The 57,671-nt window shown below is 63.1% G+C and carries 36 protein-coding genes (2 of these 36 cut by a window edge); 13 read left to right on the forward strand and 23 right to left on the reverse strand.

Going from position 1 to position 57,671, the window contains the following annotated elements:
* Positions 1 to 6,597 carry the 3' portion of a hypothetical protein gene (locus QCE69_RS23375; RefSeq protein ID WP_309933264.1) on the forward strand. Its footprint begins 2,379 nt before the window's first position, so only the last 6,597 of its 8,976 coding nucleotides appear in the window; the start codon falls outside the window, past its left edge; its stop codon occupies positions 6,595 to 6,597.
* A 105-nt stretch (positions 6,598 to 6,702) separates the two neighbouring features.
* Here QCE69_RS23375 and QCE69_RS23380 read toward each other — a convergent pair whose 3' ends face one another.
* A complete protein-coding gene (locus tag QCE69_RS23380; protein WP_309933265.1) occupies positions 6,703 to 6,858 on the reverse strand; it encodes a hypothetical protein in 156 nt (51 codons plus the stop codon).
* A 37-nt stretch (positions 6,859 to 6,895) separates the two neighbouring features.
* On the opposite strand from QCE69_RS23380, the gene QCE69_RS23385 reads away from it, so the two are divergent.
* From QCE69_RS23385 to QCE69_RS23405, 5 genes are all read left to right on the forward strand, one after another.
* Positions 6,896 to 8,119, forward strand: coding sequence for an ABC transporter substrate-binding protein (locus tag QCE69_RS23385; protein ID WP_309933266.1), 1,224 nt, complete (start codon positions 6,896 to 6,898; stop codon positions 8,117 to 8,119).
* A gap of 99 nt (positions 8,120 to 8,218) precedes the next feature.
* The gene (locus tag QCE69_RS23390; protein ID WP_309933267.1) at positions 8,219 to 9,094 is read left to right on the forward strand and encodes a branched-chain amino acid ABC transporter permease; all 876 of its coding nucleotides are present in this window, start codon (positions 8,219 to 8,221) and stop codon (positions 9,092 to 9,094) included.
* Between the two features lie 2 nt (positions 9,095 to 9,096).
* The gene (locus QCE69_RS23395) at positions 9,097 to 10,023 is read left to right on the forward strand and encodes a branched-chain amino acid ABC transporter permease (protein ID WP_309923480.1); all 927 of its coding nucleotides are present in this window, start codon (positions 9,097 to 9,099) and stop codon (positions 10,021 to 10,023) included.
* A complete protein-coding gene (locus QCE69_RS23400) occupies positions 10,020 to 11,546 on the forward strand; it encodes an ATP-binding cassette domain-containing protein (RefSeq protein WP_309933268.1) in 1,527 nt (508 codons plus the stop codon). Before QCE69_RS23395 ends, QCE69_RS23400 begins: the two co-directional genes overlap by 4 nt.
* A gap of 250 nt (positions 11,547 to 11,796) precedes the next feature.
* Positions 11,797 to 20,658 carry a hypothetical protein gene (locus QCE69_RS23405; protein WP_309933269.1) on the forward strand — a complete coding sequence of 2,954 codons (8,862 nt, stop codon included), beginning with the start codon at positions 11,797 to 11,799 and terminating at the stop codon, positions 20,656 to 20,658.
* On the opposite strand, the gene QCE69_RS23410 is transcribed toward QCE69_RS23405, so the two are convergent.
* Both QCE69_RS23410 and QCE69_RS23415 read right to left on the reverse strand, forming a co-directional pair.
* Positions 20,655 to 21,704, reverse strand: coding sequence for an aldose epimerase family protein (locus tag QCE69_RS23410; RefSeq protein ID WP_309933271.1), 1,050 nt, complete (start codon positions 21,702 to 21,704; stop codon positions 20,655 to 20,657). The two genes, QCE69_RS23405 and QCE69_RS23410, sit on opposite strands and share 4 nt — an antisense overlap.
* Before the next feature lie 12 nt (positions 21,705 to 21,716).
* A complete protein-coding gene (locus QCE69_RS23415) occupies positions 21,717 to 22,391 on the reverse strand; it encodes an HAD family hydrolase (RefSeq protein WP_309923487.1) in 675 nt (224 codons plus the stop codon).
* A gap of 178 nt (positions 22,392 to 22,569) precedes the next feature.
* Here QCE69_RS23415 and QCE69_RS23420 point away from each other — a divergent pair, with 178 nt between their 5' ends.
* The 3 genes from QCE69_RS23420 to QCE69_RS23430 all read left to right on the forward strand — a co-directional run bounded on the left by QCE69_RS23420 (position 22,570) and on the right by QCE69_RS23430 (position 27,494).
* Positions 22,570 to 23,688: a 3-deoxy-7-phosphoheptulonate synthase gene (locus QCE69_RS23420; RefSeq protein WP_309923489.1), complete on the forward strand. Its 1,119-nt coding sequence runs from the start codon at positions 22,570 to 22,572 to the stop codon at positions 23,686 to 23,688.
* Positions 23,689 to 23,785: 97 nt separating this feature from the next.
* On the forward strand, positions 23,786 to 25,570 hold the full coding sequence (locus QCE69_RS23425) for a M85 family metallopeptidase (RefSeq protein WP_309933272.1): 1,785 nt from the start codon (positions 23,786 to 23,788) through the stop codon (positions 25,568 to 25,570).
* Positions 25,571 to 25,631: 61 nt separating this feature from the next.
* Complete coding sequence (locus tag QCE69_RS23430; RefSeq protein ID WP_309933275.1) at positions 25,632 to 27,494, forward strand: M85 family metallopeptidase; 1,863 nt, start codon at positions 25,632 to 25,634, stop codon at positions 27,492 to 27,494.
* 5 nt (positions 27,495 to 27,499) lie between these two features.
* On the opposite strand, the gene QCE69_RS23435 is transcribed toward QCE69_RS23430, so the two are convergent.
* Positions 27,500 to 32,374, reverse strand: a complete 4,875-nt coding sequence (locus tag QCE69_RS23435; RefSeq protein ID WP_309933277.1) for a response regulator — start codon at positions 32,372 to 32,374, stop codon at positions 27,500 to 27,502.
* Between the two features lie 177 nt (positions 32,375 to 32,551).
* Positions 32,552 to 33,340, reverse strand: a complete 789-nt coding sequence (locus tag QCE69_RS23440; protein ID WP_309933280.1) for a substrate-binding domain-containing protein — start codon at positions 33,338 to 33,340, stop codon at positions 32,552 to 32,554.
* A 180-nt stretch (positions 33,341 to 33,520) separates the two neighbouring features.
* On the opposite strand from QCE69_RS23440, the gene QCE69_RS23445 reads away from it, so the two are divergent.
* Positions 33,521 to 33,775, forward strand: coding sequence for a DUF6723 family protein (locus tag QCE69_RS23445; protein ID WP_309818671.1), 255 nt, complete (start codon positions 33,521 to 33,523; stop codon positions 33,773 to 33,775).
* A 237-nt stretch (positions 33,776 to 34,012) separates the two neighbouring features.
* Entirely contained in the window at positions 34,013 to 35,416 is a 1,404-nt protein-coding gene (locus QCE69_RS23450; RefSeq protein ID WP_309933282.1) for an MFS transporter, read from the forward strand.
* Positions 35,417 to 35,519: 103 nt separating this feature from the next.
* On the opposite strand, the gene QCE69_RS23455 is transcribed toward QCE69_RS23450, so the two are convergent.
* The 17 genes from QCE69_RS23455 to sctC form a co-directional block, all read right to left on the reverse strand.
* Entirely contained in the window at positions 35,520 to 35,819 is a 300-nt protein-coding gene (locus QCE69_RS23455) for a DUF6543 domain-containing protein (RefSeq protein ID WP_309933284.1), read from the reverse strand.
* A 62-nt stretch (positions 35,820 to 35,881) separates the two neighbouring features.
* Entirely contained in the window at positions 35,882 to 41,338 is a 5,457-nt protein-coding gene (locus tag QCE69_RS23460) for a helix-turn-helix domain-containing protein (RefSeq protein WP_309933285.1), read from the reverse strand.
* 137 nt (positions 41,339 to 41,475) lie between these two features.
* Positions 41,476 to 41,901 (reverse strand): hypothetical protein, encoded by a 426-nt coding sequence (locus QCE69_RS23465; RefSeq protein WP_309923503.1) that lies wholly within the window; start codon positions 41,899 to 41,901, stop codon positions 41,476 to 41,478.
* 5 nt (positions 41,902 to 41,906) lie between these two features.
* Entirely contained in the window at positions 41,907 to 43,229 is a 1,323-nt protein-coding gene (locus QCE69_RS23470; RefSeq protein ID WP_309933287.1) for a FliI/YscN family ATPase, read from the reverse strand.
* Positions 43,229 to 45,304: a flagellar biosynthesis protein FlhA gene (locus tag QCE69_RS23475; RefSeq protein ID WP_309933288.1), complete on the reverse strand. Its 2,076-nt coding sequence runs from the start codon at positions 45,302 to 45,304 to the stop codon at positions 43,229 to 43,231. The genes QCE69_RS23470 and QCE69_RS23475 overlap by 1 nt, the downstream gene beginning before the upstream one ends.
* A gap of 1 nt (position 45,305) precedes the next feature.
* Positions 45,306 to 46,046, reverse strand: coding sequence for an EscU/YscU/HrcU family type III secretion system export apparatus switch protein (locus tag QCE69_RS23480; protein ID WP_309933290.1), 741 nt, complete (start codon positions 46,044 to 46,046; stop codon positions 45,306 to 45,308).
* A 6-nt stretch (positions 46,047 to 46,052) separates the two neighbouring features.
* Positions 46,053 to 46,778 (reverse strand): flagellar biosynthetic protein FliR, encoded by a 726-nt coding sequence (locus tag QCE69_RS23485; RefSeq protein WP_309933291.1) that lies wholly within the window; start codon positions 46,776 to 46,778, stop codon positions 46,053 to 46,055.
* Between the two features lie 2 nt (positions 46,779 to 46,780).
* Positions 46,781 to 47,056, reverse strand: a complete 276-nt coding sequence (gene sctS / locus QCE69_RS23490) for a type III secretion system export apparatus subunit SctS (protein WP_309815595.1) — start codon at positions 47,054 to 47,056, stop codon at positions 46,781 to 46,783.
* Positions 47,053 to 47,712: an EscR/YscR/HrcR family type III secretion system export apparatus protein gene (locus tag QCE69_RS23495; protein WP_309933292.1), complete on the reverse strand. Its 660-nt coding sequence runs from the start codon at positions 47,710 to 47,712 to the stop codon at positions 47,053 to 47,055. The genes sctS and QCE69_RS23495 overlap by 4 nt, the downstream gene beginning before the upstream one ends.
* Positions 47,709 to 48,692, reverse strand: a complete 984-nt coding sequence (locus QCE69_RS23500) for a FliM/FliN family flagellar motor switch protein (protein WP_309933293.1) — start codon at positions 48,690 to 48,692, stop codon at positions 47,709 to 47,711. Before QCE69_RS23500 ends, QCE69_RS23495 begins: the two co-directional genes overlap by 4 nt.
* The gene (locus QCE69_RS23505) at positions 48,689 to 49,402 is read right to left on the reverse strand and encodes a FliH/SctL family protein (RefSeq protein ID WP_309933294.1); all 714 of its coding nucleotides are present in this window, start codon (positions 49,400 to 49,402) and stop codon (positions 48,689 to 48,691) included. Before QCE69_RS23505 ends, QCE69_RS23500 begins: the two co-directional genes overlap by 4 nt.
* 40 nt (positions 49,403 to 49,442) lie before the next feature.
* Positions 49,443 to 49,964, reverse strand: a complete 522-nt coding sequence (locus tag QCE69_RS23510; protein ID WP_309933295.1) for a hypothetical protein — start codon at positions 49,962 to 49,964, stop codon at positions 49,443 to 49,445.
* On the reverse strand, positions 49,961 to 50,815 hold the full coding sequence (gene sctJ, locus QCE69_RS23515) for a type III secretion system inner membrane ring lipoprotein SctJ (RefSeq protein ID WP_309933296.1): 855 nt from the start codon (positions 50,813 to 50,815) through the stop codon (positions 49,961 to 49,963). Before sctJ ends, QCE69_RS23510 begins: the two co-directional genes overlap by 4 nt.
* On the reverse strand, positions 50,812 to 51,138 hold the full coding sequence (locus tag QCE69_RS23520; protein ID WP_309923523.1) for a hypothetical protein: 327 nt from the start codon (positions 51,136 to 51,138) through the stop codon (positions 50,812 to 50,814). The genes sctJ and QCE69_RS23520 overlap by 4 nt, the downstream gene beginning before the upstream one ends.
* A 105-nt stretch (positions 51,139 to 51,243) precedes the next feature.
* On the reverse strand, positions 51,244 to 51,615 hold the full coding sequence (locus QCE69_RS23525) for a hypothetical protein (protein ID WP_309923525.1): 372 nt from the start codon (positions 51,613 to 51,615) through the stop codon (positions 51,244 to 51,246).
* 132 nt (positions 51,616 to 51,747) lie between these two features.
* Positions 51,748 to 52,845: an FHA domain-containing protein gene (locus tag QCE69_RS23530; RefSeq protein ID WP_309933298.1), complete on the reverse strand. Its 1,098-nt coding sequence runs from the start codon at positions 52,843 to 52,845 to the stop codon at positions 51,748 to 51,750.
* A complete protein-coding gene (gene sctC / locus QCE69_RS23535; RefSeq protein ID WP_409021227.1) occupies positions 52,842 to 54,647 on the reverse strand; it encodes a type III secretion system outer membrane ring subunit SctC in 1,806 nt (601 codons plus the stop codon). Before sctC ends, QCE69_RS23530 begins: the two co-directional genes overlap by 4 nt.
* 379 nt (positions 54,648 to 55,026) lie before the next feature.
* Between sctC and QCE69_RS23540 the strand changes: the two genes are divergently transcribed.
* Positions 55,027 to 55,353 (forward strand): ribbon-helix-helix domain-containing protein, encoded by a 327-nt coding sequence (locus QCE69_RS23540; RefSeq protein WP_309923532.1) that lies wholly within the window; start codon positions 55,027 to 55,029, stop codon positions 55,351 to 55,353.
* Between the two features lie 168 nt (positions 55,354 to 55,521).
* Entirely contained in the window at positions 55,522 to 56,667 is a 1,146-nt protein-coding gene (locus QCE69_RS23545; RefSeq protein ID WP_309923534.1) for a hypothetical protein, read from the forward strand.
* Between the two features lie 274 nt (positions 56,668 to 56,941).
* On the opposite strand, the gene QCE69_RS23550 is transcribed toward QCE69_RS23545, so the two are convergent.
* Positions 56,942 to 57,671 carry the 3' portion of a DUF1521 domain-containing protein gene (locus tag QCE69_RS23550; protein WP_309923536.1) on the reverse strand. The gene runs 191 nt beyond the window's last position, so 730 of the gene's 921 nt are visible here — the last part of the coding sequence; the start codon falls outside the window, past its right edge; the stop codon is at positions 56,942 to 56,944.

Below are 57,671 nucleotides of genomic sequence, written 5' to 3' on the forward strand. Positions count from 1 at the left end.
CCGCCGGGCCGGGATGCATCCCTCCGGAGTCTGCAGCGCGACGTCGAACATCTTCGTTTGCTGGGCTGGCGCGGCATGACTTCGCTTGCGCAACTGCTGCCGCTGGTTCCCGACCTCTGCGCCGTGCGCGCACGGATTCATGTCGAACCATCGAAGGCCCGCAACTGGTTCGATTGGGCCGCCGCCGTGTGCGGCGCCCTTGCCGACGATGACACGCCGTCGATACGGCGGCTCAGGCAGAAGCTTGAAGAAGGCACGGAAGCCTTGCTGGCGAATGCGCTCCAACAGACCCTCGCATCGTTGTCAGGCGAAGTGTTCGTGGAACCTTCCGCGGGCAATGACGATGCCATGCGTTTGTCGGTCATTCCTCCGCAACTGGCACAGCGGTGTGCAATCGCGGGAGAGGAGGATCAGGACGGCTTTGTGATGAGCGGGGCACACCGTTATGTCGTCGACGATGGCCGGCTTTTTCTCGTGCACTGGGACAGCGACGAGCGTGCCTATGCGGTCGTGTCCGGAGAGCGTGTCAATGATCGCGCGGCAGGTCCTCCACTGGTGCGGGTCATGGGCCGATGGTGGGTGAGGCCGCGCCTCGCCAAGCTGCCAGGCGGAGGGCTGTTGTCCCGCTGGTTCTCGACCACGCTGACAGCGAACCCGACAGCGGCCCCGCTGCCGACCGAAGCGGCCGACGCCGTTCTGGACATCAACGCAGATCATCACGATTCTCCCGACGCATTCATATCCAACAACCTCGAATACTGGACTGAAGACGGGCAGATCAGGCTGCGCGATTTCGTCATCGCGTCCGGTGAGAGGGCGCAGTCGGGCGGCAGGTTGGGCTGGGCGGTCGGCCTCTCGGGCGCATTCCTGCTGCTCCTGACCTCCGTCTATGTCTGGAGGGCGTTTCGCAGGGGCGCGGTGCCTGAGCCGTCACGCCGGGCCAATGACGGCAGCGCCAGCGGACAGGCCGAAAGCGAAGCGCTGGTGATGGAAGGCGCGCCGGCGTCAGAGAGGGTTGAGCGGGTCGGGAAGCAGACCGCGGTGGACATCGAACAGCCCATGCTCGACCCCGAACCCATTCCGGATGCCGTCCCCGATGCTGTACGCGACGAACACGCGGGTTGGCGTCCGACGCGTGGCGAACTGACGGCGCTCGCGGTGCTCGGCAGTGCGTCGCTCGGCATGATTGGCTGGGCCTCGTTCAGCGCGTGGCAGAGCCGTCGCCCGGAGGCGTTGGTGGCCCCGGACGACCTGGATGCGGGACGTCTGCTGACGGAGCGCGACTTTGAGATCGTCGTGGATGCGCCATTCGCCATGCAGGCCGTCGAACTCGCCGGACGCGGACGGCGAAGCGCGCCCCCCGCGCGCGGCAAATCCTCGATCCCGCCATGGCCGCTGCCGAGGAATGCGAAGATCGATCCCGATTTGAGTGCGGAAGTATCGCTGCGCTTCGATGCTAAAGACAGCTATATGCCACGCAGAGGAGACTTCGGCGCCATGCATATGGACGGTGTGTATTGGGACGCTGCGGGAGTGAGGGCCTATCTGTTCGTGTCGGGTCGTTACTGGCCCTACACTTATGACGGCAAGCAAGGCGCCTATCACGAAGCGACGATCCATCCCGTGAACAAACCGGAGACATTCCTCGACATCAGGAGGCTCGACGGCGGCGCATGGTTTCTCGCGCTTGGCGCCACATTCGCGCAAGCCGCTGTCGTTCCACCAGGCACAAGCCGTCTCGGTAAAGATGTTGGCGCCACGCTCAGGCGATGGGACGCTGAAGAATCCTTCAAATATGCCGAGCAAGCCGCCGGTTGGGAGGGCCAGGTCTATACAGACTGGGACGGCACCTATCTCTATGCAAACGGCAGTTTCTGGCCGGCCGTGGTGCTGCACGAGAACCTGCTTCGAGTGACGCAGGAGAAGCAGACGGCGGGACCGTTCCTGTATCTCAAGCGCGAGGAGCCGGGCAGCTTGTGGAGGTTTGCGAGGGTCGTCAAGCCGGAGCATCTGCCGGCCAAGCTTGCGTTCTCTCCGGACCTCGTTGCGCGAGCGAAGGCCACGCTCGCTGGAGAGCCGTGGACGTCGGCATGGGTGGCCGACGAACCCCCGGGCATGTATCGCAAAGCAGGCTCAGAAGCAAAGTACCTGCGGATCGACGACAGCCTGTATCGATGCAGTGAAGTCGGAACCGAGCGGGTCAACTATTTCCCGGAGGAAATTCTGACCCTCGTATGGCGGCTCGACGTTGACCTGGCGACCGCGACGTCGGCTCCGTTGCTTGCCGGTCAGGACACAAGCGGAGCCTGGCATTCGATATTGAACAATGGGGTTGACGGGTACTGGGCAGAAGAGCGCGTCGGGGCGTCAAGGGCGCTCGGGCTACTGTTGGCGGCCGCATCCGCCGCGCCGCAAACGCCCGATCTCTCGCAATTGGCGCCGGTATCTCCGGGTCTCTATGCCATGCTGGACTGGGGGCGGTATCTGCGTGTCGGAGGCAGACTGCATCGGTGCTGGAGAGTCGATCTCAATCCGAGGGCATTCGCGGATGGGGCTCCCGAGACGGTGATGCGGGTCGCGGATTCCAATATTGCAGGTTATGTCGCGGGTCGGGGCTGGGGGCTCTTCAGCACGGGAGCCAGCGGCAAACTTGAGCTCGTTCGGGACAAGGAAGATATCGCTTCAGGCTTTGGCGCGCTCCCTTCGGTCAGTGGCGAACTGACGCGGATCATCGACACGTTCGATACGGCGCATGCGCTTCATCACGATGGCGTTGGCATGGGTCGTGAAGGCGTCGTGTATGCAGAGTCGGGACAGCTTTGTATCAGCGTGAATGGTCGCTATTGGCTGTTCATGCTGCTGTCGCCGCAGATGGGGATCATCTTCGGCGATTCATCGGGGCGCGCGTCCTGTGTCGTGATCATCTCGGACGGCCAATGGCAGCTCTATGGCGGCAGTGTAGCTTCCCTCGGCCTGCAGGATCTTCTCGAAGTCGGCACGTTCCATGGATTCAGTGCATCGCTGGAAGTCGCCGTCGGCGGCATTGGACCGCATACCTGGTCGCAGACAATCGAACTGCTCGATAACGCGGCGGATCATGCGTTCCATGGCAGTTACCTGAAGCCCGCGAGCGGCGAATTCCGTCGGGCACTCGGTTTGAAATACCAGGTTGCCTACCTCAAGTCGATCTCGGACTCCTCAGGCAGCTTGAGAACGACCGTGCCCGCCCCCGACATGAGCAAACTCAAACAGACGTGGGATGCCGAGACCATCAAACGCTACTGGCCGCTCTTCCAGGCAGATCAGGATGCGCTTTCCGATCCCGATTTCACCGAGTCCTGCGCCGTGCGCGGCCTGACGCCTGAACAAGTCAGTGAGCAAGCAGAGAGATTGCGCGTCGCGAAGGCGGATCTGGCCGCGCAGAAAAAGACGGTGGATGCGCAATTCGGGTCGGCTGAGTGGGAAGAGACGATGGCCGCCATCGGGATCGAGATGGCCATAGGCAGCATAATGAGAGCGACCGCGGTCAACAACTGGAACAAGAAGAAAGTCACGCGCATTTATTGGCAGAAGGAACAAGCGCGTGTCAACGCGCTTCACGACGAGATCGAAAAGCTTGTGCTCGACCAGGATGCACTGACCGATCTTTATTCCGAGAACCGCTTCGTCGAAGGCGTTGCGCTTGGCTTCGAAAGAGAAAGGGTAGCGCTCGAAGCACTGAAATCCCAGCCGCCGACAGGCCGTCACTGGCGGTATGGGCTCATGTACAGCGATCTGATAGCGGAACTCACGTACGAGATGATCCTTGAGTTCTCGCAAAACAGCGAGAGCGAACAGTTGCACGTCATCGACGCTGCCCGTCTCTATCTCCAGCAGCAGTTCTCCAGCATGGACGAATATGCGGCCTTGATAGGAAAGCTGTCGTCGGTGCCTTCCGGGCAGCGCACTTTTACCTGGCGCGGGGACTATCGCGACATCGTCGCCGCGCAAGAACTGGCCGACAAACTGATCAATACCTGCATGAAGGATGTCGAAGACGAAGAGCGCGCGGAAGGCACACGCGCCATAGCCGCGACGCTCTACCATCTTGTGAAGACGGGGGACGAGCCCGCTTCCATCGATGTCATGCTGGTGGGAGCGATTCTCGATGAGTTCGAAGCGGCATCGAGAAAGTTCAATCCGCTGTACGTTCCCAAGCGTCCGGAAGAATTCTTCTCGCTGTCGCAGATCAAGCCGAATACATTGACAAACGGAGATGCCGCCTATTATCAGCAGTTCGTCGAATATGAGAAAAGCGGTTCGCTCGACTACGAGGCCGCATGGATCGCGAATTTCACGCTGCTGAAAGTGCCATTGCAGATCGACGACTTTTATTCGATCAGGCAATCCTATTTCGTTGATAACGCCGTCGAAGGCACAAGCGACCTCCTGATCAAGCTGAAGAGCGGCAAGTGGATGCTGACGCGTTACCATGGCGACGGGCTGGGTGATCCGCGTGACACCTGCGAGCTTCAAACCTACGAAGAGATGGCGATGCTTCCATACTGGTACGAACTTCCGTATATCGGCGACGGGTACGGATGTTCAGCAAGCTGGGCAGTATGGGACATCGGCATCGACATACCCGAGAACCAGCTGGAAGCTGGGAGCGCTGTGCCGTTGCGTGCAGAAACGGGGCTGGTGCCGGAGTTGGTTCGGCTTACCCGTAAACATCTCGTTACGTTGAAACAGGGTTTGAAAGCGTCGTTTTACGCACCGGAACTGTGGCAGCTTTATGCCAGTCTTGTGCCTTTTTGGGACACCGGGCATGGCTTGGCGCTTGATCCGGAGCACAGCGTCAGGGTTGAACAAGTATTGTCAGACGTCATGGCAGTCGCCATTGCGGTTATTCCCTGGGGGGCAGGGATGGTCAGCGCAGGAGCGAAAGTCGGCTTCGAAAAGGTGGTCCTGCAAGGCTTGCGATACGGTTTGAGAGGCCGGGGGCTTTACAACTATGTCGCCCTCAAGGTATCCCCGACGCTTCCTGAATTTTTCCGGACCTCGTTTCTCCTGCTAACCCGGATGTTGATTGAAGCCTTCAGCCCCGTTCCGCTTCCAACATTTTCTTCGTCCTTCCGCGTCAAACCCGTGAAGTGGAGCAACGTCGCAGGACCAGGAAATCTCTCTTTCGTTCGCAATCCGGGTGCGCTTGTTCCCGCGGCGGCAAACAGCCTCGCTTTCACTCCATTGAGCGACGCTTTCCAGCTGTCGTCGAGGCAGGTTCCAGCAGGCGAGTATCTGCGAGCGGATCTGCGTGGCAACCGGTTGGGGGCGGACCTCGCGGCGGGTCCGTCGCGCGGCCAGCTTGCTCCAGATGCGGACGTGGGCCTTTCCATCGTCAGGGAGCAAATCGATCAGGTTGCTCCGTGGAAGTATGTTGTGAAATCCGGTGGGAAGAAATATGGATTTGTCTTCGATCAAAAGCTGAAACAGTTTCGCCTCGTTTATCCAGACGACTGGACCCGGCCCGGGCCTCTCGTCTCCTACACCGCCGATGGATGGCGGCAGGCGCCGATGCTTGGCGCGGCGCGTGACGCCTCCGAAAGCAAGGCTATCCTGCTGACGGAGCGAGGCTTGAGCCAGGTGCGTGCGCGCGTGCTCAGAGGCAACGTGCGCGCCGGACGAAAGTCGGCACGGGAATCGCTGACCGTTGGCCTGAAAGTCCTCCGGGACCCGGCCGAGCGCGCTTCGGTGGACAGACTCCTGGACATGTTCATGGGACAGCATTCGCCCGCATTGAAGACTGAACTGGAATCGAGAATGCAGAACTCCCTTGCTGCGCTCAGGCGCTTGCGAAGCTCGAAGGATGTTTTTTACAGGATCAAAGATGAAGAGGTTAGCGCATCGGTCATGTCGGTCCCGGCTGGCGAAGGCTACACAGCGCCGCAAGTTGTCCGTATCTCGTGGTACGGCAAAAGAACTACAAGTTCCGCAATCGATTTCGGAGAGCGTCAGCCTTATATGATGAATGTCTATTCCGACGGAGTGCAGCTGTTGCAGGACCATCATCATCAAGCGTATCCACAAGCTTTTGCGCGAACCATGATTCATGAGAGCTTCCATATGGTGAACGATACCCACATTGACATGTATGTTCAGACCGGCAGTCGCGGTTATCATCTTGAGCGATTGGTCAGCAACGCAGCGGGCTTTCTGAGAACCAGCGATGCCGCTGGGAACATGGTCGACCTGCCGCTCGATCAGGTGGCGACGCTGCCGAAATACGATGGAATGGTGAGGTGGATGCTTCCGTACGCCGCCGAGAGCTTCGCGCCCTTTGCGGTCACGTACAAGTTCAAGGACGCCGGCGGCCGCCTGGACGTGGCGAGGGTGCAAGAGGCCTATGGCGACAAGTCTGAAGTGGAAGATGTCCTGCGTCACGTGAGAGATTCGATTTCGCCCGCGATGAAGGACAATCCCGATAGTTACAGCTTTGTCGTGCTCGGGCTTGAAAAGATCCGCAAGCGGCCCGTTGACTTCCGGAACTTGCTGGACGACCTGGATTACGTTCTGGAACATGGGCCGAGCCGGGAGAACGCGCTTATATGGCCCTGGTGACAGGTCGCGACCCCGCCATGAATCCGGATTTGCTGCATCGCAAAACCAGATCGCCCGCGTGGCGCCTCATTTGTGCGCGCTTCCCTCTTCCTCGTTATCACTGATTCATCCGCCGCACTCCCCGGTGTTACTGTTCATCGGCAAATCCTTGATTGCTGCATGTGTCTGGCTTGCGTCGCTCCACAAATCGAAAACAACGCGCTTCGCGCGGCAACCGGCATCGTCCGCGATTCCGGTCGACAGGAGGCTGATGATGTCCACGATCAAGACGTGGCGGGAATCCCGTGCCGCAGCTGCCATGAGCGCATTGATTGGAGCGGGCCTGGGCATGTCGCCGGGCGCGCATGCAGCGGGGGAGCCGATCAGGATCGGCGTCATCAGCGAGGAGTCCGCGGTCGCGGGCGCTTCCATCAGCAAGGCCGCGCAGCTCGCGGCGGAAGAGATCAACGCCCATGGCGGCGTGGACGGCAGGCAGATCCAGATCATTGCCTACGATGACCACTCGTCGGCCTCGGACGGCGTGCGTGCCTTTCAGCGCGCGGCCAGTCAGGACAAGGTGGTGGCGATCATCGGCAGCTATATCAGCGAAGTGGCGCTCGCGATGGAGCCGTGGTCCGCGCGCCTGAAGATGCCCTTCATCACGCCGGGCGCCGCGAGCAACGAGATCTCGAAACGCGTCCACGATGATTACAACAATTACAAGTACACCTTCCACGGCTGGATGACGTCGGCATTCATCGCGCAGTCCATCTGCGATTTCTCGCACGATGTGCTGGTGGGCGAGTTCAAGATGAAGACGACGGTGGTGATGAGCGAAGACGCGGCCTGGACCAAACCGCTCGACGAACGCTTCCTCGAATGCCTGCCGAAAGCCGGGCTCAAGGTGCTGGACCATATCCGCTTCAATCCGGACACCTCGGACTTCACGCCGATCTTCAACCAGATCGAAGCGAAGCATCCCGACACGATCACCACGGGCATCAGTCACGTGGGCGTGCAGCCTACCGTGCAATGGCATGACCAGCAGGTGCCGATCCCGATGACCGGACAAAGCTCGCAAGCTACGACGACGAGCTTCTGGAAGGACACCAATGGCGCGACGGAAGGCGTGATTACCGCATCAGCGGCGGCGCCGGGCGTCGCCATGACGCCGAAGACCGTTCCCTTCGTGGACTCGTACCAGAAGCATTTCGGCGGCGTGTCGCCGGCTTATGACGGCTTCACGAGCTATGACCTCGTGTACATCATCGCTGATGCCATTCACCGCAATCAAGGTTCGACGGACCCGGACAAGATGGTCGGTGCACTTGAGAAGACCGACTATGTGGGCACAATCGGACGCTGGCAGTTCTATGGCAAGAACGATCAGTTCACGCACGCGCTGAAGTACGGCGAAGGGTATATCACCGGCATCAACCTGCAATGGCAGAACGGCAAGCAGGTCGCGATCTGGCCGAAGTCGGTAGCGAACGCCAAGGTCAAGTTCCCTGCCTTCGTCAAGGTGCAGGCAGCAGCGAACTGACGTCCTCCCGAGCGGGCGGGCACGAGCATGCACGTCCGCTTTTTTGGGTCTTTCGCGGGGACCGGTTCCACCTGAACATCGATCCGACAAGGACCGCCTATGCTTGCGCTGCAGATCCTCATCGACGGTTTCGCGATCAGTTCGCTCTATGCACTCGGCGCGCTCGGCTTCACGCTGATCTTCGGCGTCTCGGGCGTGCTGAATCTCGCGCACGGCGGCGTCATGCTCATCTCCGCGCTGCTCGGCTGGGCGCTGGCGGGCGAGGCCGGCCTCGGCACGTATCTCGGCACGCCGCTCGGCGTGCTTTGCGGGATGATTGCCGCCTACATCACATACTTCATGGTGGTGCGGCCCATTCAGCGCTCCAGCGCGATTCCGCGCGAGGAGAAGGAAATCTTCGTGCTTACCGGCACGCTGCTGTGGGGCATCATGATCCAGCAAGGCATGGCCTGGCTGTTCTCCGACAACCCCGTCACGATGCGCCCGCTGATTCCCGGCGTCGCGAGTCTGGCGGGCGTGCGCGTGCCCTATAACGAGATCATGATCGCCGTGGTGTGCTGGGTCGTGATCGGTCTGCTGTGGCTGTTCGTGAACCGCACGAAGGCGGGCAAGGCGCTGCTCGCGGCGTCGATGAATCCGCGCGGGCTCACGCTGCTCGGCTTCGAACTGTCGCGCATCTATCTGCTGGCCTGGACGCTGTATGGCGTGCTCGCGGGCGTGGCCGGCGTGCTGCTGGCGTCCTTTCTCGGCGTCAGCACGAACAACGCCGGGCAACTCACGGCGAGCGCGTTTTCCATCGTTGTGCTGGGCGGCCTCGGCAGTGTGTCCGGCTCGTTGCTGGCGGCTTATGTCGTCGGTTATCTGGAGACCGTGACCGCGTATCTGATCGCGCCGACATTGCGTCCCTTGCCCGCGCTGCTGTTGCTCGTGCTGGTCGTGTACGTGCGGCCGCAGGGCTTTCTCGGGCGACGCTGATCATGAAGATTTTCGGAGGCTCGCGTCTGATTGTCGTCGCCGTTGTGCTTGCGGTGATCGCCGCGACGCTGCCGTGGTGGCTCACCGGTTATATCCTCGGCGTGCTGACGGTGGCGTACTACTTCGGCGTCTTCGCGATGTCATGGGACCTGTTGTTCGGCTTTGCGGGCGAAGTCAACTTCGGACCAACTTTCCTGATCGGCCTCGGCGCCTATTCAGCGGCGATCCTCAACGCGCATGTCGCAGCGCCCATTGCCATCTGCGTGATCGCCGGCGGTCTCGTTGCACTGATTGGCGGTCTGCTTCTAGCCGTGCCCGCGCTGCGCCTGCGCGGTCCGTACTTCGGTCTCGTCACTCTGGTGGCGGTGCTCCTGCTGCAAAACGCCATCGTGATCTTCGCGGGCATCACAGGCGGTGAGATCGGCATGATGGTGCCGGACGTAATGTCCGTCGATGCCAGCACTAACTACTGGATCGCACTCGCCTTCCTGATCGTCTGCGCGATCATCCTGTTCGGACTGTCGCGCTCGGCTATCGGGCTGATCCTGCAGGCAAGCGGTCAGGACACGGTCGGCGCGCAGGCGCTCGGTTTCAACGTCGTCAAGCACAAGCTCGCAGCCTTCTGCATCAGCGCGGTGTTCTCGGGCGTCGCGGGCGCGATGCTCGTGTTCTATCAGGGCACGGCTTCGGTCAGCACCGTGGTCGATATCGGCATTGGCGTGCAGATCATCATCGCGGCCGTGCTCGGCGGCAGGCGCACCATTCTCGGCGCGGTGCTGGGCTCGATCTTCCTGATCGTCGCGGGCGAGTTCCTGAGGCCACTCGGCCAGATCAATACGTTCGTGGTCGCGGCCGTGGCGCTGGCGGTCATCCTGTTCTTTCCCGATGGCCTGCTCGGCAACCTCCTGCGCGTGAGGGAACGCGAATGATCGACGACGAGAACCGCGCGCCTCTGCTTGCCGTGCACGGACTGACCAAGCGCTTCGGCGGTCTGATCGCGGTAAAGGACATCAGCTTCGAAATCCGGCCGGGGGAGATTCTTGGCCTGATTGGACCGAACGGCTCCGGCAAGTCGACGGTCATGAAGCTCATCATGGGCATCGAGCGACCCAATGCGGGCTCCATCAAGGTCAATGGTGTGGAGATGGCCGGCTGGCTGCCGCATCGCATTGCGCGCGCGGGCGTGGGCATCGTGTTCCAGCATTCGCGGCCGTTGCATCGCCAGACCGTGCTGGAACATATCAAGCTGGCGCTGTTGCCCGATTCGCTCGTGAAGCTTGCGGCCGATCCACATGTCAACCGACGCGCGCGCCAGATTGCTGAACGCGTGGGCCTCGGCGGCGTAATGCATCGGCATCCGGCTACCTTGCCGTTCGCGGATCTGCGGCGCATGGAAATGGCGAAGGCGATCGCACGCGATCCGCGAGTCGTGCTCGTCGACGAACCCTTTGCCGGTCTCACTGCCGCCGAGTCCGAAACGTTCTCTGAACTGATTCGCGGCTTCCGCGCGGAGGGGCGCGCGGTGCTGCTGGTCGATCACAACGTAAAGAGTCTGGCGGCGCTCGCGGACCGGGTACTCGCGATGTATCTCGGCGAATACGTGGCCGAAGGCACGGCGGACGAGGTGATGCGCAACGAGACGGTGCGGCGCGTCTATCTCGGCGGCAAGATCGAGGCACGCGAGCGCGTCACGCAGGTGGCGAACAGCAGGCCCGAGATTCTTCGGGTGGAGAATGTGGGCGTGCTATACGGCAAGGCGCGCGCCCTCGACAGCGTGAACCTGCATGTGCGCGAGGGCGAGTTCGTCTCAGTAGTTGGATTGAACGGCGCGGGCAAGACAACCTTGTTCAATGCCATCTCGGGACTGGTGCCGTACCAGGGAACGATACGCTATGGCACGCAGGACCTGAAAGGCATGAGCGGCGCGGCGATCGCGCGCTCCGGCATTGTCCAGTGTCCTGAAACACGTGAGTTATTCGGCGACATGACGGTGCGCGAAAACCTTGATCTTGGCGGTTATCATCTCGCCGACAAGGTACGCGCGGATCAGCTCGAATGGCTATTCGAGCTGTTTCCCATACTGCGGGCGCGTCAGGCTCAGACCGCGCGTACGCTGTCGGGTGGCGAACAGCAGATGCTCGCCATCGCGCGCGCGCTGATGATGCAGCCCAGGCTTCTTGTTCTCGACGAACCCACGCTTGGCCTCGCACCGGTGATACTCGAGCAGTTGTCGAAAGCGATGGATTTGTTGCAGAAGACAACGCCGATTACCGTGCTGCTCGGCGAGCAGAACGTCACGTTTGCATTGCCGCACGCGAACCGTGTCTATGTGCTCGAACACGCGTCCATTATCTGGGAAGGCAGCCCCGCTCGCTTCGAGAAGGAGATGGGGCACGGCTTTCTCGAAGCTATTCCTTCCAGCATTGCGCCTGGCGTGCGAGCGAAGGCTTGATGCGTCGCGCATCTTCAACGTCATGACCTCCTCTCCCTCCGCAGTTTAAATTTGACGCGCAGTCCCCTCCGTTCCTTTGCAAACAGAAGGCCATCAGACGCTTAAGTCTGAATCGTCGCATTGTTATATGCGTTAAGCAATCTCGATGATCCCATTCATCATGCACGGTGCGCGTCATGTGGAAAAGTTATCCGCATCCGGATTCGAACCACTCGGCTGAGCGCGTTTCATTGCAAGTGCGGGAGCATGGGTGGATCTGTATTTCGAAGATGAAGGTTTGAGGAATCGCCGGGCGTCATTATTCGACCGGCGCGTTCAACGTACGGGATGGAGGGTCGAGCACGCCGGGCCGGATGTGATCGAAGATTCCGAACAGGTCTCGCGAGGCGGGCAGGCCGGCCTCCAGCAGATGTTCGAACAAGTACTGGTTCGCGCCGTGCTGCAAGTGGCGGGGAGCGCCTTTCATCATGCGCTCGCTGCCAGACAGGCTTATGAGGATCTGGAAGCCATCTGGTCGAGTGCCGCACCGTGGGACGAGCAATTGATCCAGCTGGCCGATATGCTGCCGCGCTATGCGGAGTGGCTTCCCGGGTGCATGCAGTCGCGCATTACCGCGACTGCCGATAACCTCAAGGGTGCGATCGGCATCTGGCGATGCGCGAAGAATATCGGCGAGTCTCTGCGTCGCGTGGATGAGCGCGGCGGTTCATGGATGGACAAGCTGGACAGCTCTCTGCGTGCGCTGACAAGCTTCGAACGTCGTCTGCCGGCGCGGATGCAGCCCATGCTGGCCAGCCTGAAAAGGATCATGCGTCACGCGGATGCCGTGCGCGAGTTATACGGGCGACTTCGCTCCGAAGAAGCCAACTCGAGCGGCAATCATGACGGGCACGGGCGTGGCTGGGTCGGGCGGCTCGCACGCAGTCTTCCCTCCGAACTCTCGCGCATGCTTCTCGAAGACGCGGAATCGTCGGCGCTCATGCGCGAGGTCGCGCGGGCCTATGAGGCGTTCGAGGCGGCGCGTCGCGGTTCCTCCGTGAAAGAAGTCGTGGAGGCGCTGAAAGACTGGGCGGGCGCGAGACCAAGAGAGACGCTGGATTACCTCGATACCATCAGGCGTCACATCACTGCGTACGTTCGTGCATATGAAGCGATGAGCGCAATCATGAGCCGTCCCACGAGTTTGCGCGCGCGGCTGGAAGGATGCGCCGCCTATATCGCCAAAGAATGCTCTCCGGAGCTGAAGCATTTGCTTCCCGAGCGCGCGTTCCCGGCTATCGATCTTTTCGTTGGCTTGACGCGGGGCTATGCCGCGGCGCGTGGCTTTCATGCATCGGCGATGGCCATTACCAAAGCCGACAGTCCCCTGGATGCAAAGCTGAATGGATTGATGCAAGCGATCGATCGATTTTCGGCGGCTGATCTGAAGCTACTTCCTCAAAGCGCGCGAGAGCTGATTCTGCAAGTGTCGCAAGTATTGCGCGTGACATCCGCGGGAGTTGCCGTCGGCCGCTCAGCGAATGCGCAGGAGACGATTCCGCGTTTGCGGGCGATTGTCGAGCAACTCAGGGCCTCGCTGCCGCATCTGCTCGACGTGCTTCCCGAAAGGTCCGGAGACTCGACCGAGTCCGTGGTGCGTGCACTGGACGTGATGGTACGACAGTTCGAAGCGCTTTCGCGTCTGCCTGCAAGCCCCGGATTCGAGGATGTCATGCAATCGTTTCTTCAGGATCAGGGCGCGACTTCCTGGCTGCCTGAATTCATGCAACCGCTGCTGCAAGTGGCGCGTCAATTGAGCGGACTGCTGCCGGCATGGAAAAGCTATCCGGATTCCGGATCGCTTGCCGACCAGCTGAGCTGGACGCTGGAAACGCTGCAGAGCGAGCATCTTACTGACGAGACCCTTGGACGGCTTCCTGTCGGCGTCGCCGGGATTGTTCGGCCCGGTCGCGTCGTGTTTCTTCGCATGACGCGCTTTCCCGTCTCGGCGCCACCGGTCGAGCAAGCGCAGTGGCTGATGTGGCAGCTTTCGGAGCCCGAACTGGGGCATCTGCTGGAGGCCGGCGGCCTGCCGGTGACGGAGTGGCGGAGGGCGTTCATCAGCGACGAACATGTGGGCGCCTGGTTCGACGCATTGCTCGAGCTCACGCAGTGCAAGTCGTGGACGGCCGCGGCGAACACTGTGTTCAATCTTGCATTGCTGAGTCATCTTCCGGCGGCAGCGCTCTCGACCCTGGAAGGTGCGCTGGCCTATGTCCCCTTTGGCACGCAGGCGAAGCAAATCCTGCACTGGGTGAAGAGCACTCAGATCGCAACGACCTGGAAGCAAACGGCGCGCAACTTCTTCAAAACCGTCGAGAAGGACGTCATGCACGATCCCGCTGCGGCATTCCGATGTCTTCCCGGCGCGACGTCCGCCGATCTCGCGCGAACCATGACGCTGGCGCAACGCCTGTCGATCTACGCCGATCACTGGGACTGGGCGGGCGTGCTGTGCGATCTCCGCGAGTCCTCGGAGTCGAAGGTGCTGTGCGATGCCTTGTTTGCCATGCGGCTTGCGTGGTCCTTCCAGGCGCTGGCCCGCGCGGATGTGGAGGAACGAAGCGAGCGACTGGAACAGCTCGAAACCGATGTGCGCAAGTTGCACATGCTGGGCTGGACCGGCATGAACACGCTAGTCCATCTGTTGCCACTATTGCCTGCGCTATGGGAACTGCGCGGACAGGTCCGGATTGAAACATCCGGAGCGCGGAACTGGTTCGACTGGACCGCTGCGATGATGCGTTCACTCGCGGACAGTGACACACCCGCCGTTCAGCGGCTGAGGACAAGAATCGAAGAGCAGACGGAGGCATGGGTTGCCGGTGCGCTTCAGGACGCCATCACATCGGTATTGGGCAAGGCCTGCGCCACGACCATCAGCGGTGAATCCAGTGGGGCAGTGCTGACGCCTCTTGCGGCGTGCTTTGCGCGTGATGTATCGCTTGCAGGCGTGGAGGAAGACAGCCAAGGCATCTTCCGGGTGGATGGACGCTGCTACGTTCAGTCCGACGGACACGCGTTCCCGGTGAAATGGGATTCGGAAGAGCGCGCGTTCTGCCTGATCGTGAACGAGCGAGCGGTGAATGAACATGGACGGCGGCCGCTTGCAAGGATGATGGATCGATGGTGGACAAGGCGTCGTGTGCGAGGGGGCAAGGGCGGCGGACCGGTTCTGATCCCGCAACTGGCCGAAGCGGACATCGACGCCTTGCAAGTGCCTGCGGATCCGGAAGACATCCTCGAGGCGCGCGGGATCGAATACTGGAATGAGGACAACCAGGTCAGGCTGCATGACTTCGTCATTGCGTCCGATGAACAGGACTTGTGCGCGCGCTGGAAACCCATCGTGGCGGGGGTGGCGGGCGGTTTGGGGCTGTTGGGCGTGATCGGGTACTTCTGTCATATGGCGATCGGCCGGAGGCGCTCAACGGTGTCCGGCAATCAGGACAAGGAGGTCAATGAACCCTTGGCCGAACCGGCGATACCGCTCCAGGATCTGACGGAAGTACGCCCAAGTGAGGCGTCGCAGGAATCGAGCGAGTTGCTCGACAAGCCGGCGGCAACGCAGATAGTACCGGGCGATGTTGTAGCGGCTTCACCCGGCGTTCAGGTTGAGCGATGGCGGCCGACGAAAGCCGAGTTGATCGTGGGCGGGCTGATAGGGAGCATGTCGCTGGCTGCGGTGGGATGGGCGTCCCGTCAGGCGTGGCTCAGATATAGCCGGTCCGCCGGCGTTGTGGATGATGCGGTTCTGAGCGTCGCTCATCAGGCTGCTGCGCGTCAGATGGACATCGTCATCGATGTGCCGTTCGATGCCAGCGCGCTTCATTCGGGTCATGTGGTTTCCAGGCGGCAGGCAGCCCCTCTTGGAGCAGCCGCTCAGGAAGGTTCCATGGAATTTTGGGCCTTGCCGCGCTATTCAGAGGTGAGTGATCACCTGACGGCCATGGTCCTGGAACGTTTCACCCAGTCGGCCCACTACAAACCCAGGCAGGGTGACTTCGCGACGAAGGAGGAAGACGGCATATATTGCAATGCGCAGCGAAGCCGCGCGTATATCTTCATTGCAGGTCGCTACTGGAGAATTCATCTCCAGACAGCTGAAGCTTCCAAGTATCTGGGCTTCGACTTTATCATCGGCAAAGTTTTCTCTTTGAATGACGCCGACAGAAACATTTTCGTCAAGAGAGAGAATAAAAAATGGACCCCGTTGCATGCTCCCACGAAGCCGGTGCCCGCCGTTGCGACAGAGAGCTATCTCGATCCATCGGTGTCGAGAGCAATCAGGCGATGGTCCGTCGAAGAGGTGTTTCACTATCCCGATGAGGCTGCAGGCGTTGAAGGACGGCTATATACGCATTGGGGCGGCGCCTGTTACATTGCAATAGACGGAAAATATCGCTCCGCTACGGTGTTTCACCCCAATCTGTTGTGCGTCTTCGGCGGCGCAGGTGTTTCCACTGAACGGCTGTATCTTAAACGGAACCCGGCCAGCAAGATCTGGGAGATTGCAACGGTCGTCAGGCCGCAGCCCATGCCCAGAAAGTTCTCCGACGATCTGATAGCCCGAGCAAAGGCATTCCTGATCGGCAAACCTTCGGTGCCCAATCTGGTGCAGGACGAATCACCGGGCATGTATTACACCGTCGGTTCTCCAGATCAGAAGTTTCTGCTTCTTGACGGTCTTTACTACAAGTGCAAGAGAGTCGAGAAAGACTTGTTGAAGTATCCAGGTGGCAGCTATCGCGAGATATGGGAGATTCATGACATCGACGAGGCTCCCTATCGGGATCCAATTCATGCAGCACTGGACGAAAAAATGAATTGGCGGTCATTGATCCATAACGATCGTAATGAATTCTGGCTGGAGGATATCGAATACGTGTCCATCGCTTTGGCGGATCGTGTGACGGCTCAAGTCATGCCTGTAAGCATCAACTATCCGGCCGCTGCGTGGGCTCTTCTTCCAGGAAAATTCGAGTCCAAAAGTCGAGCCCCATTGTTGAGAATCAGGGGAAAACTCTACATCTGCGAGGCAGTCACGATTCCGTCCGAAGGCTTTTCCGAAAAAACCCTCCGTGAAACGGTCAAGATCGGCGATCAATACGCCAGTTTCAACAGCGCTTCTTGGGTGCCGCTGCAGAAAGACAAGCAGGGAAAATGGGTTCTGGAAGAGAGCAGTACAGCGGCATCCACGGCCGACAGCGGCTTCTTCTCGGTCAGCAAAGATGTGCGGGGCATCGTGGATTCATTCGACCCCGCCTATGCGTTCGCGGACGAAAAAACGGGCGCTGGCGTGGATGGAATGGTGTACGTCCACAATGATCAACTGTTTCTGAGCATGGATGGAATGTATTGGCCGTTTTCGCTCCTGGCACCTCACTTGGGCATCCTGTTTGGTGATGCCGAGCGAATCAGGATGTGCACGTTGGTCAAGTCCGGAGGAGAATGGACTTCGGTCTCCAGTGCTCCGCTGTTCGCAGCGTTGAGCGAGCTGTTCAAGACAGGCTCGTTCCAGGGACTGAATAGCTCTTTGAGTGGGCTACTGGGAAGAGACGGCTTTTCGACCTGGTCTCAGGTGCTCGATGCGCTTGACAATTCGGCAGATCACGAGATTCATGAAAGTTATCAAAACCCGGAAAGTGAGAACTTCAGGAAAGCACTGAAACTTAAATTTCAGACGGTATTTTTGAAGAGCATAACGGAACAGAAAAATAGCGGATTGAATTCGTCCAGATCCGCAGCCAGCGTCGACGCCAGCCGGCTATGGAACGAGAAGGGTATCAGCCAATATTGGACGCTCATCTCGCAAGAGCGAGAGGCGTTCGACGACATCGATTTCCGTCAAGCTTATCTGGTCCGCGGGTCGTCGACTGAAAAGCAAGCAGATCTCGAGAAAACGCGAGGGCAAAGAAATACGGTGGCGGTCCAGCTGAAGGCCGCCATCAAGGCGAAAGAACGTGCGGACGAGATGATGAAATACTTCCCGGACGGAAGGGCGCCATTGGAAGACATTTACTTGCAGAAAGAAGTCACAAGGCTTCAGGCGCGGCGCGACGGGTTCGACATCACTATCCTCGAACTCGAGGAGTGGCTGACCAGTTTCAAGGAGAATGTTTTTGCGGCTGGAGTCGCGATGGGGTGGGCGCGAGAGACTGCTGCATTAAAGACTCTGGAAGGTGCGACTGCGAGTTCCAGTCATTGGCTATACGGGTTGATGTATAGCGGCTTGTTGTCCGACCTGGTTTGGGAAATCGCTGCTCAGAGCAGCACTCATACAGCAGCACCGCAATTGGCGTTGCTCCAGGGCGCTCGTCTTTACCTCGAAACACAGTGGAGCATTCATCACAATTTCTCGGAGCTGGTGGCAAAGCTGGCCCGCTTTCCTGAGAGCAGATACTGGTTCAAGGCGAAGGGGGATTATCGCGACGTCTTGTCGGCGCAGAACTCGGTCAAGGCCCTGGCTGGCGATCTGCTCCCCACCAATGATGGTGTTGAGTCGGTCGCAAGCGCCCAGGTTCTGGCCGCTTTGGTCTATCACCTCGTCACTTCGAACAAGCGTGCGTCTTCAGTCAGTGCCGGCGCGATGGAAGGGATTGTTCTGAGATTCGAGCAGGCGAAGCGGGACATGAATTTTTGGCAGACCATTGGGCCCGCGCCCGAGCATTTCTTTTCGTTGTCGCAAATCAAGCCGAGTGCGCTGTGTGTCAGCGATACTGCTTACTACAACCAGTTCGCAGACTATGAGGACCTGGGCTTCCTGAAATACGAGGCTGCGTGGATCACCTCGTTGAAGATCATCGAGGCCAAAATGACCGTCGAAGAGATGTACGATGTGAAGCAGGTCTATCTGATATATGATCCGTTCCTTTATCTTCGTGAGGCCTATATAAAGCTGAGTAGTTCGGAGTGGATGGTGGTCAGGCTTTACGTTCCCTTCGGTTCGAGCGGGAAGGTTGAATTCTGTGAAAAGATCCCTCAAGAGCAATTAAAGACAAGAACTCTATGGTGGAAATACCTGCCCGTAAAAGTTAACGACGGAGAGTTCTGGTCCGGGGAAACGTTGCGTCTTCCGCCTCATCGGGGTGACACGAAGTGGTATTTCGGTGCGAAAAGGGAGAGAAAGCAACTAGCACCGGGAACGACAGTCTTCTCCGCGCTATTGACGATGGTTTGCGACACGCTCTCCGACACGGTAGACGTGCTGAAGGAAGACCTGTACACCATGTCAAAGGCGAAGGCGTCCGTGCCTCCCCTTCCGTTTTTCGAAGAAATCTACATGTGGTTAGTGGACCGTCATTATCGGCCTTCGTTCTTGCAGCTCGGCGTTGATGCGGTGATGACGGTGCTGGCACTCGTGCCCGGACTTGAGGAGCTGTTCGACGCGGGAGCCGAAGCGGCCGTCAAGATTGTGTCGCAAGGTGTTCGAAACGGCCTGACTGGTGCGGAGCTTCTCAGATACGCGGTGTATGAGGCAGGCGACGCAGCAGTGGACGGCGTCATCCAGGCGGGCAAGGCCCTCGGTATGATGATTCTCGACTTCCACAGCCCGGTCCCGTGGCGTACGTTACGTCCTGGGCCCGCTTTCAAAGCGGGTAATTTCGGTCGGGCAACAGTCTTGAAAGATCAGGAGCCGTTCTTCGGCGCGAGCGTCTACCTGCCCCAGGATACAGTCGATATCGTCTTCAAGAAAATAGACGACGAATTCAAGCTCACGGAGAGTCAACTTCCCGCAGGCAAGCTCGAAAGGGTTCATGCCGTGTACAACGGTTCTCAGGCGGAGCCCGTCGCCAGTGCCTCGACGAGCGCTGCGGCAGGCGTGTCTGCAAGCGCATCGACAAGCGCGGATACGAAACTCTGGAAGGTCGTGGGCAATGAGAACCTGAAGAATCTCTATCTGCTCGAGCAGAGTGGCAACCGCTATCTGCTGACATTCGACGGCGCGCGCAATCAATACCGTCTGGTGAACCCTGCTGCCCCGACGGAAGCCAGTGAATATCTCTATCACACGGATCGTGGATGGAGACAATCTCCGCCAAAAGCGCTCAAGGGATTTCCATACGAAACCAAGCCGATCCTGCATTTCGATACCCGCTTGACCAAGGAGCGCGGCAACGAAATGCGCGCCCTGATCCGCTCGAGCCGCGACGAAGGCCGCAGGGTACTCACGAGCGGGCTGGAAACATTGCACTCGCAGGAATCGGACGTCGACAAGGTACTCGATATCTTCATGGGCGGCCATTCACCTGAACTGAAGAAGGAGCTGACGACCAGAATCAACGCGTCGGTCATCGCGCTCGAACAGCTGAGACCGTCTACCGACGTCTCCTACGACCTCGGTGATCTGAGGGAAAGCACCGCCGTCATGGGAACGGTCGCCGGGCCCAACCGGGTGCCGCCGCGAGACATCGTCACGACGTCGTCGCAGTCAGTGAGACTCACGCCGGCGAAGAACGTCGGCGGCGAATCCGTCGTGCTGATGGTGGCGTACTCGACTGGCATGAAGATTTTCGAGAACCACTTGGCCGAGAGCTTCTCGGAGGGCATGGCGCTAACCATGGTTCATGAGAGTTTCCACGTGCACAGCAAGTGTCCCTTCGACTGGTATGCGAAGCTGGAGCAGGGTGGCATGGATGTGAACAACCTGATTTCCTATGCTGGTGGCCACCTGAAAGAGGCGGGAGCAGACGGGCAATTGAAGAATCTCAGCATCGATACCTTGCTGTCGGACCACCGCTACGACAGCCGAGTCAAATTCACGCTCGCCTATGCACGCAATCCGCCGAACGTGAAAGACTCGGTCTACCGCTTCAAGACGGCTCAGGACGTGGAGAAGGCGTTCGAAAACAAGGAACTGGTTCGGGGCATTCTCAATGACACGTTGATGAACCTGTCGCCCAAGATGGCCTCGAATCCGGATAGCTTTGCCCTGACAATGTACGCGCTGAAAAACCTTCGTTCCGATCCAATCAAGATGAAGGAGTTTATTCGAAGGTACGAGAGCTTGTTCAACACGGACAAGGCGGAATTCGAGTCCTTGAGCTGGCCTTTCATCCAGCGCCCCGTTTAGCGCACGCGCAAGGTATAGCGCGTGCGCTGGCGAAAGCTTTCACCGGGCCGGAGCACGGCGTCGCTTCTTGCTGGACCGTCCATATTGATGCCATCGGGAAACCCGCCGGCTTCGAGACACAATCCCGCATGTTTTCGGTAGCGCGCTCCGCCGCGCGCCGCTTCGCCTTCAAGATGATTGCCGGTATAGAACTGCAATCCGCGCGCGTCCGTCGCGACCAGCAATTCGCGGCCGCTCGATGCGTCATACGCCGTGGCCGCATCGCGGAGATCCTGCGACTTGCCGTCGTGCAGCACGTAGCAATGGTCGAAACCTCCGGCGAGTTTCACTTGCTCATTGGATTCATCGAGTCGCGCGCGAATCGATTGCGGCTGACGCCAATCAAACGCCGTGCCCGCCACGTCTTCGCGGGCAATCGGTATCGAGCCTGCGTCGATCGCGAAGTATGCGTCCGAAGCTATCGTGATCTCGTGATCGCGAATGTCGGCCTCCGGCGCCACGCTGCCGCTCAGATTGAAGTAAGCGTGATTCGTCAGATTGAGCGCGGTGGGCGCGTCGGTGCGCGCTTCGTAGTCGATGGATAACGTGCCGTGTGCATCGAGCGCATAGCGCACGCTCACGTCGAGATTGCCCGGAAAGCCCGCTGCCCCGGCGTCCGGATGCAAGCTCAGGATCAGTGCGGCGCCGTCGATGCGCGCCTGCCACATCTGCCGATGAAACCCCGCTGAGCCGCCATGCAGGTGATTCGCGCCTTCGTTGCGCTCGACCTGATAAGCGACACCGTCGATAACAAACCGCCCGTCGCGAATCCGGTTCGCCCATCGCCCGACGATCGCGCCCATGAAGGCCGTGCTGTTCAGGTAATCGTCGGGCGCATCGTGGCTGAGCAGCACATCGGCGAAATGGCCGTCGCGGTCGGGCGCGCGCCACGAGACCAGGGTCGCGCCGAGATCGCTGATGTCGATCTGCATGCCGCTTTCGTTACGCAACGTATAGAGCTGCACATCGCCCCAGGGGCGCATCGTGATGGAAGTCGAATGTGTCATGCAGCATGGACCTCAGGGACGCGCGGCGACTTCATCGAGATGCAGCAGCAGATCGGCGGGATCTTCATAGACGCGCAGAGCGCCCGAGCGTTCCAGTTCGTCGCTGCCATATCCGCCCGACAGCAAGCCCACGCCCAGCGAGCGGCAGCGACGCGCGGCGAGCATGTCCCAGATGCTGTCGCCGACCACGACGGTATTCTCGATCGGCACGTTCAGGCGCGCGGCCGCGGCGAGAAACAGATCCGGGTCCGGCTTCGCGTACTTCACCTGATCGCGCGTGACGACGACCTGCTTCGACGGATCCACGCCCAGCGCTTCGAGGTTGAGCTGGGCGGTTTCCATGCGTCCGCTCGTCGCGATGGCCCAGCGCGTGCCGGCCTGCGTCAGCGCATCGAGCAGTTCGCGCGCCCCCGGCAGCGGGCAGACCTGCGCGCGCAGCCGCTGGTAAGCCGCCGCATGCAGTTGACGCAGCCGCTCGACTCGGTCCGGACTGATCGTGCCATGAGTCTCGCGCAATAGCTGGTTCGTGAACAACCCGCCGCTCATGCCGATCTTGCGATGAATGCGCCACACCGACAACTCGATGCCTTCCGCATCGAGCGCTTCCTTCCACGCCAGCACATGCTGATAGACGCTGTCGACCAGCGTGCCGTCCAGATCGAACAGGAAAGAGGTTTCGATACGCATGTTCTGCTCCTTGTGAATGGATCCGTTCTTGCCATCATACGCATTGTTGCAGGACGGACCGCGCGACAGGCCTGGCGTGGATGCGATAATGGATGTTTGCGCCGCAAGGCCACCCACGCGCGGATTCTTCGCGTGAGATACCGGTTTTTTGCATTGATAACGCATGACGGAGCCCATCTTGACCCGCATCGACAATCCCTCCCGCGATCAGGAGGCAGGCGTGGCCGACTCCACGCAAGACACGACCCGCATCGATGACACGCGCATCGGCGCCGTGCGTCCGCTGATTTCCCCCGCGTTGCTGCTCGACGAACTGCCCGTGACGCCCGGCGTGCAGACGCTGGTGGAAGAATGCCGCGCGGGGATCGCCCGGATTCTCCACGGCCAGGACGACAGGCTCGTGGTCGTCGTCGGGCCGTGTTCCATTCACGATCACGATCAGGCCATGGAATACGCGCGTCGCCTGAAGACGGTCGCCGGGAAGCTGCGCGACGATCTGCTCATCGTGATGCGGGTGTACTTCGAAAAGCCGCGCACCACGGTGGGCTGGAAAGGCTATATCAACGATCCGCGCCTCGACGGCAGCTTCCGCATCAACGAAGGCCTGCGCCGCGCGCGTGAACTTCTGCTCGACATCAGCGAGCTCGGCCTGCCCACCGCAACCGAGTTCCTCGACTTGCTCAGCCCGCAGTACATCGCGGATCTGATCGCGTGGGGCGCCATCGGCGCACGTACGACGGAATCGCAAAGTCATCGGCAACTGGCGTCGGGTTTGAGCTGTCCCATCGGCTTCAAGAACGGCACCGACGGCGGCGTGCAGGTGGCGGCGGACGCCATCGTCGCGGCGCGCGCCAGTCACGCGTTCATGGGCATGACCAAGATGGGCATGGCCGCGATCTTCGAAACGCGCGGCAACGACGACTGCCACGTGATCCTGCGCGGCGGCAAGAACGGCCCGAACTACGACGCGCAAGGCGTCGGCGAAGCGTGCGCGTCGCTGGCGAAGCTGGGTCAGCGCGAGCAGGTCATGATCGACTGCTCGCATGCCAACTCGAACAAGTCGCATCTGCGCCAGGTGGATGTCGCGCAGGACATCGCGCGCCAGCTCGAAGCGGGCGAGCGGCGCATCACCGGCGTGATGATCGAGAGCCATCTGGAAGAGGGCCGTCAGGACCTGAAGCCGGGCGTGCCGCTCAGGCATGGCGTATCGATCACCGATGCCTGCCTCGGCTGGACGCAAAGCGAGCCGGTGCTGGAACTGCTCGCGGAGGCCGTGCGGAAGCGGCGGGCGCGCTGATGCCCGCAGGCCGGGCGATATTCCGCTAGCACCCGAGGGGAGGCGGAAGGCGGCACGATTGCCTCGCAATCACCCGCCTTCATCCGGACACCTCCCCATGCTCGTTTCCAGCGCCACCTCGGGCAACGCCGCCTTCACGACAGAAGGTGATGATTCGTCGAACGCCGAATCGGCGGATCTCGCGCAACCGGCCGAAGGCGCTTCATCGACTTCTTCCGGTGAGGTTGACCTCCCTCGTTCGGAGATGTCGACCCAGTCGCAGATCGCTCCCGACGAATCCGCCCCGACGCGCGTCAAACGGGACGACTCCAGCGAAGACTCCGACGACGAACCGCTTGCCGCCGCCGATGCCTATGCCGACCATGTTGTGAAGCTTGGTCAGGAGCAACCACTGAGCGCGACGGAGCTGAACGAAGCGCGCTGGAGCGCGGTGCGTTCCGTGCAGGCCAGTCACAGCATGCTGGCCGATTCGCAGACCGCAGACGCCATCGGCAACACGATACTGGATGCGCTGAACCGGTCGCCGACCTTCCAGTCCATGGTGAGCTACGGTCAGCGTCATGGCGGCGAGCGGCTAGGCGACCTCGACTACCGCAACGAGTACGACTACCGTTTCGGGTTCCACGGCGAGGAACGCACGATTCACACCATGACGGCTGATTACCTGCGAAGACAATCTTCCACGGACATGCCGCTGGAAGTCGACGTCAGCGCCCATTCACGGGACGAGTATCAGCCGCCGTGGGTCAATGTCGGCGTGGTGCCGAATGCAGGTTCTCCGCTCATGGATACCTGGCGCCTGGGGTTGATACACGAACTCGCGCATCAGTTAACCGACTCGGAAGATCCTTCGACGGACTCGTCGGAAGACCGCATGGGTCCGACCGAGATCCTCGCCTACCGGGTGGCGGACGAGCTGGGCTGGCACCCTCCGCGGTTCGAAAGTTATGGCTCGGAGGATCGAACAAGTTACTTCGAGCATCTCGAACGCGCCGCTCTGATCGACGCGGCAGAGCGCAATGCGCCTCACGCCCGGGCCTTCTTCGAACGGCTTGAGGTACTCAGCGAACGCAGCCATGCCAGCCCCGACTTCCATGAACTCGAAGAGCCGGCGGCGGGGGCCGCCGCGTCCGATCACACGTATTTCCAGCCGGAGCCTGCCGGCACGTCCGCGAGCAATTTGAGCGCCGTCGGGATGATTCCCGAAGCGGCGGCGCCGCACAACGTGACCCAGCCGTTGCCCGAGCAGCCGCCGAGCGAGGACCTCACCCACGTGCAGTTCTATCAGGGCGAGCCGTTTCTGTTCCGCTTCGCGCAGAGCACGCCGCTGGGTCCGCCAACAGGCTTCGCGAGCGCATGGGCAGCATCGAGCGCCAGTTGGGACACGCAGGGCCGCTTCTTTCGCTATGGCAAGCCGGTGGATGGCAATCCGCACGTGCGCCAGTTCGATTTCGACGACGGCAGCAAGGTCGTCATCTCCGCACACCAGCCTCAACTGGCCAATAGCGACGGCACCAACTTCGAGAAGGGCGCGATAGGCGTGGGTGCGGCGGTCCTGGGCGCGGTGGCCGGCGGCGTGGCGGGCGGCCCGGCGGGGGCAGTGGCGGGTGGGTCGATCGGCGCGGCCGTGGGCGCCGCGGCGGCGGCCAAGGTTCCGTATGACCGGATCTGGCAGCCGTATGACATCAACTACTACTACAAGGGCGCCGCGAGTCCTTTCTACAGCCAGTACATGTACCCGTGGGACAGCAACCCGGATCGCGTCAAGCTGCTAACGCAGTTGGCCGACCCGAACCTTTACCCCGACTACGCCGACAGCGACCCCGACGATCAGTGGCGTTTCTGGCGGTGGCGCTCGGGTGATACGCCGCAGAGAACCTGACAGGGCGATGGCCGGAATGGGCCGAGCGTGTTTATCGAGAATGTCGAGCAGGAGTGAGTTCATGATCGTTTCCGGAGCCAGTACCAGTGCCACGTCCAGCAATGCCGCTCCTACTGCAGATGACGACCAACCGGCGTCTCCCGCTCCGGCGAACCCGCAGCCTGCCGACAACGTCGAATCGTCGGAATCGTCAGAATCGTCGCAGCGATCCCAGCCATCCCCGCCCGGCGATTCACTCGCTTCCGCCGGAGACGGCGAAGCGCCGAAGCCCCCCGGCCAGAAGGATTCCTCTTCGTCATGGGTGCCGACCCAAGCCCAACTGCCCTCCGCCGACGTGGACCTGGCGCGCGTGAAGCGCGAGGACCCCGATCCACCGGCGGCCTCGTCCGACGCCTACGCCGATTACGTGGTCGAAAAAGGCCATGCCAGCCCGTTGAGCGATGCTGAACTCAATGATGCGCGGTGGGGCGCGATACGCGCAGTGCAGAACAGCCACAGCAGGCTGATCGATACGCAGACGGCCGACATGATCGGCAACACCATGCTGGACGCTTTGGACCGGTCGGAGACATTCCGCGACATGGTGAGTTTCGGTCTGCATCAGGGCGGCGAGCGGATCGGGGACATCGGATTCCGGAACCGCTATTACCACACGCCGCAGTTCCGGGGCGATTTCCGCAACATCCGCGAGATGACGTCGATGTATCTACGGCTCAACCCCGCAACAAACATGCCGCTCTCGCTCTACACCAGTGCCCAGCCCAGAACGCCCGAGCAGCCGCCGTACGTGAACATCAGCGCCGCGCCGAATGAGAATTCGACGTACCTGGATGCGTGGCGCGTGGGCCTGGTCCATGAGATCGCCCATCTGACGACGAACTCGCGCGACCCTGACCCGGATGCGCCGCAGACGAGCCTGGGCCCGACCGAGCTGCTCGCGCAGCGGGTGGCAAGGGAGATGGGCTGGCAGACGACGAACTTCACCAGCTATGGTGACAACGCGCGCAGCTACTATCACCAGCAGGTCCAGCGCGCCGCGCTGATCGATGCCGCCGAACGCAATGGGGCGCATGCGCGGGCTTTTTTCGAACGCCTCGATGTGCTCGCCGGGAATCAGGATGCGAGTCCCGACTTTCACGAACTGGGCCAGCCGTGGCCAGGGACCGCCGTCCCGGACCACACGTACTTTCAGCCGGAGCCTGCCGGCGGATCGGCGGGCAATGCGAGTTCCGCCGGGATGATTCCCGACGCCGCGGCGCCGCACAATGTGACTCAGCCGTTACCGGAGCAGCGGCCGAACGAGGACCTTTCGCGCGTGGAGTTCAGTCATGGCGAGCCGTTTCTCTTCCGCTTCGTCGATAGCGCGCCGCTGGGCCCGCCCACGGGCTATCGAAACGCATGGGCGGCATCGAGCGCCAGTTGGGACACGCAGGGCCGCTTCTTTCGCTATGGCAAGCCGGTGGACGGCAATCCGCACACACGGCAATTCGATTTTGACGACGGCAGCAAGGTCGTTATCTGGGCGTACGAGCCTCAACTGGCCGCCAGCGACGCCACCAACTTCACGAAGGGTGCGATAGGCGTTGGCGCGACGGTCGTGGGCGCCGTGGCCGGCGGATTGTCGGCCGGGCCGGTGGGGATAGGGACGGGTGGATCGATCGGCGCGGCCGTGGGCGCCGCGGCGGCGGCCAAGGTTCCTGACGACCGGATCTGGCAGCCCTACTGGATGAATTACTACTACCCGGGCGCGACCAGCCCTTTCTACCGCTCGTACATGTACGCCTGGGACAATGACTCAAAACGCGTGAACCTGCTGGCGAGGCAGGCCAACGCGAACCTTTATCCTGACTATGCGGACAGTGCTCCCGACAATAACTGGAGCTTTTGGCGATGGCGTTCGGGCAGTACGCCGCTGCGTACCTGACTTCGCTATCTCACCGCCGCCGCATTGAGCGCATTGAGCAATGCCAGGGGATCGAACGGCTTGCGCAGATGGATGGCGCCGGGCAGGGCGCGCCGTTCTTCGTCGCTGAGCGAGAGGTCGAAGCCGGTCACGAACACCACGCCGAGCGCCGGCAACTCGCGCGACGCCGCAATGGCCAGCGCCACGCCCGATTCTCCCGCGAGATCGACATCCGTCAGCAGCACTTCGAAGCGCTGCGCGCGCAGCAGCGTCATCGCTTCGTCGACGCTGCCCGCTTCCATCAGGTCGAGACCAAGCGTGCGCAGCAACTCCGCGCTGCTGACGCGCACCAGTTCGTTGTCTTCGACGTACAGCACGCGCATGTGCGCGAGCGCGTCGTCGGTCGGGGCGTCCGGGACGTTTGGTACGGCGTGTCCGGCTGTCTCCGCGGGCTGTGTCTGCTCCGGCCGCTGCCCGAGCACATGGCGAACCTTGCGCGCCAACGCCTCGTGCGTATAGGGCTTGCTCAGCAGATCGATGCCTTCGTCGAGACGTCCGGCGTGCACGATGGCATTGTCCGTATAGCCCGACGTGAACAGCACCACGATGCCCGGCACACGCTCGCGCGCCTTGCGGGCCAGCTCGGTGCTGCGCAAGGGGCCGGGCATGACGACATCGGTGAACAGCAGATCCACCGGCACGCCGCTCTCGACGATCGCCAGCGCACTTTGCGCATCCTTCGCGCGCAGCACGCGATAGCCGAGGTCCGCGAGCAACTCGACGACCGTCGCGCGCACTTCCTCGTCGTCCTCGACGACGAGGATCGTCTCGCTGCCGCCCTTTGCCGGGCCGGCGTCGATGGCAGTTTCGAGATCCTCTTCCTCGCGTGCGCGCGGCAGGTAGATGCGCACCGTCGTGCCGTGTCCTTCCTCGCTGTACACCTTCACGTGGCCGCCCGACTGCTTGACGAAGCCATACACCATCGAGAGGCCGAGCCCCGTGCCCTGGCCTTCGCGCTTGGTCGTGAAGAACGGCTCGAACGCGCGCTCCTGCACTTCCGGCGACATGCCCGCGCCCGTATCCGTCACGGCGACCATCACGTACTGGCCTGGCGCGACATCGGCGTTGCGCAGCGCATAGGCTTCGTCGAGCGACGCGTTGCCCGCCTCGATCGTCAGCCTGCCGTGCGCGTTCATCGCGTCGCGTGCGTTGATCGCCAGATTGAGCAGGGCGTTCTCCACCTGGAACGGATCGACGAGCGTGTTCCACAAGCCGCCCGACACGATGGTCTCGATCTCGATGCCGTCGCCCAGCGCGCGGCGGAACATGTCGTCGAGGCCGCGCACGAAGCGTCCGAGGTTCACGACCTTCGGCGCGAGCGGCTGGCGTCGGCCGAAGGCGAGCAGTTGCGACGCCAGGTTCGCGCCGCGCGCGACGCCCGCCAGCGCGTTGCGCACGCGCTGCTCGGCCTTCTCGCGCCCGGCCACATCCTTGGTCAGCAATTGCAGATTGCCGCCGATCACCTGCAGCAAATTGTTGAAGTCATGCGCGACGCCGCCCGTCAGCTTGCCGATGGCCTCCATCTTCTGCGCCATCCGCAGCGCCTCTTCGGCGTGGCGCAGCGCGTCGGCGGTTTCGCGGTCGGCGGTGACGTCGCGTCCCACGCCATGAATGCGCCGCGTGCGCGGGTCCAGCGCGACGTTCCAGGCAATCCAGCGCCAGCCGCCGTCGTGACGCATCAGGCGGCATTCGTAACGCACGGACAGGCCCATCGAGCGCAGGCGCTCGAGTTGTACGGCGGCGGCGGCGGCATCGTCGGGATGGACGAGATCCATCACCGTGTGCGAATGCAAACGCTGCGAGTCGAAGCCGAGCAGATGCGTCCACGACGGACTCACGCGCAGCAACGCGCCTTCAAAGCTCGCGACATAGAACAGGTCTTCGCTCAGTTCCCAGAGGCGGTCGCGGTCGGCCACGGCATCGGCCACGCGGCGTTCGAGCGTTTCATTGAGATCGCGCAGCGCATCCTGCGCCTTGGTGCGTTCGCTGATCTCGTCCTGCGCGGCCTGAAAGAGGCGCGCATTGTCGATGGCGATGGCCGCCTGCGACGCGATGCCCGCCAGGATCCGCTCCGCGCGCTCGCCGAACACGCCTGCTTCCGGATGCCCGAAGAACAGGCCGCCGAGCACTTCGCCCGTGCGCGAGAGCACTGGCGCGGCCAGATAGCTGCATACGGCGAGATGACCTTTCGGCATGCCGTGATGCGGCGCGTTGTGGCCATAACGCGGGTCTTTCGTGATGTCGTCCGAACGGACGATGCCTTCGCCCCCGAAGGTCGGCCCGAAGACGGCGGTGTTGCGCGGCATCGGGAAGCGGTCGAAGCTGTCCTTCGGCACGCCCGACAGCGTGTAGAGCGTATAGCGCCCGCCCTGTTCATCGATCACGTTGTAGAAGAACGCGCCGAACGCGGCGCCGGTCAGTTCCGTCGCGGCATCGACGACGACCTGCACCGCGCGGCTCAGTTCGAGTTCGCCCGCCACCGTGTTGCCGACGCGGTTCAGGATCTCCAGCGTGCGCGATTCGTCGCGCAGCTTCTGCTCGGTCTCGTGGCGCAGCCGCGCCAGCCGCAGATTGCTCGCGACGCGCGCCAGCAGCTCGCGCGCGGAGAACGGCTTGGTCAGGTAATCGTCGGCGCCGGCTTCGAGACCGCTCACGCGCGCTTCCTCGCCGGCGCGCGCCGACAGCAGCACGACCGGTATCTCGCGCAAGCGCGCGTCCGCCCGCACGGCGCGCAGCAGGCCGAAGCCGTCGAGGCCCGGCATCATCACATCGGAGACGATGACCTCCGGCGGCGCGGCGCGGGCCATCGCGAGCGCCGCCTCGCCGTCCTGCGCGACGCTCACCTCGTGACCCGCCGCGCTCAGCATGCGGCGCATGTAGTCGCGCAGGTCGGCGTTGTCGTCGACGACCAGCACGCGGCCCGGCTCCGCGTCCGCCGGCGTCGGCTCGACGGCGCCTTCCGCGCCCAGCGGCGCGTCTTCCTCGCGCGGCACGGTGTCCGCGTCCGCGCGCTCTTCGGCGTCCGGCATCCAGCGCAGCGCGGCATCCACGTAGGAGCGCGCGCGGGCGCTGGCCTCGGCGGGCGGAGTGACGGGCCGGTCGGACTCATCGGAGTCGGCGTGAATGGCGGGCAGCCGCACCGTGAAGCGCGCGCCGTCGCCCAGCGTGCTCGCGGCCTCGATGGTGCCGCCGTGCAGCTTGACCAGCTCCTGCACCATCGCCAGGCCAATGCCGCTGCCTTCCACCGAGCGTCCCGTCGCGCCCGCGACGCGATGGAAGCGCTCGAACACGCGTCCGAGTTCGTGCTGCGGAATGCCGATGCCGGTGTCGCTCACCGTCATCTCGATGCCATGCTGCGCATGATCGCGCAGCGCGATGCGGATGACGCCGTCGAACGTGAACTTGAGCGCGTTCGACAGCAGGTTCATCACGATCTTTTCCCACATGTCGCGGTCGATGTTCGCGAGCAGCGGCGCGGCCGGCACGTCGATCTCGAGGCGCAGTCCTGCGGTTTCGATCGCCGAGCGGAACAGCGACGCCAGTTCCGCCGTGAAGCGGGCGAGGTCGGTGGGCTGACGGTGCATCTCGATGCGCCCGGCCTCGATGCGCGAGAAGTCGAGCAGGGCGTTGACGAGCTTCAGCAGCCGCAGGCCATTGCGATACATGATCTCGACGAGCCGCCGGTCCTCCACGCCGATGCGCGCCGGGCTCGCGAGCAGCTCTTCGAGCGGACCGAGCATCAGCGTGAGGGGCGTCCTGAACTCGTGGCTGATGTTCGAGAAGAAAGTTGTCTTGGCGCGGTCGATTTCCGCGAGCGCTTCGGCGCGGCGGCGTTCTTCGTCATAGGCGTGCGCATAGCCGATGGCCGCGCCGATCTGCCCGCCCACCAGGTTCAGGAACGCGCGATAGCCTTCGTCGAACAGACGGTAGGGATTCAGCGCGACGATCAGCACGCCCGCCCGGCCCGTCTCGCCCGAAGGCGCGATGGGCACGAGCACGGCGCGGTCCGGCGCGACGTGCCACGCGCCTGTCGGCAGTGCCGTGCCGAAACGCTGCCGCAAGTCAGTGACCACGCACGGCTGGTTGTCGCGCAGCACGCTCGCAAGCGGCCAGGCTTCCGCGCGGGCCGCCGGATGATCGGCGTCGATGCCGCACGCGCCGACCCGCTCGGCGGTCTCGCTGCCTGGTTCGGCCGCGAACAGCAGCGCGAAGGGCATGTCGCGGGATGCGCCTTGCAGCGCGGCGACCGACAGGCTGCACGCGTCGCGCCAGGTGCGGGCGTCGGCGGCGGAGGCGGCGAGTTGGCGCAACACGTGGAGCTGGCGCTCGCCGAGCACGCGCTGGGTGTCGTCGCTGTTCGCGCAGATGATGCCGCCGGTGCCCCCGCGGTCGTCGGGGATCGGGCTGTAGGAGAAGGTGTAGTAGGTTTCCTCCGGGAAGCCGTTGCGCTCCATGATGAGCAGCTTCTGTTCGACGAAGGTGCCTTCGACGCCCGAGCGCGCCGTATCCAGCAGCGGGCCGATGTCGCTCCAGACCTCGCGCCATACCACCGAGGTCGGCTGGCCGAGTGCATGCGGATGCTTGCCGCCGATGATCGACTTGTAGGCGTCGTTGTAGAAGAACAGCAGGTCCGGGCTCCAGCCCACCCAGATGGGCTGGCGCGACGTCAGCATGATGCGGATGGCGGTCTTGAGGCTCTGCGGCCAGTGCTCCGGCGAACCAAGGGCGGTCTGCGTCCAATCCGCCTGACGGATGAGGGCGCCCATTTCGCCGCCTCCCTGGAGGAAGCTCGGGTCGAGCCCGTCGCTCCTCGAATCCGCGATCAGATTGTCAGCTTTCATCGACGGTTGGTCTCCTCGCCCTGTCTCGATGTGGCGACGTGAAAGGTTCAGCGCCAGAGCGCTCGTGCCGCCGCGTGTGAGCACGTCCGGATTTTCGCATGGAACGGGTTTTCAATTCAGGCGCGCGCACGCGTCAGGCCCGTCCGTCAAGGCGCTCAGGGTGCTTGCTCAGGGCACTCAGGGCCCGGCGACCGGATCGAGACCGGTGGCGCGCACCGTATCCTGCACCTGCGGCGAGGCGAGGTAGCGCAACAGCGCGCGCGCTTCGTCGGGATGCTTTGCGCCCACCGGAATGCCGGCGGCGAAGCGCGTGACGGACTGCACCTCCTCGGGAATCCGGCCGACGAACTGCGCGCCCTGCACCGGCAGCAGTTCGCTCACCTGCTGCAGGCCGATCTCGTACTCGCCGTTCGCGACGACCGAGGCCACCGGGATTTTCGGCACCATCCTGGCCTTGGCCTTGACTTGATCTTCGATGCCAAGTTTCCCGAACATCTGGTTCTGGATGTAGACACCGCTTGCGCTGTCCGAATAGGCGATGGACTTCGCGTGCAGCAGCGTCTGTCTGAAAGCCTCCACGCTGCCGATGTCGGGCTTCGGCGCGCCCGCGCGCACCGAGACGCCGATACGGGAATCAGCCAGCTCGACACGCGAATCCGGGATGACCTTGCCTTGCTTGATGAGATCGTCGAGCGCGTAGCCGACCATGATCACCACGTCGGCCTGCTCGCCTCGCGCCAGACGGTTCGGGATGGCTTCGGGCGCCTTGCCCATCGACGGGCCGAGCGCGGTATCGAGGGTATTGCGGGTGGACGCCGCGAACTTCGGGCCGAGGATCTTGTAGGCGGCGGTGAAGCCGCCGGAACTCATCACGTGCAGTTCGGCCGCTTGGACAGCCGTTGCGGCCGTGGCGACGAACGTGCAGACAGCAGTGCAGACAGCAATCTTCCTGAAAAGCATTTTCATGGGCGTCGAACGTAGGGAAGGGGAAGCAGCCGCATTTGAACCCAAAGCGGCGCATCGGCGCAAGCGCCAGCGTGCACCGGCATCGGAACGCAATTTGCAGGACTCGTTCTTGCTGAAGGTGTGGTGCAGCAAAAAGCGATCAACAGACCAGCCGAATTCCCGTCGAACATGTCAAGACCGATGCCCAGGACTCAACCCTTATCAGAAGCAGGCGCGCACGAAGGCTTCGACATCTATGCGTCGTATGTCGTGAATGCGACGGGCATGCATATCGGCACGCTGAAAGTCGTGAGAAAGCGCGACAAGCGAGTGCTTTATCCCTTCGACGGTTGCGAGACCATCGGCCCGTTCGAATCGAGCGAGGATGCGCGGCACGCGGCGGAAGCGCTGGGCGTGCGCATCGTCGAGGCGGATATCGCGAATCCCGAACCCTGAAGGCACTGCACATTGTCCTGCGACATCCATCGCCAAGCCGCCGACGCAGTAAGAAGCGCCGCGTCATGCGTGGCCGGGCGGCAAGTTTGGCGCGTGTGATGGGGAAAACCCCAGCGCGGCGATCGTCCTAGGACATGCGGCCTCTGCCGCATGCGTCTGTATCTTGAAGTTCAAGGCGGTGCAGGGCGCGCGAATCCGCGTGCGGCACCGGGCTACTGACGCATCGGGAAGACGACCATGAGCGAACAGCACCTCACTACGCGGCAAGGCCATCGGGCGCAGCAGTTTCACGCGCCATCGCGCGGACCGATCCGGCGCGCGATGGCAGCCTCGGCCATCGGCAATGCAACCGAATGGTTCGACTACGGCATCTATAGCTACGGCCTCACCTATATCTCGGCGGCGCTGTTCCCCGGCAGCACGGCACAGGCCACGCTGTTCGCGCTCGCTGCTTTCGCGATCTCGTTCCTCGTGCGCCCGCTCGGCGGACTGTTCTGGGGGCCGCTCGGCGACCGGCTCGGCCGCAAGCATGTGCTGGCGCTGACCATCCTCATCATGTCGATGGCCACGCTGCTCGTCGGCCTGTTGCCTTCCTATGCGAGCGTGGGTTTGTGGGCGCCGGCGGCGCTGGTCGTGCTGCGCATGATCCAAGGGTTTTCGACCGGCGGCGAATATGGCGGCGCGGCCACTTTCATGGCCGAGTACGCGCCGGATCATCGGCGCGGCTTCTGCGGCAGCTTCCTCGAATTCGGCACGCTCGCGGGCTTCTCGCTCGGCGCATTGCTGATGCTCGGCTGCTCGGTGCTGCTCGGCAATGACGCGATGCACGCATGGGGCTGGCGTCTGCCGTTCCTGGTCGCGGCGCCGCTCGGGCTGATCGGGCTGTATCTGCGTTCGAAGATGGAAGACACGCCGGTATTCCGCGAATGCGCCGAAGCGGCGGAGCGTGAGACGCATGCGGGCTTGCCGTTGCGCGAGCTGTTCGCGCAGTACTGGCGGCCGCTGCTGCAACTGGGCGGTCTCGTGGTGGCGCTGAACGTCGTCAACTACGTGCTGCTCGCCTACATGCCGACGTTCATGAAGAAGGAACTCGGCATGAGCGACAACCTTTCGTTGCTGCTGCCCCTGCTCGGCATGCTGTCGATGATGGTGCTGCTGCCGTTTGCCGGGTTGTTGTCGGACCGGATCGGACGCAAGAAGGTGTGGTGGCTGTCGCTGGTGGGCATCTTCGTCGCCGCCGTGCCGATGTTCTCGCTGATGTCGCATGGCATCGCGGGCGCGCTGATCGGACTGGCGGTGCTGGGGCTGCTCTATGTGCCGCAATTGGCGAGCATCTCGGCGATGTTCCCCGCCATGTTCCCGACGCAGGCGCGCTATGCGGGCATGGCGATCGCCTATAACGTGTCGACCTCGCTCTTCGGCGGCACGGCGCCGATGGTCACCGACTGGCTCATCGGCCGCACCGGCAGCACGCTGGTCCCGGCGTATTACATGATGGGCGCGTGTGCGGTCGGCGCCGTGGCGTTGCTGTTCGTGACGGAGACGGTGGGATGCTCGTTGCGCGGCCGGGAGATCCCGGGGCAGGGCGAGGGGCGGCAAGAGGAGTCGATTGAAGCGTTGGGGGAGCACACGCACGCGTGACAGGTGTGTCTGAGCTGTTGCTTCGATTGCGCGAAACGGCTCCGACGTTAGCCAACCCGTCAGAAGCGCAGGAATTCCGCGATTCTCCGCATCTGACGGCCCGTCAGTTCGGGACCCTTGCCGGTGAGATAGGTGCCCCCTTCAGACCTGTGTCCAGATCGACTTCCCAGTTGCCCTTATCATTGATGTGCATCTTGGGTGCATTGGGCGAGCTTTCACGCGGCTCAATCTGCCAGCGATGAGCGGTGTCGTTCCAGTCCACCGGGTAGGTCTTGCCGTCCTGCTGGATGTGATGCTGGCCGCCTTCGTCGCGATACAGGCCGCGGTCGTCCGGATCAGGGGTGAGCTTGCCGGAGGGTGAACGTGAATAGTCCTCGGGCACCAGTGGGATGCCTGCCGTCAAGCCTGGGCCAAGTCCACCTTTTGGCTTGGGCGCGCGCTTCGACCAAGATTTCGACAATCCCGCTAGAAGCCCGCGAATTCCGCGATCCTCTGCATCTGTCTTGCCGTCAGTTCGGGACCATTGCCGGTGAGAAAGGTGAGAATCATCTCCGGCGTGATGTCTGAATAACCTCGGGCAGTCAATTCTGCTTGCAGACTTTGTGGTGCGGGGCTGTTCCCGTCGAGCCAGGCATCGATTGAGTCGGCCTCTGCTTTACTCAGTTTTGTATGGTCTTCGGAGAATTGCTGGAGCTGCTTGCTTCCCCAGGAAGTCTCAGGTTCTGGGGGAGCAACATGTTCTGGTTGCGTGGCGCCGGCGGTTCCCGTCTGAGTCTGCCCGGTATCGCCCGGACCGGCGTCCGTGCGCTGCCGCTTCGCCGGCGGTTCGCCCGCATCTCGCACGTTGCCTGACTCATATCGTCCGGCCCCGGCTCGCATGTGTTCGATCACATCTTCCGGCACGCCGGTTTGCTCGCTGATCAGCCAGTTCGGCTCGCCTCGATCAAGGCTACGCAAGATGTCGGCGCGTTGCATTCCGGTGACGGGATAAGTGAGCTGATCGGTCGTGCCTCCCGGCTGAATTCTCCACGGTCTGTCCTGCGTTATTTTGTAAGTCGGAAGGTGTTCTTTTCTCGCATATCGCAACCCCGCGCGAAGAGCCGCGATCTCTTCACCGTCAGTAAATTTGTCGGCGACCTCCTGCAGCGGTCTGCCTTGCGTAAGCTCAGCGTATATGGCGGCGCCGCGCGCCATATAGATATTCTCTATCTCTCCTGGGATTCGCTGAGGTATTACCTCTCCGCTGTCGCTCATATAGTGTTCCACCCAAGCCTCGGCTGTGCCTTCGCCAAGGCCGAGTCTGCGCTCGATCTCAGGAAAGGCGTAGCCGCGCTCGTAGAGTTCAAAAGCGTGTCGGTATTGATGCATGCGGCCCGCATTTGCCCCCTGCGCCTCCTGTACTGTGGAAGCAGTTGACGGGTGTTGCGCGGTCCGGCTGGTTCCCGGTTGGGGTTTGTGCGCGGTCCCGCTGGTTCCCGGTTGGGGTTCCGGTGCGGTGCCGCTGGTTTCGGGATGGGGCTGCTGGGTGCCGCCGGGTTCGACAGCCGAGTGCAACTGCTGCGCCGGCGCTCCAGCCGGATCGGGCGCATTACCGGTCTGAATCCATTCGTGTGCCTGAGGAAAGTATTGCCCGTTCCTGGCCTTGATCTGCTCGACCCAGCCTGGCGGCAAGCCGGTATCCTTGCTGATTTCCTCCGTTGATTTGCCTTGCTTGATTCCCTCGTTGACTTTGGCGCTTTGCTCATCGGTCATGGGAATACGAATCTGATTTGGCGCGCGTTCCGGTTGGCTTTGCACAGGCATGTCTTGCGCAATTCGCCAAGGCCTTTCTCGTGGAATTACATCGGTCGGAAAGTGACAGGTTTCCGCGTACCACATTGCGTTGCGATAAGCCGCCAGCGCGTCACCGTGGGTGAATTTGTTTGCGACTTCCGTCAGCGATCTGCCTCGATAGAAGTCTCTGTACATTAGCGAGGAGTGGTTTCTATAAAACGGGTCTTCCATTCCTCCAATTCGTACAGGCCCTAGATCACCGCTTTTGAGCGCATATCTTTCAATGTACCGCTTGACTGTTGCGCGGCTGACGTGGAGTGCGTCCGCGATTTCGGTCAGGTTTTGCCCGCGCTCGTAGAGATCGAAAGCCTGTTTGTAGAACGCAAGAATCCCGCTCCGAGGCACGCCGCCCTGCAATCCCGTATCGAGATTGACTTCCCAGTTGCCCTTCTCGTTGAGACGCATGTTGGGGGAATTGGGTGAGCCTTCACGGGGCTCCATTTGCCAGCTATGAGTGTTTTCGTTCCACTTCACCGGATACGTCTTGCCGTCCTGCTGAATGTAGTTCTGGCCGCCTTCGTCGCGATACAGGCCGCGGTAGTTCGGATCGGGCGTGAGCTTGCCGGAGGGTGGTCGCGCGTATTCTTGGGGCACCAGCGGGATGCCCGAGGTAGAACCGGATGTGGCGGCCGTGCTGCCCGGTACCGGCGTGGTGATTTCGGGTTTCGGGGCATTGGCGGATTCGTCTTTTGCATTGCCTTCACCGGGCTTGACCTCTTCTTTGAGCTTCGGCTCTTCACCGGGCTTGACCCCCTCAGCGGGCTTGACCGTTTCGGAAGGCTTGAACCCGGAGCCAGCCTTGCTTTCGCTGGATCCGCCGAATTTCGGGAGCTTTGCCTCGCCCAGCATGCTCCCGACCAACGCCGAAGCGAAGTCGATGCCCTGTCTGGCCCATTCGGGAAGCGATTGGGCCGGCACGATGTAGTCGACGAGCAGATTCACGCCCGGGATGAGGCCCACGAAGAAGCGGCCGAGGCCATCGTCGAGCTGCTGCCGCCAGAGCGGCAGCGGCGGGGTGTGCGCATCAAGATACGAGGTTTCAATGGGCCCGTGCTGGGATGCAGCGTGATACATATTCATGGCATCGAGAATGCTGCGGTTCTCCAGTTGATAGCGATACAGCAGATCGCCACCGAAGTTGCCCATGCGCAGGTTATCGATGTTGGTCTGCGTGGGATCGGGCGGCAGCGGCGGGAGCACGGGTGTGCGGTGGAAGGGGTCGCTTTGCAGGGCTGAGATCGCCCATTCGGCTTTTTTGGTCGCATCGGCGGACCACTCGCGCAGGGGCTTGAAGTCGTCGGGCGATTTGCTCAGGCGGTACTGGAATTCCTGCGCGTTGCGTTCGGAGTTCAGGCCATGGTTCATGAACCAGTTCAGACGCTCGAATGAACTCGTGTTGTCGAGGCCGCTCTCGGCGCTGGCGACCCACATCCCCTTGGCCTCAGCCAAGGCCTGATTGATTTCCTTATCGGCCTGTTTCCACTGCTCCTGCACGTGTGAGCGCTCCTGGTCGACGAAGGTGGCAATCTGCGCCTGCATGACATGGCGCAGGTCAGCGGCCTGTTCGAAGATGCGCGCTCGCTCTTCCGCGGTGGCGGCCTGGTTGAACTGCTGCCCCATCCGGGCGAGCAGATCGACTTGCTGCATGCCGGCGGCGCCGAGATAGACGGAGCCGAAGGGCTTGTTGAAGGCCATCTGCACGCGAGCGTTCGGATCAACCATGGCTTGCAGATAGGCTCGGCTGATCGGATCGATGACGTCGGTGCGCACCGCATGAGCGATCTTCTCGCGCTGCTCCTCGGTAATGGCGGCGTTGTAGTAGGTGGTGCCCGCGGCGAGCGCGCCGCGATGGAAGTCGTGTTGCTGTGAGGGCAAGGCTTCCACCTCTTGATTGGCCTGAATGGCCTGCTGCTCGAAGCCGATGGCCCCGGAATCCGCGCTGCGCAGCGAGTCGCGCTGAAGTCCGGCCAGGCTGTTGGCGTTTGCGGCGTCGTCAGGGATGGAGGGGTTCTTGTCGAGACGCGAGAGCAATTGCGTCGCTTCGGTGTTCGAGAGCGTGACAGGCTTGACCGCGTTGGCGGCAGCGGCCGCCGCCAGCGCGGGATCAGGCGCTGGCGGCTTGGGTCCGCCTATCGTCTCCACTGTGCTCACGGGGGGTGACGATGCGGAGGCGGCGCCCTGTGTGGTTCCGTCGGAAGACGATTTCGACCTTTCGTTGGCGATGTCCGACGTGATGTTGACGGCCGACTGCATCAAGCTCGTGTCAGGGGCCAGGATCGGAAGTAGCGGCGCGGTTGGCAGGGGCTGAGTGTGGGCATCGAGATATTGCCCCTTCTCAAGCGCGGGGCTCGAGGCGGCGCGAACCATTTCCTCCGCATCGAGGATGCGGCGATCTTCCTGTTGATAGCGGTACAGCATATCGGCACCGAAGTTGCCCATGCGCGAGTGCTCGGTGGTGGTTTGCGTGGGATCGGGGGGCAGCGGCGGAAGCACGGGCGCGCGGCGGAACAAATCGCCATGCAACGCTGAAGTCGCCCAGGTGGCTTTCTCGATTGCTTCGGCGGACCAGTCGTGCAACTGCTTGAAGTCGTCGGGCGTCTGGCCCAGACGGTACTGGAACTCCTGCACGTTGCGCTCGGAGGTCAGGCCGTTGGCCATGAACAAATGCAGGCGCTCGAAGGCGCTTGTGTCCCTGTAACCGCTCCCGGCGCTGCCGAACTGCATCCCGGCGACGTAGGCCAAGGCCTTGTCGATTTCCTGATCGGCCTGTTGCCACTGACTCTCCAGCTGTGAGTGTTGCTGATTGATGAAGGAAGCAATCTGCGACTGCATGGTATGGCGCAGGTCAGCGGCTTGTCCGAAGATGCGCGCGCGTTCTTGCGATGTGGCGGCCTGATTGAACTGCCTTCTCATTTGGGCGAGCTGATCGTTTTGCAACTGGCCGGGGGTGCCGAGATAGCTCAAGCCGAAGGGATCGCTGAAAGTCTGCTGCACGCGGGCCATCGGGTCGGCCATGGCCTGCTGATAAGCGTCGTGGAGCGGCTCGAAGACTGTGGTGCGCACGGATTCCGCAATGCTCGCGCGCTCGGCTGAAGTGGCGGCGGCGTTGTAGCGAGAGGCGCCCTGGGCGAGGGCATCGCCATAGTGCGCGCGCTGATCGGAGGACAAGGATCCAAGCTGCTGGTTCGCAAGGGTGGTCTGCTGTTCGAAGCCGATCGCCGCGGGGTCCGCGCCGCGCAGTGCATCGCGCTGATAGGCGGCGAGGAGTCTGGCGTTCTGGGCGTCGTTGGGGCCGGAGGTGTCCTTGTCGAGAGGAAGGAGCAATTGCGTCGCTTCGACGTTGGTGAGTTTCGACGGGGCGGAGGTTGGTGCGTTCGTTGCCGTGTTCGTTGATGGGTTCGCAGGCTGAGCGGGCGATGACGTGGACTGATTGGCGGGAGTGATCGTTGTGGTCACTTTGTTCGTCGGTTCTTTCTCCGTTATCGTGAGCTCCCCTGCGGACGCAGTGGTCTGCGTGGAGGATGCGCCATTCGAGCCGTTGCCAGTTGACGGAGCAGGCGATGCTGTCGGTTGACTGGAGGTCGTCGAGTTCGCTGCCGTGCTCGCAGACGGGGTCTGCGTGGAGGTTGCGTTACCGGTCCCGTTTCCAGATGATGGAGCAGACGATTGCGGCGGTGGGTTGGAGGTTGCCGTGTTCGTGTTCTTATCCGTGGTTGCCGTGTTCGCAGACCGCGTCTGCGACGATCCGGACTGCCCTCCGGACGTATCAGTCAGCGTGGAAGCAGCATTACCGGTTTCGTTGCCAGGTGATGGAGACGGTGTGTTGGAGGTCGTGTTCGTGCCGGCCGTGTCGGCAGGCGGAATCTGCGACAACGTGGATTGTCCTTGAGACGGATCCTTCTGCGTGGAGGAAGGGTTCTCGGCGTCGTTGCCATCGGTCTGCGGGGACTGCGCGTTATCAGTGTCGTTGCCGGTCGAAGAGGGGGGCGGGTCGCTTGTCGAGTTGTTGTTGGTGGACGTGGTGTCGTCGTTGCCGTCATACTGCTGGGTGGAACTGGACGATGATGAACTGACGTTCGATACAGCCATTTCTGTGCTCCTGACAAGAACATGAACGTCGCCCGATAAGCGCCATTTTCTTGGAGCGTTGGGGCAATGCGAGTCAATAGTGTCCCTGTCAGTCGCCTTACGCGGGTGATGCAGCAATATCTTGCAAACGCCGCCGTTCAATCTTGCCCGCGTGCTTTCATCCGGACTTCCCGCAAGCGCACACGAGCATCGTCCCTGGCGTGCATCTCGCGCCGCAATGCCGCGCGGATCGCGTGCGCTTCACGGAGGGCGGCGGCCAGACCTTCCCTCGCCGTATCCGCTTCGCGCGCCAGCACGGCCTCCCGCTGCCGATGCCGCTCACGCGCATGACGCCACATCTCCGGACCATGCGGTCCGCTCGCGCGCCAGTCCTGAAGTCCCGCCAGCTGAGCGGCGTGCAGTTCGCATTGCCCGATGGCGTGACCAAGCGCCGTCTGTGCGCTCTGCACGTCGCGTTGCGCCCGCGCAAGCTCGCCCAGCCGGCGCTGCACGCGCACGTCGCGGACCCGGCTCAGCACCGTCCAGAGCCGCAGGTGGCGCGACGCAGCAGACGAAGCGCTCATTCCCGTCAACCTTGACCTGCGCACAGCGCACGCAGTGCCGCGAGCGTGTCATCGAACGGGACGTGAGCGTTCGGGGGCTGCCGCAGGAACGCGTTGATGGCCGGATGACGTGCGATGGCAAGATCGCCGGCCGGATCGCTGCCGGCCTTGTATTCGCCGATTTGCAGCAGCAGTTCGAGATCCTGATAACGCGCGAGCCATTCGCGCACGCGCTGGGCATCGGCCTGATGCCAGTCACGCGTGACGCGCGGCATGAGACGGCTCTTGCTCCGCAGGATATCGATGGCCGGATAATGCCCGGCCGCGCCCAGCCGCGCGGCAAGCTGGATATGTCCGTCCAGCAGCGAGCGCGCTTCCTCGACGATCGGATCCGTCGCGTCCTCGTCCTCGGCCAGCACGGTGAAGAACGCGGTCACGCTGCCGCTCGCCGTGAGCCCGCTCATCTCGATGATGCGCGGAAGTTCGGCGAATACACGTGGGGGGTAGCCGCGGCGCACCGGCGGCTCGCCCACCGCGAGTCCCACTTCGCGCAGTGCCCGCGCATAACGGGTCAGCGAATCGAACAGCAGCACCACACGCTGGCCCCGCGCGCGCAAACCGCTCGCGATTTCACAGGCGAGCTGCGACGCGCGGATACGTTCGGCAGCGGGACGATCGGACGTCGACGCCACCACGACAGACCGTTCGCGCGCGCTGCCCAGATGATCGTGCACGAACTCGGCCACCTCGCGGCCGCGTTCGCCGATCAGCGCGACCACGACGGCATCGGCGCGCGCCCCGCTCGCGATCATGCCCATCAGCGTGCTCTTGCCGCCGCCCGCCGTCGCGAAGATGCCGACGCGCTGTCCGACGCCACAGGTCAGCAGACCGTCGATGGCGCGCACGCCGGTCACGAACGGCTCCGCGATCAGCGGGCGTTCGAGCGGATTGATGGTCGCCAGCGCTTCGTTGCGCCCGCCTGGGCGCGGGGCGACGGGCGGCATGCCGTCGAGCGGCTGGCCGAGGCCGTCGATCACGCGGCCGAGCACGCTGCGGACATCCAGCCGGTGCCACTCGAGCCCGCAGCCTTCGACGCGCGTGATGTCCGACAGCCCGTTGAGCCCGGCATAGGGCATCACCAGCGCTCCGTCCGGCGTGAAGCCGACGACTTCGCCGCTGTGCTGTTCGAACGTATCCGGCCGCACGAGGCGGACTTTTTCGCCGATGCGCAACGAAGCGCCCACCACCCGCACGACCACCCCGCGCACTTCCACCACGCGGCCGGACAGGGTCGGAGAATCGAGCAGCGAAGGCAGCGCTTGTGCCTGGTTTGCGATGTCCCCGGCCATCACGACCTCGAGAAAGTGAAGATGTTGCGGACCTGGTAGACATCGCGCGGAATCTCTTCGATCGCGACCACCTCCATGCGGATGCCGAGCGTCTGGAACACGCGGGCCATATGCGGGCGCAAGGTCGCCGACGTGACCAGCAAATGCACCGTGCGCGCCTGCATGCCGAGCACGCGCCGCACGGTATCGAGTTGCGTGAAGTCGAGCGGACAGTACGGCTCGCCGTCCCGAGCGCGCTGGATGCTGGCTTCGAGTTCGGCTTCCCACTCAGGCTCCAGCACGCCGCCCTGGATCTCCCAGGTTTCGAGGTTCGCGTGCCCGCGCACGATCTGCGGCCCGAGTTCGATACGAACCTCCCGCACCATGCGGTCGAGTGTGTGCTCATGCGTGGGCGCGCGCAGGATCGCTTCGAGGATGCCGCGCAGATTGCGGATCGACACGTGCTGCTGCAGCAGTTGCCGGAGCACGGCGGCGAGCTGCACTGTCGTCACGCGTTGCTCGATCTGCGCCACCAGCTCGCGGAACTCGCCGCCGATGCGATCGAGCAGGAAGCGCGCTTCCTGCGTGCCCATCAGGCGCGGCGCGCAGCGCTCGAATACTTCGACCAGATGCCCGCTGAGCGCGGCCTCTGGCGTGTGCGTCGTGAACACGGCAGGATCGAGCCGGCTCGCCGCGGCGGTGGGCACCCAGACGGCTTTCTCCGCACCCAGCCGATAGCCCGCGACGCCCTCCATCGTGACGTCGGCGGCGCGGCCGCTCACCAGCAGATGATCGGGCAACAGCGTGCCGCTCGCGAAGGCGACGTCGTCCACGTCGACGAGATAGCGGTCGGGTACGAGCCGCGCATCGAGCACGCAGGACAGGCCCGGAAACGGCAAGCCGAGCCGCGCGTTCAGGTCATGACGCAGCCCCGCGAGCACGCGGTTGAGCGCCTCCGGATGCAGCGCTTCGAAGGCGCGCGCGCCCACCCGCAGGCGCAGCGCGGCGCTTGTGCCGGTCTCGGCGTCGTCGAGCAGATTCGGCACGCGCCGGCTGCCGTCGCGTGCGAGTGCGGGCATCGGCGCGAGGGCGTTGGCGTGCCCCTGTCGCGACTTGCGCGTCAGCAGCCAGCCAAGACCGCCGAACAGCGCGGCAAGCAGCGCGAACTGGAGATGCGGAAAGCCGGGAATCAGCGCGAGCGCCAGGCAGCACGCGCCGGCCATCAGCAGCGCATGCGGCTGGAGCGTCAACTGGCGATACAGATCCGCGCCGAGATTGGTCGCGCCGCTCGCGGGCGACACACGCGTCACCAGCAGGCCCGCCGACACCGACACGATCAGCGAAGGAATCTGAGAAACCAGGCCGTCACCGATGGTGAGGATCGTATAGACCTGCAAGGCCTCGCTGAACGGCAGGTTGCGCTGAAGCATGCCGACCGCGAGCCCGCCGACGATGTTCACCAGCGCCACCACGAAGCTCGCGATGGCATCGCCCTTGACGAACTTCATGGCGCCGTCCAGCGAGCCATAGAAGTAGGTCTCGCGCTCGAGTCCGGCGCGCAGTTGCGCGGCCTGCTCGGCGGTGATCTGGTTGCTGCGCAGGTCGGCGTCGATGCTCATCTGGCGGCCGGGAATGCCGTCCAGCGTGAAGCGGGCGGCCACTTCGGCGATGCGGTCGCCGCCCTTCACCACGACGATGAACTGAATGGCGCACAGCACGACGAACACCACCACGCCGACGGCCACGTTATTGCCCGCGACGAGTTCGCCGAACGCGGAGATGACGTTGCCGGCGTGCGCATGGACCAGGATCATCTTGGTCGAGGCGATGGCGAGCGCGAGCCGCAACAGCGTGGTCATCAGCAGCAGCGCGGGGAAGCCCGGCAGGTCCGCCGCGCGCGACACGTAGATGCTGGAGAACAGCATCACGAAGCTGGCGCAGAAGCTCACGCCGATGAACAGATCGAGCAGGAACGGCGGCACCGGCAGGATCAGCAGGGCGATCACGCAGATGAAGCCGGCGGCCAGCGCCACGTGGGCATAGCGCGCGAGCAGGCCGGGCAGCGCGTGCAGACGGAAGGATGTGGAAGCAGACATGTTATTGGTTCAGTTCTCGGTGAAAGGCGCGGCGGCGGTCCTTGAAGTGGCGGTCGCCGTTGTCGTCGCGTTGTTCGCGCTTGATCTCGTCCTTGTCCATGCGCAGACGGCGAACGTGCAGCACGCGCTGCAAGGCGTAGTCGGCGGCGGCGGGCGCAATTTGCAGCAACGCCGCGAGCAGCAGCAGGCGGCCGTACTCGCCCGCTGCCAGACTCATCTGCGCGCGGGGTGCGAGCGCATGCGACGCGGTGAGCATCGCCATCCAGCCGGACAGCGCCTGCCATGCCAGAAAGCCGAGCAGCACGAGCTGCACGAGCATGATTCCGATGTCGACCAACAGCCTCAGGCCGAACAGATTCTTGAATCCCTCGATCGGATTGAGGCGCTTGAAATCCGGCGAAACGCGCTTGAACGCAATCAGGCCGCGGGTTTGCGCCAGCTCGGGGATGATGACGGTCATCAGCCCCATGCCCGCCATCGCGAGCGCGGCCTGGCCCGGTTCGATGAGCGCGCCGAGCACCTCGTGGACGGTCGAATCGAACGGGCGGCTCAGGTCGATGGCGGTCACGGTCACGATCATGTTGACGAACGCCACGAACACGTTGGGCGCCTGCACCGCCAGCAACAGCCACCACAGCAGACCGCTGGCGGTCGTGGTCAGCTGCACGCTCTTGGGGATGTCGCCGTCCTTGCGCGCGCGGTGCAGGCGCCGGGGACTGGGCTTGACGGTTTTTTCGCTCATTGCGCGTTACCTCAGCACCAGGGAATGCGCGAACAGGTCGGCAAGACGGCTCAGCACAGCCGGGACGCATGACGCCGCGGCGAACGAGAGCACCATCGCCTTGATCGAGCGCGCGGTGGAGAAGGGGTTGAGGCGCTTCGCGTGACGCGCGGCCAGTCCCAACGACAGGTCCGCCAGCACCATCAGCCCGAGCAGCGGCGCCGCCAGTTGCAGGCCCTGCACGAACAGCGCGGGCAGCCGGGCAAGGGCGAGGCTTTGGTAAAGGCGCGCGACGCCATCGCCGTAAGGGCCCCCAGGCGGCCAGAGCGACCAGGCATCGGCGAAGAAGCCGCACAGCATCACGAGGCCCGTGCCCGTGAAGAACGTCAGCGCGGCGAACTGCGTGAAAAGCGTCTCGAAGAGCGCGCTTTCCTGCTGGAAGTTGGGGTCGTACACGGCGGCCACCGTGTAGCCGCCTTGCTGGTCGAGGATGCCGCCCGCCGCGCCCGCCACGAAGAAGACCACGCTCATGGAGAGTCCCTGCGCGAGACCAATGAGCGCTTCCATCATGCTCGCGCCGAGCAGGTCGGCAGGCAGGCCCGCGTGCGCGGGCAGCATCGCGAACATCAGCACGAGCGGCACCCGCAGCGTGACGCCGAGGCCGCCGTCGTTGCCGAACGGAACCATGCTCAGCGCCACGGCAGGCCGGATCATGCAGAACGCGAAGCCCATGAATTGATCGAGTGTGTTCATGTTCAGCGCGTGCGCCCGGCGGCGATCATGGAGAAGACATGCCCGAGCAGCCGCGCGATCTCGTGATGCGCCCACGGCGCCGCGACGATCAGCACGAGCCCGACACAGATGATCTTCGCGCCGTAAGGCAAGCTCTGATCCTGGATCTGCGTGACCGACTGCACGAGACCGAGCAGCAGGCCCACGGCCGTGGCGACGGCGAGCATCGGCAGGGAGAGCCAGAACACGAGCAGCAGGGCGTCGCCGGAAAGCGAGGCAAGGGATGGAAGAGGGTTCACTTGGCGTAGCTGAGAATGAGTGCATGCATGAGCTTCGGCACGCCGGATGCGGCCACCAGCACGAAGAGCTTGAGCGGGATCGAGACGGTGCTTGGCGAGAGCATCATCATCCCCATGGCGGTGAGCACGTTCGCCACGATCAGGTCGATCACCAGGAACGCGACATACAGCAGGAAGCCCGCTTCGAAGCCGCTGGAGATCTCGCTGATCAGGAATGCGGGGACGAGCAGCGAGAAGTCGGTCTCGTTGGCATCGCGCGACGGGTCGATGCGCTTCGCCGCATTGACCAGGAACGCGCGCTCGGCCGGCCGCGAATGCGCCAGCATGAAGTCGCCGAGCGGGCCGCGCACCGCATCGACGAATTGCGGCAGCGGCGGCAGTCCCTGCGCCTGCGAACTCGAACCGCGGTCGTTCACGCCGAGCGCCGCGCCGATCTGATGCATGGTCGGCGCCATCACGGTCAGCGTGGCGGCCAGCGCGAGCCCGGAGATGGCGAGGTTGCCCGGCGCCTGCTGCACGCCGAGCGCCGAGCGCAGCAGCGTCAGGACGATGCTGAACTTGGTGAACGACGTCGTCATCACCACGACGAGCGGCGCCACGCTCATCAGGAAGAAGATGCCGATCAGCTGCAACTGTCCCGTCTGGCCGTCGATCATGATGTCGCGTCACCGTTCGAGGTCTGGAGCATGCTCGTGATGCGCACGGCGAGGACGTCGTCGATATCCACCAGTTCGGCATGTGCGAACGGCAGACCCTGGCACAGCAGCGTCACGGCGCGTTCGCGCACGGAAATCTGCAGCGAGACGAGCGAGCCGCTGCGCAAGCGGCTCAGTTCCTCGAGCGAAATGCGCAACGAGCCGATCATCGCGTCGAAGGTGAAGGTGAGGGCGTCGATCGGGATGAACTCGCTCGTGAGCTCTGTCACGGGTTCGCGATCGTTTTCAAGCGGGCGGTCCAGCACGATTTGATCTCCAACAGTTTTAAGGCCGATGCGTTGCGTGCCGCTGCGTAGCGGCACGCGGAGGTAATAAAAGTTCTTGTCGATCACGAGGGCGTCGCCGGTGCGGATGCGGCGCATGCGCGCCACCGAGAGCGTCGGACCCGCGAGGCACACCGGCAGCGGCACGACGATGCGCCGCGCCAGCGCGCGCAGATCGGCCGGCGGATGGGAGCGGCGCCGCAGCCAGCGGTCGATCTCCTCGCACTGGAACGAGACGCTCGCCATGCGCCCGCTCTGCACGTGCGTCACGGCCAGGCCATAGGCGCCGGGATCGGGCAGTGCATCGAAGGAGACGCGGGTCACTTCGAGTACGAAGCCGAACAGGCCTTCGAGCGCGCAGAACCAGTCCTCGCAGGCGTCCAGGATCAGCTTGCAGGCATGCGCGCCGCTCGCCTCCAGACTGCGGCGGGCGAGTTCGGGCAGCAGCGCCTGGGCATCGAGATCCAGTTGCAGCAGTTGCCCGGAGGCGTGGCCATGCAGGCGCACCGGATAGCGCGAGCGGCGCGGCTCAAACGTGATGGTGAAGCGTCGATGCCCGACGCTGACCGGCAGCGGCGCCCCGAACAGCAATGCGGCGACGTTGTGACGTTCCGCATGATCACGGCTGATTCTTTCGAGACCCTTGAACGGATTCATGTCGACGGTCCTCCGTGCGAGAGGGCGTCGAGCGTCTTGCGCAGGTCGTCGCCGATGTCGTCGAACTGGGCCACGATGCGTTCGTCGAGCCGGGTGTATTCGTCCAGCACGGCGCCGATCGCCTGGCGCATGCCGCGTTCTAGCGCTTCGAGCTGCCGGTGCAATCCGCCGTCGACGACGCCGCCCTCGGTTTCCACCACGCACGAACGCGGCGGCAGGTCGGCATCGGCGAGCACGTTCACGAAGGCCAGCCCGAGTTCCTGTTCCAGCAGATCGACGGCATGCCTTGCTTCGGCAAAATCGCAGACGGCCACGCGCACCGACAGCAGGCGCTGTTCGGGCGCAGCCAGCAGGCTGCTGCGCAACTGGTTAGGCAGCGTCGCGCCCGAGGGCAGTTCGCCGACGAGATCGGTGACGGCCTGCATCACGAGCTGCAACAATCGGTCTTGCAGGCGTCCGAGCGCATACGCGGTTGCGGCGGCCGGCACGACGAGGCCGCGCAGCGCCGCGGCCTGACCGGCGCGCAGGCCGCGAACGAAGGCACGGCGGCGGGTACGGCGGGCGCGTTCGGCGAGACGCCTGGTTTCCTGCAGCACGTACTGGTGAATCTCCCGGCGCAGCGCACCGAGTTCCTGCAAGCGCACGAGGTCATCGCCGGATACGTAGCCGTCGGACTCGACGCGCCAGCCGGCGCTACGCCAGATCAGCATGGCTGCCTCCCCGCCTTCAGCACCTGGAGCGCATCGCCCATCAGTTCGAGCGCGGCTTGCTGCGACACGCGCGGGAGGCGCCATTGCGCGGCCGCCTCGGCGTGCGCAAGCGCGTCCAGGCCCGCTGCGCATCGCCGTGCGTCGCGCGCAGCGCGAGCGCCAGACCAGCGATGCTCAGACTGCGCCGCGCAAACCAGTCGACCGGGGCATCGAGCGGCAAGTCGCGATGCTCGCCGCGTGGATGACATTGCAGCAGCGCAAGCGGCGGCAGGCCCGTCGCGATCTGGAAGCGCGCGTGCGCTTCCGCGCTCACCACGAGGCGCAGCGAACGTGCGCACGCGAGCGCCGCGCACAGACGCATGAGGCGTGCGCAGGAGGTGCGGTCGAGCGGCCCGACGAACCACGGCAGTTGCGTGACGCCGGCGCGGGCCAGCATCGGGAAGCGGGTGAACAGATGCGCGGTGGCGCGGGCCCGCGCCCGTTCACCGCGCGCGGGCCGTTGCTGCGGCAGCCAGCTGTGATGCGCCCAGCCGGAGATATCGAGGAGGGGGCGGGAGGTCATCGACGGTCTCGTGTCGTGGAGGAAGCCGAATTGGCGTCGTTGGCGGCCGAGGTGGGTTCCTTCTTCGCGCGCTCGCTGTGGCGGCCGCGACGCCGGAAGAACGTGATGCCCGGCACGCGCAGCCTCGGGAATGCGCGGATGCCCTTGTCCCAGATCCACGCCGCGACGATCAGCACCAGGGCCATGACGCTCAGCGTGACGAGCACCCGCGTGGTGGAACCGTGCGTAGCGCGCCCGGGTGTGCACGTGCCGGTCTGCGCGCAGATTTCCGCGGGCGTGGCGACCGGCATGACCGGCACCATCGTCACGTAGACGCGATCCGGCGTGAGTCCGGTCACCGCGCCCGCGACCAGCGCGCGGATCTTGTTGCGCATGGCTTCAAGATTGGCGTCGCTGCGATAACGCAGCATCACCGAGGCGCTCGGCAGCGGCGCGGGTCCGAGCAGCGCATCGCGCGGCGGATCGACGACATGCACGCGGGCCACCAATACGCCGTCCATCTTCTCCAGCGTCTCGGCGAGTTCCTGCGTGAGGCCGTACACGTAGCGAACCTGGTCTTCTTCGGGGCTGGAGATCAGCCCCTGACGGCTGAAGAGTTCACCGAGATTCGCGTGAGTTCCGCGCGGTAACGCGTAGGCGCCGACGAGCTCGGTCGCGTAGACGACTTCGTCTTCCTCGACCGAGATGCTCCAGGTCTTGTCGTTGTTGCGCAGCTTCGAACTGTCGATGCCGTGACGGCTCAGCACCGCGACGATCCGGTTCGCCTGGTCTTCGTCAAGACCTTCGAACAGCGAGGTCTTGCACGCGACGAGCAGCACGAGCGGCAGGAGAATGATGGCGCGGCGAATCATGTTCTTTGCGTGAGGGATTGGATCGCGCTGCCGGCGCTCTGTGCCATATGGGAGAGCGTGTTCAGCGTGACCGAGTAGTTGGTGACGGCGGATTGCAGCATCAGCATTTCGCTGGTGGTAGGGGCCTTCCGGCGTGCGGGATCCAACAGGCCGATGATGGCCGCCGAGTCGTTTTGCACGAGTTGCTGGGCTCGCTCCGCGATGCGGGTCAGCCCGTCGCTGTCGCCGACGATGCCGGCGCGGGCCGGTTCCGGAGTGGGCGGCGGCGGGACGACCGGCGGGTCGGGCTGATACAGCGTCATGTCGGCATTGGTTGAGAGCATGGACGTATCGTGAGTAGATTGAGGGTGCGCTGCTGGTGGTCCCCGCGCGGCGGTGGCTGCGAGCCGCGGCGCGGGGGAGCTTCGTGGCGATGTTGGCGTGGGGTCTTACTTCGTGTTCTGCGCCACCGCCTTGTGCGTGTCGCCCACGCCGGACATCATCGATGTGCCTTGCTGGAGCATGGTCGTGTACTCGCTGACGGCCTTTTGCATCTGCAGCATGGTGGCGCTGCCTACGCCGCCGCCTTGGGCGCCGCCCCCACCACCCGTTTGATCCGTGCCCGCACCGGCTCCATCCTGCTGCGTCTGTTGCTCGTTGATCGCGTTGATCTCCTGGGTCTTCTTTCGAAGCGCCTTCGTAATGGCGGCCGCCAGGTCTCCCAGGGAAAGCGTGCCGTCGGCGGCAATCATGCTGGGACCGCTACGGGGGTAATAGCCCGAGTACTGCGGGACATATGCGAAATCTGAAAAATCGGACATTTATAAAATTCCTTTCGAAAGAACTGGCGTGCTCGACGGAAGCAAACTCGCTCCCGACGCCTCGCACGGCACGCCGACGCGCGAAGCCGTAATGCTCGGAGGGTCAAGTGCCGCAAGGGTTGCCGCGCACCGTCAACAAGGTTTTCCGGAGGCGGTGCGCTGCGCGGTCAGGTCGTAGACGCTGCCGTCCTCGCGCACGACGCTCGCCCCGCATTCACGGATGCGTTCGATCCTGCCCATCGCGATGCGACCGCCGGCGAAGTAGCGCGTACCGCCGGCATCCGCGAGCCACGCCGAATGGGGCGACGTGACGAGATTGAGGCCAAAGCTTTCGAGCGGAATGCGCACGGGACCGCTCGCGTTTTCGTGACCGGCGAAGGTCAGCGCCCGCAGGCCTTCGATCTGCGACTGCGCCGTACGGGCGACCAGCGCGTAGTCCCAGGAATCGGCCTTGAGGTGCGCGCCCGCTCCCGGCAAGGTCACGATGAACGCGCCGGGCTTCTCCACCCGCGCTTGCGCGCCGCGGTAGTACTGGTCGAGCAGATCGCTCAGCTGCTCCGCGATGTTCTGCATCACGAACACACGCACGCTCACTGACTGGTCGGCGGCGCGTGCGGCCAGCGACAGCGCCGCGAGATCCGCAGGCGTCTGGACGTAGCCTTCATAGATGCGCATGCCCGAGGTCTTGTCGGTTTCCACACGCACCTGACTGAACGCGGGGCGCTCGAGCAGCGGCGCCCGCGGAGGCACGGCGTTGCTTGCGAAAGGATTCAGGCTGAGCCAGGCAGCGAGCGCGAGCGGAGTCGCCGCCAACCCGAACCACACAAGGCGCGGAATGCGCGCGCAACGCATGCGCAGCCACGCAAGCGGTGCATGCCTCAGCAGCCAGTCGGCTTCGGCCTGTTTCGTACTCTGCTCGTCCGGATACTCGCCGTGACTGAACAGCAACGAGGTATCGCCCAGGCAAAACATGGCGCCGTGATCCAGCAGCGTGCGCGACCCCGACTTGAGCGGGCGGCCGAATACCGTGACGCCGCCGGCCAGCGCGGACAGCACGAGTTGCGGTCCGTGCAGTTGCGCGCGCGCATGGCGCGGGGCGATGCCGTCGTCGGCGAGAATCAGATCGGCGTCGTTGTCCTTGCCGATCTCGAGGTCCTGATCCACCTTGAGCGGAAGGCTCGCGCCCGCGTGCAGTCCGCTCGTAACGAAGATGCGTGGCAAGCCGTTCATCGTGCGTCCTTGGCGGTGACAGCGCGGTCCGCGCCGGTGATGGTTGCGGCTGCGGGAAGCAGGGGCATCGCGGCTGGCGTTGCAGAGGCCATCGGGGCGTCCGCCGCGACAGGCCGGTCCGTCACGCGCTTCAACTGCGGCGTGATGAGGATGAGGCGCTCGGTACGGCCGCTCGACGTCGTTTCATTGCTGAACAGCTGGCCGATGAACGGAATGTCGCCGAGCAAGGGCACCTTCGAGCCGCCGGACTGGCTGTGCTCGTATTCGTATCCGCCTATCAAAAGGCTTTCACCATCCGGCACCACGGCCTGCGTGATGATGGAGTTGCTGCGGACGCGCGGAATGCCGTCGACGGCTTCGTCGTTGTCGAAGGTGCCGTCTTCGATCTGGACGCTCAGCAGGATGCGGCCGTTTTCGGCGCCGCTTTGTTCGACGGTCGGTGTCACCTTGAGCACCAGTCCGGTATCGACGTTGAAAAGATTGGCATCCTGATTACCCGCGACGCGCACGTACATCGAATTGCGCGACGATAAGGTGGCTTCGATGTTGTTCAACGTCAGCACGCGCGGACGCGAGAGGATGCGCGCCTGCCCGTGCTGTTCGAGGGCGTGGATCTGCTGATAGAGGTAATGCGCCGAGTTGCCGAGCAGCGTGGTGAGCGTCAGGCCGCCGTCGACGGTGGCGGTGACGCCGGGCTGCACGGTTCGCGGTCCGACTGCTTCAGTGCCGAACCAGGGCGCGGCCCGTCCGCCCGTGCCGCCGCCCGCGCCCCAGCGTACGCCGAGTTCGCGCGCGGCGTCGCTCGAGACATCCATCACTACGGCGGAGATTTCCACGAGATCCTGCGGCCGGTCGAGCAAGGCGATGGCACGTTGATAGGCCGGCATCATTTCGGGGATGTCATACACCACGACAGCATTCGTGCGCGCATCCGCGACGATGTTGCGCTGCGCCGGGCTGACCGCTGTCTGCGGCAACTCATCCGGGCCGTCGCTGGTGGATGCGCTCTGTGATGTTTCATTGAGACCCGGCAGGCTCGGCAGCGGCGGGACGCCGCGCGAGCCGCCTTTGCTTCGCGCTGGATTGCGCTGGGCCGCCACGGGCAACGAACCCGCGTTCTCCATCAAGCGGCGCAGCAGGGTGGCCACGCCCGGGATGGTCTGCTTCTGACTGCCGGATTGATACGTGATGTCCTGTGCCTGTGCATAGCGCAGCGGGAATACACGGATCTGGGTCTTTTCATAGACCTGTTGCGGCGTGGTCTGCTCGCGCGCCTGGGCGATGGCGTCGGACACTGCCTCCACGAATCGCGAAGGTCCGACTACTTTCACGCTGTCCTTCGAATAGCGCAGCGGCAAATGCGGATCATCCAGCTCAAGACTGCGCAGACGGGCGGCGACTTCATCGCGGCTCAACGGCCCGAACGGCACGGTGCGGCTGCGGACATCGTCCGCGGTGGAGACGTGAATGGTCTGGCCGTCGAAATACCAGATCAATCCCCAGGCTTCGGTGAGCGCGCGAAACACCGCGGCCGGCGGCTGATTGAATTCGCCATTGACGCTGCCGTTGACGCCGCGCGCGATATCGATACGCAAGCCACTCGCGGAAGCCACATCTTTCAGCACGTCCGAAAGACGTGAGTTTCGGGCGACGTAATGCATCGAAGCGCCCTGCCATGCCGGCTCCGCCGAATGGGCCAAATGGCATTGCCACGCCAGAAGCAGCCATGCCGCACTGTGCGCGGCACGGCGCGTTCTGTTTCTGCCAATCAAAGGATGTTTTTGCATTCTGCGCCAGTTCATGATCTTTAAGATTTTTATGCGTCGAATGCTTAGGTCTCTTATGGCTCGAACCTTAACTCACTTTATTTCGTGAAGATCTGATTCGAATACCTGCGATCCCTGCGTCCTGCATGCGCCGCGTCTTAGTGATCGAACTGTATCGCGCCTCTAATTTTCAATGGTCGTATTGGCGTATTACATGTGGCAGTCCAGAAGATTCAGAATGATCGTGCGGGTGCGTACAAGAGTATGCGCCGGAGGCAAAGCTTATTAGACGGTGTATCCGCATGAAAAATCAATGGAATAAGAATCAGGATATTTCAGGTAGGTGTTTTCCCGGTGTTTCAATTGTTATGCCGGAGCCTGGCAAGTTATGTGAACGTCATCGGGCTCTGGAATCGTGAAAAGGCAAGCTTGCGAAATCAGTTCGACCTGGATCGTGCCGCGACAGCGCTCGATGAGAATCAATGGCTTTGCGACCTGCGTCCGGCTTGAAGAAGTCTACTGGCGAATCATCGAGACGCTTGCGGAACGCGAGTCGGTCACGGTGGGAAAACTGGTGTCGAAGTGGGCGCTGGAGATGGACCTGAGCGTTCACGAAGTAAAGAACTTCACGGGCTATCTGAGGGTGGTGTGCGTGGTCGAGATGATCAAGAGAATCCAGCCTTCTTCACCGGGTGAGCCCGATGATTTTCTAAAGATTCTGGGAGCCGGCACGGGCTTGTGAAGTTGTGCGCGGCCGATGCTGCGCAAAAGGAGAGATGAACGACAGGGATATCGGAATGGGAAAGCCGAAGTGCGGTGTTCCAAGGCAGCGCACGAGTAGGCATGTGTCATTAACTCAATAGGAGCTTTCTTTATGTCAGTGAGAAACGTAAGTTCGCCGGGAATGGGCATGATGCCTCTGGTCGCGGACGACGGCGGCGGTATGGCCGGTCTTTCGGGCGCGCGATCCCGCATCGATCCGGATGTGATGCAGCAAATCCAGCAAACCGTGAAGGATTCGGTGGACGGCTACCTCGGTGGGCAAGGCGGGCCTTCTTCGATTCCAACGCAGCTCGCGGCGGGTGGCAGTGCCGGCGCGGGGTCAGGCAGCCTTCCGCCGGAAGTGGAGGACAGTATCAGTCAGGCCGTGAAGGAAGCGGTCCAGGACGTGCTGCAGGGCGGTGGCGGAGCGACGCAGCAGATGCCGCCGACGACGGGACAGGCTTCTCAAGGAATGGGCGGCGGGGGTGGAGGTGGAACTCCGATGCCTGCGCCAATGCCAGTCGATGGTCCTTCTGCAGGCGAGGGCGGTGCTTTGCCTCCGGGACAGCCGACAATGGGACCGGCTCCTCAAGGGATGGACGGCGCGGGCGGGTCGGCTGGTCCGATGACGGCACGGCAGGCTGCGATGACTGGCAATCCCGCACCGCAACCCACCATGAAGGCCGCACCGCAGCCTGCGCCACAGCCGGCGCCGCAAGCCGCTCCGGTTGCAACGGGTCAAGGCGGCAAGCAGGCAGCGAACGGCCCAGCTGGCCTTGCAGACGCAATTGGCTCGCAGGTGAAAAAGGTTATCGACTCGCTGATGAACGGAGGTAATGCGGGCACGGCAGCCAGGACTGGTGTCGGCAACCCGGGCGGTGCAATGCCTAAGGCTGCCGCTGGCGGAGGTGGTGGCGGTACGGGCGGCGCGGCGCCGAAGGCCGCCGGAGGCGGAGGTGCAGGCGGCGGTACAGGTGGTGGAGGCGGTGGCCTGGGCGCAATCGGAAATGCTTTGGGAGGCATGATGCCGAAGATGGGCGGTGGAGGGGGCGGAGGCAGTGGCTCGACGGGTGGCACGCACGCGAACCCGGCCGGTCAGCAATCCCCGAGCGGCACGCCGGAACGTGGCCAGACGGAGGACAATCCGCAGGTCAACACTCCCTCTGATTCCCAGGACCCGGGCGAAGGAACCGGGATCGGCGGGGGTGATGCCGGCGGTGGCGGTGATGCAGGCGGCGGTGCCGTTGATGGCGGTGCTGATGCAGGCGGCGGCGACGGAGGCGGCGGCGACTGATCTCGCCGATTGTTGAGACGCCGCGACACGATCCGGCGTCGAAGCGCACTGCAAGTCTCTTGCAGTGCGCTTTTCATTTTCAGGCTCGCAAGCTGAGTGGCAGACTGCGCGGCGGAATCGCACAGGAAGTGCTGGCTGATGCATGGTGGGGATTGGGCCGCGCGCCGTCGGGCCGCACGAAGCGGCCGTCGGGCCATGAATGATGGAAAAGGAGACGACGGCGTCGGGCGCCGTCGTCTCCGTGCGGGTCAGTTCAGAAGGATCGAATGGACACTCAGGCGCTGAAGTCGGACGCCCTGGCCATCTGATGGCTCTGTTCGTTGACCCAGCCCGTACCCGAGCCGGTCGCCATCAGGCGCGGGCCGTCCTGCGGCAGGTTCTGCAGCTCAGCGAAGCCGTTGCTCTTTTGCACGCTGAGGCCAGCGGGGTTCTTTTCGCTCAAGCCCGTGACGCTGTACGCCTGGTTGCCTCGCGTGATGGTCAGGCCGTCGGCATACGAAACGCCGCCGTCGCTCGGCTGCGTGTGCACGCCGATCGTGGTGTTATCCGGCAGATCGAAAGTCATGGAACCGTTGAACATGCCGCTCGTCTGGCTGTCCGAACCCGAATTGAAATCAATGTGCGGATCTCCCCACAGCCTCGTGGCGATGTTGTTGGCCTTGTCGGTGAGCAACATCGACGAATTCGACTTGTCCAGGTCGATCTTGAACTGTCCGAGATCGATCGACCCCTTGTTGTCGCTCACGCCCGTATCGGACCAGCCGCATTGCGCCGGCGGTGCGGGCGGCATCGGCGGCGTCGGCGGGCATTGATAGCTGTTCATGGACGTGCTGCGCTGAAAGTCGGAATAGCTGAAATTGCCGCCTCCGTACGATCCTTGCGGAGCCTGGCTCGAGAACATCGAATTGAACGACTGGTACGAGGACATGCTGCCCATCGGGGAATTCAGCGAATAGTAATTCTGCGAAGCCATCGATTGATAGTAACTGGATGGATCGCTATAG

The organism is Caballeronia sp. LZ032 (genome assembly GCF_031451315.1).
Classification (GTDB): Bacteria; Pseudomonadota; Gammaproteobacteria; order Burkholderiales; family Burkholderiaceae; genus Caballeronia.

Excerpts from the sequence above, each read along its gene's own strand:
- QCE69_RS23445 (WP_309818671.1), top strand. The coding sequence starts at position 33,521 with ATGCCCAGGACTCAACCCTTATCAGAAGCAGGCGCGCACGAAGGCTTC.
- QCE69_RS23470 (WP_309933287.1), bottom strand. The coding sequence starts at position 43,229 with ATGGCCGGGGACATCGCAAACCAGGCACAAGCGCTGCCTTCGCTGCTC.
- sctC (WP_409021227.1), bottom strand. The coding sequence starts at position 54,647 with ATGAACTGGCGCAGAATGCAAAAACATCCTTTGATTGGCAGAAACAGA.
- QCE69_RS23525 (WP_309923525.1), bottom strand. The coding sequence starts at position 51,615 with ATGTCCGATTTTTCAGATTTCGCATATGTCCCGCAGTACTCGGGCTAT.
- QCE69_RS23505 (WP_309933294.1), bottom strand. The coding sequence starts at position 49,402 with ATGCTGATCTGGCGTAGCGCCGGCTGGCGCGTCGAGTCCGACGGCTAC.
- QCE69_RS23425 (WP_309933272.1), top strand. The coding sequence starts at position 23,786 with ATGCTCGTTTCCAGCGCCACCTCGGGCAACGCCGCCTTCACGACAGAA.
- QCE69_RS23510 (WP_309933295.1), bottom strand. The coding sequence starts at position 49,964 with ATGACCTCCCGCCCCCTCCTCGATATCTCCGGCTGGGCGCATCACAGC.
- QCE69_RS23430 (WP_309933275.1), top strand. The coding sequence starts at position 25,632 with ATGATCGTTTCCGGAGCCAGTACCAGTGCCACGTCCAGCAATGCCGCT.
- QCE69_RS23435 (WP_309933277.1), bottom strand. The coding sequence starts at position 32,374 with ATGAAAGCTGACAATCTGATCGCGGATTCGAGGAGCGACGGGCTCGAC.
- sctJ (WP_309933296.1), bottom strand. The coding sequence starts at position 50,815 with ATGATTCGCCGCGCCATCATTCTCCTGCCGCTCGTGCTGCTCGTCGCG.
- QCE69_RS23485 (WP_309933291.1), bottom strand. The coding sequence starts at position 46,778 with ATGAACACACTCGATCAATTCATGGGCTTCGCGTTCTGCATGATCCGG.
- QCE69_RS23530 (WP_309933298.1), bottom strand. The coding sequence starts at position 52,845 with ATGAACGGCTTGCCACGCATCTTCGTTACGAGCGGACTGCACGCGGGC.
- QCE69_RS23385 (WP_309933266.1), top strand. The coding sequence starts at position 6,896 with ATGAGCGCATTGATTGGAGCGGGCCTGGGCATGTCGCCGGGCGCGCAT.
- QCE69_RS23415 (WP_309923487.1), bottom strand. The coding sequence starts at position 22,391 with ATGCGTATCGAAACCTCTTTCCTGTTCGATCTGGACGGCACGCTGGTC.
- QCE69_RS23390 (WP_309933267.1), top strand. The coding sequence starts at position 8,219 with ATGCTTGCGCTGCAGATCCTCATCGACGGTTTCGCGATCAGTTCGCTC.
- QCE69_RS23460 (WP_309933285.1), bottom strand. The coding sequence starts at position 41,338 with ATGGCTGTATCGAACGTCAGTTCATCATCGTCCAGTTCCACCCAGCAG.
- QCE69_RS23410 (WP_309933271.1), bottom strand. The coding sequence starts at position 21,704 with ATGACACATTCGACTTCCATCACGATGCGCCCCTGGGGCGATGTGCAG.
- QCE69_RS23500 (WP_309933293.1), bottom strand. The coding sequence starts at position 48,692 with ATGAATCCGTTCAAGGGTCTCGAAAGAATCAGCCGTGATCATGCGGAA.
- QCE69_RS23475 (WP_309933288.1), bottom strand. The coding sequence starts at position 45,304 with ATGTCTGCTTCCACATCCTTCCGTCTGCACGCGCTGCCCGGCCTGCTC.
- QCE69_RS23480 (WP_309933290.1), bottom strand. The coding sequence starts at position 46,046 with ATGAGCGAAAAAACCGTCAAGCCCAGTCCCCGGCGCCTGCACCGCGCG.
- QCE69_RS23495 (WP_309933292.1), bottom strand. The coding sequence starts at position 47,712 with ATGATCGACGGCCAGACGGGACAGTTGCAGCTGATCGGCATCTTCTTC.
- QCE69_RS23440 (WP_309933280.1), bottom strand. The coding sequence starts at position 33,340 with ATGAAAATGCTTTTCAGGAAGATTGCTGTCTGCACTGCTGTCTGCACG.
- QCE69_RS23520 (WP_309923523.1), bottom strand. The coding sequence starts at position 51,138 with ATGCTCTCAACCAATGCCGACATGACGCTGTATCAGCCCGACCCGCCG.
- QCE69_RS23545 (WP_309923534.1), top strand. The coding sequence starts at position 55,522 with ATGATGCCTCTGGTCGCGGACGACGGCGGCGGTATGGCCGGTCTTTCG.
- QCE69_RS23400 (WP_309933268.1), top strand. The coding sequence starts at position 10,020 with ATGATCGACGACGAGAACCGCGCGCCTCTGCTTGCCGTGCACGGACTG.
- QCE69_RS23395 (WP_309923480.1), top strand. The coding sequence starts at position 9,097 with ATGAAGATTTTCGGAGGCTCGCGTCTGATTGTCGTCGCCGTTGTGCTT.
- QCE69_RS23450 (WP_309933282.1), top strand. The coding sequence starts at position 34,013 with ATGAGCGAACAGCACCTCACTACGCGGCAAGGCCATCGGGCGCAGCAG.
- QCE69_RS23465 (WP_309923503.1), bottom strand. The coding sequence starts at position 41,901 with ATGAGCGCTTCGTCTGCTGCGTCGCGCCACCTGCGGCTCTGGACGGTG.